This window comes from Streptomyces sp. NPDC087440 (assembly GCF_044744005.1).
Taxonomy (GTDB): domain Bacteria; phylum Actinomycetota; class Actinomycetes; order Streptomycetales; family Streptomycetaceae; genus Streptomyces.
On record NZ_JBIUXN010000025.1, the window covers coordinates 1 to 55,220 of the forward strand.

The window sequence follows — 55,220 nt, forward strand, 5'->3', positions numbered from 1 at the left end:
GAAGCCGACGCGACAAAGGAGCGCCCTTGACGGGCTCCCCGTAAGCGCCACACTCCGGTCCAGAGGACGGCCCCACCAACACCCGATCCGGGCCCGCTCCAACACCGCCCCCACCCCGGCCGCCACCACCACCCGACCCGGCCCCACCCCACACCGGGATCTCACCCGCACCCGCGATCCGGGCCCACCGGACACCGCCCCCACCACCACCCGACCCGCCCCCACCCCCACACCCCCCTCCCCCCGGCCAATTTGTTGCCCGCGCTGGCTTCCCACCCAGCGTGACGCGCGTAGATTTAGCCGTACAGCCGTACCAGCACAGCAGTACCAGCCGTACCACTGGAAGGAACCCCATGGACGTCATCTCCGTCATCCGCACCAAGCGTGACCGCGGCGAGCTGAGCCCCGAGCAGATCGACTGGGTCATCGACGCGTACACGCGCGGCGCGGTCGCGGACGAGCAGATGTCCGCACTGGCCATGGCGATCCTGTTGAACGGCATGAACCGCACGGAGATCGCCCGCTGGACCGCCGCCATGATCGCGTCCGGCGAGCGCATGAACTTCGACCAGCTCTCCCGCCCGACCGCCGACAAGCACTCCACCGGTGGCGTCGGTGACAAGATCACGCTGCCGCTGGCCCCGCTCGTGGCGGCCTGCGGCGCGGCGGTTCCGCAGCTCTCCGGCCGGGGTCTCGGCCACACGGGCGGCACGCTCGACAAGCTGGAGTCCATCCCCGGCTGGCGCGCGCTGCTCTCGAACGCCGAGATGCTCGACGTACTGGAGTCGACGGGCGCGGTGATCTGCGCAGCGGGCGACGGGCTGGCCCCGGCCGACAAGAAGCTGTACGCGCTGCGGGACGTGACCGGGACGGTCGAGGCGATTCCGCTGATCGCCTCCTCGATCATGTCGAAGAAGATCGCCGAGGGAACGGGCTCGCTCGTGCTCGACGTGAAGGTCGGCTCCGGGGCCTTCATGAAGAACATCGAGGACGCGCGCGAGCTGGCCTCCACGATGGTCGGCCTGGGCACGGACCACGGCGTGAAGACCGTCGCCCTCCTCACGGACATGGCGACCCCGCTCGGCCTCACGGCGGGCAACGCCCTGGAGGTGCGGGAGTCGGTCGAGGTCCTGGCGGGCGGCGGCCCGGCGGACGTCGTCGAGCTGACGATCGCGCTGGCCCGCGAGATGCTGACCGCCGCCGGGCTGCCGGACGCCGACCCGGAGAAGGCGCTGCGGGACGGTTCCGCGATGGACGTGTGGCGGCGCATGATCCAGGCGCAGGGCGGCGACCCGGACGCGGAGCTGCCGGTGGCCCGCGAGCAGCACGTCATCAACGCGTCCGCGAGCGGCGTGCTGACCAAGCTGGACGCGTACGCCGTGGGCGTCGCCGCCTGGCGTCTCGGCGCGGGCCGGGCCCGCAAGGAGGACCAGGTCCAGGCGGGCGCGGGCATCGAGCTGCACGCCAAGCCGGGCGACAAGGTCGTCGCGGGCCAGCCGCTGATGACGCTGCACACGGACACGCCGGAGAAGTTCGCGTACGCGATCGAGGCGCTCGACGGCGGCGTCCTGACCGCGCACGAGAGCACGGACTTCGTCCCGGCGCCGATCGTGCTGGACCGCATCGCCTGAGGCGGGGCCGCGCAGGCGGTGAGTGAGTGAAGGGCCGGGGGAGGAACGGACGGGCGGGGCCGGTGCCAGGGCGCACCGGCCCCGCCCCGCGTTCCGCGGCATTTCGGGCTGGCGCGAGTGGAACGCATACTCACACGTACACGTGTTCCTAGATGGAACGCCCCATCGATTCGCACGCCACCGTATGTCGCCGCAGGAGTACGCCCATGACCGTCGCGCCCCCGCCCCGGCGGACCGCGCAACAGCCCGCCGTACCGGTCCAGCGGAAGACCGCTGCACCGGGGACGGGTTCTGGTGCGGGCCCGCAGAAGCGGCTGCCGAGCAGGCTGCCGTCCCGGTTGCTGTCCCGGTTGCTGTCCCGGCTGGACGGGACGGACCGTGACGTCCTGTGGCTGTACCTGTTCACGCGGATCGGGCTGTGGATCACCTCGTACGCCGTGGCCTGGGTCTTCCCGGGCGACGGGGACGCGAAGAAGGCGACGTCGGCGCTGTCGCGGTGGGCCCAGTGGGACTGGACGCACTTCCTGCACATCGCGCAGGAGGGCTACTTCCCGGAGGGGACGGGGCCGGGGGCCGGTCCCGGTTCGGAGGGCTGGGACAACAGGGAGGCCTTCTTCCCCGGCTTCCCCCTGCTGCTGCGCGCGGTGCACGGGGTCGTCCCGAGCTGGACCCTCGCCGGGCTGCTGATCTCGTTCGTGGCGGGCGCGGTCGCGGTGCTGGCGCTCGTCCGCATAGCGCGGCTGGGGATGCCGGGGGAGAGCGCCGCTTCCGTGGCGGGCGAGAGCACTGCTTCCCTTTCGGGGCAGCGCTCCGTTCTGTTCCTGCTGCTCTCGCCCTGCGCGGTCTTCCTCGCCGCCGGATACACCGAGGCCCTGTTCCTGGCCTTCGCGCTGCCCGCCTGGCTGGCGGCGCAGAAACAGCGCTGGCTGCTGGCCGGCATCCTGACCGCCCTCGCCACCACCGTCCGGATATCCGGCCTCTTCGTCGCCGCGGCCATCGGCGTCCACTTCCTCGTCACCGCCTGGCGGGCCCGCTCCGCCCGGACCTGGCGCGCCCTGCCCTGGACCCTCCTGCCCGCCGTCCCGGCCCTGCTCTACAGCGGCTACCTCTTCAACCGGACCGGCGACTGGATGGCGTGGAAGCACGCCCAGGAGCGGGGCTGGTACCGGACCTTCCACCCGCCGTGGGAGGCGTGGAACACCACCTGGCACGCGGCCTTCGACGGGACGTACAGCACGGGCTACGCCTTCATGTGGCAGGCGGAGCTGGTCGCGCTGGTCGTCGGCGTCGCCCTGCTGGTTGCTCTGGTCGTCCTGCGCCGCTGGCCGGAGGCCGTGTACGTCGCCCTGAGCCTGTGGGCCCTCGCGACGTCCTACTGGCTGACGTCGGTGCCCCGGGCGACGCTTTTGTGGTGGCCTCTGTGGACACTGCTCGCGGCGTGGAGCGTGCGCAGGCCACGGGTGAAGGTGGCGTACGTGGCGGTGGTCGCCCCGCTCATGGTGGTGTTCGCGGTGTCGTACTTGTCGGGGCGCTGGACAGGGTGAGCGGCGGGGTCCGGTGCAGGTCAGGCACCGGACCCCCACGAGCGCGGTCGACGAGTTCAGATGGCCACCGCTCAGCAGTACACGTACACGGAGTCCATGCCGTCGTTGTCTTCAGGGGCGAGGTTGCCCTGCCACCCGCCCGGGATGACCCCCATCGACCCGGTCCAGTCGGGGTAGTAGAAGATCTCGGCCGCGGCGTTCCTCCTGTTCCACGCAGAGGTGGCCCTGTTGCGGAAGTCGTTGGGTGCCACGCTGTAGCCGCAGGGGGCCCTCCAGAAGGCCTTCGTGCCACTGCCGATCCCCCCGCCGTCTGCCTCCGAGAAGAAGCAGGTCTCCCCGTTCTGGCACCAGTCGTAGCGTTTGATCGCCGCATCGGGCCCGGTGACCGTGTAGACCCCCGGCTGCCCGGCGACGGGAGTGATCCGGGTCTCGGCACCGGCCGTCGGCGTGACCGCCAGCATCGCGGCCACCGCACCCACCACAGCAAACGTGGTCAGCTTTCCTCGCACTCGCATGTGTGCACCTTTTTCAGTCACGTGGGCCACTTCAGCCCCTCCGATGTACTTGCGTCGTGCCATGTGTCAGGCTCCGGCATCGGAGCGGCCTCTGTCGTTGGCCTGCCGCGCTGTGCTTCTTGTCAACGCGCGCACGGTCAACCCACTTACTCAGAACGGCGCCTGAGCTCCCCGGGAGTCACCCCGTACGCGGCCCGGAAGGCCCGGCTGAAGCCTGCGGCGTTCGTCAGCCCCCAGCGCGCGCCGATGGCGTACACGGGTACGGAGCGCAACTGCGGTGATGCGAGGTCCCGGTGACACCGCTCCAGCCGCCGACGTCTGATCCGGGCCGCGACGGTCTCCGGGCGGTCGCGGAAGAGCTGGTGCAGATGACGTACCGAGATGCTGTGGTGGGCCGCGACGGTCTCGGGGCTGAGGAGCGGATCGGCGAGGTTGTCCTCGATGAAGGTGTCGACGGAGGCCAGCAGGACCTCCTGCCGGGTCTTGGGCCGCAGCCTCTCCTGCGCCCCGATCTGCTCGGCGAGGAAACCGCAGGCGAGGTCCAGGCCCGTGGCGCCGAGCCGGACGCCCGCGCTGTTGCCCAGGGTGGCCGCCTCCTCCGTCACGCACTCCAGGTAGCGCGCCAGGACCCGGCCGGTACCGGAACAGGCCGGAAGGCGGCGGGCGAGCAGCAGGTAGAGCCGGTCCTTCGGCAGCGGAACCAGGGACAGCGGCAGGTGCAGGACCATCGCGCGGGCGTCACCGATGTCGGGGCCGCTGAGTGCCACGCCTTCGTAGGGGCGGGAGGAGATCCACAGGACGAAGTCGCCTCGGGCGAGCCGGGCGGTCCGCCCGCACTGGGTCACCGTCATGGCCCCGCCGAGCACCAGGGCCAGGGAGTAGGCCTCCGGCCCCGCGCTGCGTACGACCGTCGTGGGAGGTTCCGACAGCAACGCGGAGAAGGTGACGGTGTTCAAGTGCACCGGGCCCAGGGCCAGGACGCCCGCCCGCCCGGTGAAGTCGGCGGCCGGGTCGCCGGAGCACGGGGCGGGCCCCGCACCGGGCGGCACCACTCTGCACCACCACTCGAACCGGTGCTTCAGCGGCAGGACGGAGGTTCCGAATTCCCTGTGGCCCATGATCTCCCCGTGTGGTCAGTAGGTGACCAAGCGTGCGACACGGGAAGTCCAAGATCCTTAGCAATCGGGTGAGTTGGCCGAAACCCTGCTCCCGCCGGGGTGTGCGGGGGCAGCCGGAGCGGGGTGTTCCGATGAGTTTCGGCCGACCGGCCGGTCTACCCCTGCGTGGAAGACTCGACGCACGACCCCATGACGATCGTCGGCCCGGTGACCAAGGCCGACGTCTCGCCCCTCTGCGAGCGCCTGCACGCCCGCCTCCTGCGCACCGGCGAGACCGAGCTGACCTGCGACGTCGCCGCCCTCACCGAACCCGGGCTGGCCGCCGTCGAGGCGCTCACCCGGATGCGGGTGGCCGCTCGGAGGCTGGGGTGCCGCCTGGTGCTGCGGCACCCCGCCCCCGAGCTGCTCGGCCTACTCGACCTTGTCGGCCTCACCTTCGAGACCGCCGGGGGCGGCAGCGGGGGCGCCGCCGGGAGCAGCGCCGGGGGCGCCACCGGCAGCCGCAGCCGCCGCGGCGGCGAAGGCCGCTTCGAATCCGGAGATCCCCCCGGGGACGGCGACCGGCCCGGGAGTGCCGTCCGCCTCGATCCGCTGCGGGAGGTCGAAGAGCGGGAACCACCGCTTGGTGTCCAGGAACGTATTGATGTGGGAGATCCGGCCGTCTGAGATCTCCAGCACCTGGAGCGCCCACGGCGAGAAATGGCCCTCGGGCGTGGGGTGGTACTGGGCGAAGGCCGGGGAGCCGTTCGCCATGGTCGCCACCATGCGGGAGCCGTTGCAGGCCGCGCCGTGCGTGAGCATGAAGCCCGTGATGTCCGCGGCGCCGACCAGCCACAGGTCGAACGGGGGCATGGAGAGCACGGCGTCCTCGTGGAGGAGGGCGGTCAGCGTCTTCATGTCGTAGCCCTCGAAGGCCGCGACGTACCGTTCCAGGAGCTTCTGCTGCTCCTCGTCCATCGGCTTGAGGGTGTCCGACGCGGCGGTCTTTGACTCGGCCAGGGTCGCCCGCGCCCGCTGGAGCGCGGAGTTCACCGAGGCGACGCTCGTCTCCAGCAGCTCCGCGACCTCGCTCGCCTTCCAGGCCAGCACCTCGCGCAGGATCAGCACCGCCCGCTGCTTCGGCGGCAGGTGTTGCAGCGCCGCCACGAAGGCCAGTCGTACGGACTCGCGCGCGACGGCGGTCTCGGCCGGGTCGGCGACCGGGCTGAGCACCCGCCCGTCGGGCACCGGCTCCAGCCAGACGGCCTCCGGGTGCGGGTTCAACTGGGCCTGGGCGAGCGGCTTGGGGTCGGTGAAGTCCATCGGCCGGGCCCGCTTCTTGCTGCTGCCCAGCATGTCCAGGCACACGTTCGTCGCGATGCGGTACAGCCAGGAGCGCAACGAGGAGCGGCCCTCGAAGCGGTCCTGGCTGCGCCACGCGCGCACCATCGTGTCCTGCACGGCGTCCTCCGCCTCGAAGGCGGAGCCGAGCATCCGGTAGCAGAAACCGGTCAACTCGGTCCGGTAGTCCTCCAGTTGTGCGTCCACACCTGGCGTCGCGACATCACTCACAGGGTCCACCCCACCCGCTCATCCACCCGCTTTTCGAACTGTGCTGTGGACTTTACGGGAGGGGTCTGACAACGGGAGGGGCAAAGCCGCGAAATGCCCCCACCCGCCAACGGGTTGTGATCCCGCTCAGGTGCCCGCGGGGGTCTGCGTCCGGGTGCCCGCGGGGGTCTGTGCTCAGGTCCCCGGCTTGCGCCCGTACACGAAGACGTTGCTGCCCTTCTTCAGCAGCCCCCAGTACTTCTTCGCGTCGGCCGTCCGCATGTTCACGCAGCCGTGCGACCCGGGCGGGGCCGACATCGGCAGGCTCACCGCGTGGAAGGCGATGCCTCCGTCGAAGAACTGCGAGTACGGCATCCGCACGTGGTACAGCGTCGAGTAGTGGTTGATGCTGCGCAGGTAGACCTTCTTCAGGCCGGTCCGCGTCTCGAACCCGTTGCGCCCCGAACGGATCGGCACGGCCCCGTACACGACCTTCTTCCCGTCCTGGATCCAGCTCAGCTGGCGGGTCAGGTCGACACAGGCGATGCGCCCCTTGTTGGTGGGGCACTTGCCCGCCGCGTTCGGGTTCTTGGCGGCCTTCTGCTTGTTGATCGCGTCCATCGCGCGCCAGGTCACCGGGCCCGCGTAGCCGATGGTCGGGGTGATGCCGTTCTTCTGCTGGAAGCTGCGGATCGCCTTGCAGTCGGCCACCGACTGCTTGCCGTCCACCTTCAGCTTCAGGAATTGCTCAGCCTGCTTCTGGTACGGCCCGGTCTTGGCCGTACACGAGGCGGCGGCCTGGGCGGGAGCCGCGGCCCCCACCGTCAGCACCGCGGGAATCACCAGCGCGGTGATCCCGACGGCTATGCCCGTACGGGTGCGGAGCGCGGCGCGCACTCTCTTCGTGTCCCCCATGGACGTGTCCCTTTCCCCTGCGTGCAGCACGCGCGTGCGTGCCGTACTGCACGTTTCTTGCCCGGTAGACGACGGGAGAAGCCAATCCGTTGTACCGACACGGGGGTTGGAGTGTCACGACTTCGTGACAGGGGGCGGACGCGGCACGGGACGCGGAACGGGGGTGCCCGCGAAGGCACCCCCGTTCACCGGCTCCGTACGGGACTCAGGAGCGCGCCGCCACGAGCAGCGAGCGCCGCTCCACCCGTGCGCAGCGCGTTCCGTACAGCGTGATCGCGGCGACTCCGACGACGGCCAGCAGGCCGAGGGCGACGGTGCCCTCCCAGCCGCCCGCGTGGAACGCGGTCGCGCCGAGCGTGCCGCCGACGCTGGAGCCCAGGTAGTACGCCGACTGGTACAGCGCGGAGGCCTGCGCCCGCCCGGTCTTCGCGGTGTGGCTGACCGACGAGGAGGCGACGGCGTGCCCGGCGAAGAAGCCCGCGGTGATGAGGACCAGGCCGGACAGGACGCCGGTGAGCGAGTCCGAGAGGGAGAGCAGCAGGCCGAGGGTGGTCGTGGTGACCGCCAGGTACAGCGCCCCGCGCCGCCCGGTGCGGGCGACCAGCCTGCCCGCCGCCGCGGAGGAGACCGTACCCACCAGGTAGACCAGGAAGATCGAGCCGACCACGCCCTGCGGCAGGTTGAAGGGAGCCTCGACGAGGCGGTAGCCGATCACCGTGTAGACCGCGCCGAAGACGGTCATGAAGAGCGCCCCGATCGCGTACAGCCTGCGCAGCAGCGGGTCGGAGAGGTGCGTGCCGACCGTCCTGGCGAGGGCCTTCGGGTTCAGCGTGCCGGGCGTGAAGTTGCGGGCCCTCGGCAGCAGCAGCCGGAAGACGACCGCGCACACCAGCGCCATCAGCGCCACCGAGGCGAGCGCCGCCCGCCAGCCCCACAGCTGCGCGACCCAGCCGGTCACGATGCGTCCGCTCATGCCGCCGATGGAGTTGCCCGCCACGAACAGGCCGATCGCCGCCACCAGCGCCTTGGGCCGCACCTCTTCCGCGAGGTAGGCCATCGCGGACGCGGGCAGCCCGGCCAGCGCCGCACCCTGCACGGCACGCAGCGCGATCAGCCAGCCGACGTTCGGCGCCAGCGGGACGAGCAGGGCCACCGCGACGGCCACCACGAGGGAGTACGTCATGACCGTACGCCGCCCGAACCGCTCGGAGAGCGCGCTCAGGGGGAGGACGAACAGGGCGAGCGCGCCCGTCGCCGCCGAGACGGTCCAGCTCGCCTGCGCGGCGGTGACGTCGAGTCCGGCGGAGATCGCGGGCAGCAGTGCCTGCGTGGAGTACAGGAGGGCGAAGGCCGCCATGCCGGCCGCGAAGAGCGCGAAGCTCATCCGGCGGAAGCCGGGGGAGGAGGGGGCGAGCCGGGTGTCGACGGGCTCGCTCGCCACAGCGGTGGCCACAGGCGTAACTGAGGAATCAGAGGCAACGGGAGAATCGGCGCCCACAACTACAGGTATGGACGCCGTGGTACTGGCGGAAGGCATGCCAGAAACCTAGACCTGGCCTTCTCATGCGTCCAATGCACAGAACGGCGATAATCCATCCCATGCTGCATAAGCAAAGCTCACAGGGTCGGCTGTCACCGAGTAGTTACGAAGAAGACATTCAGCAGGTGCTCGCGCCGCGCCTGGCCCAGTTCGCGGCGGTCGCCCGCCACGAGCACGTGACCCGGGCCGCGCACGAACTCGGCGTGCCCCAGTCGACCCTGTCCCGGGCGATGGTCCGCCTCGAAGAGGACCTGGACGTCGCCCTGTTCGCCCGCAAGGGCCGCACGGTCTCCCTCACCCCGGCGGGCCGCACCTTCCTGACCGCCGTGGAACGCGCCCTGGCCGAGGTCGAGAAGGCTGCGGACGCGGTACGGGCCGACGCGGACGCGACCACCGGCAAGGTCGCCTTCGGCTTCCTGCACACCATGGGCTCGGAGACCGTCCCGGCGCTGATCCGGGCCTTCCGCGCCGACCACCCGCACATCCGCTTCCAGCTCGTCCAGAACTACGGGGAGGCGATGCTGGAGCGGCTGCGCGCGGGCGATCTCGACCTGTGCCTGACCTCGCCGGTCCCCGAGGCCCCCGACCTGGTGGCCCGCCGCCTCGACGAACAGCGCCTGCGCCTCGTCGTCCCCGACGACCACCGCCTCGCCTCCCGCAAGCGGGTCCGCCTGGCGGAGGCGGCCGACGAGACCTTCGTGACCCTCGAACCCGGTTACGGCCTGCGCCGCATCACCGACGACCTGTGCGCGCAGGCGGGCTTCCGCCCGAAGGTCGCCTTCGAGGGCGAGGAGGCGGAGACCCTGCGCGGCCTGGTGGCGGCGGGCCTGGGGGTGGCGCTGCTGCCGCCTCCCGCCGTGGCCCGCCCGGGGGTCGTGGAGCTGACGGTGACGGCTCCGCGCGCCGCCCGCGAGATCGGCGTGGCCTGGCTGGACGGCCACCCGGACACGCCCCCGGTGGCCGCCTTCAAACGCTTCCTGCTGTCCCGGCGCGGCCACATCCTGCCGCAGACGGCGCTCGTGGAGGTGCCCGGCGACCCCACGGACTGACCGGCCCTACGGGCTGACGGCCAGCACGAGGTACGCCGCGAACAGCGACAGGTGCACGCCACCCTGGAGGGGCGTCGCCCGTCCCGGCACGAACGTCAGCGTTCCCACCGCCACGGTCAACGCCAGCAGCACCATGTGCGTGGCGCCGAGCCCGAGCAGCAGCGGCCCGTCCATCCAGATCGACGCGAGCGCGACCGCCGGGATGGTGAGTCCGATGCTGGCCATCGCGGAGCCCAGTCCCAGGTTGAGGCTGGTCTGTACGCGGTCCCGCTTGGCGGCGCGTACGGCCGCGATGCTCTCCGGCAGCAGTACGAGCAGCGCGATCACCACACCCACCACGGACGCGGGCAGCCCGGCCGCGTCGACGCCCTTCTCGATGGTCGGCGAGACGCCCTTGGCGAGGCCGACCACCGCGACGAGCGAGACGGCGAGCAGCCCGAGGCTGATCAGCGCGACTTTCGCCGGGGGCGGGTCGGCGTGCTCGTCCTCGTCGATGACCTTGCCCTGCTGGGTGACGGGCAGGAAGTAGTCCCGGTGCCGGACGGTCTGCGTCACGACGAACAGCCCGTACAGGAAGACGGCCGCGACGGCGGCGAAGATCAGCTGGGTGGGGGTGAACTCGGCCTCGGGCGTGCTGGTGGTGAACGTCGGCAGGGCGAGGCTGAGCCCGGCGAGGGTGGCGATGGCGCCGAAGGCGGCGACGGACCCCTCGGGGTTGAAGACGGCCACGCGCTTCTTCAGGGCTCCCACCAGCAGGGAGATGCCGACGATGCCGTTCGTCGTGATCATCACGGCGGCGAAGACGGTGTCCCGGGCGAGGGAGGCGCTCTTCTCGCCGCCGTCGGCCATGAGGGTGACGATCAGCGCCACCTCGATGATGGTGACGGCCACGGCCAGCACGAGCGAGCCGAACGGTTCGCCGACCCGGTGCGCGACCACTTCGGCGTGGTGCACGGCGGCGAGGACGGCTCCGCCGAGGAACACCGCGAGGAGCCCGACGACGGGCCCCGGCATGTCGCGCCCCCAGGAGAAGGCGAGGAGGACGAGGGCGAGGACGGGCACGAAGGAGGCCCAGTGGGTCGGTTTGATGCGGTCGACGCTGGTGCTCATGGGTTCGAGGGTGTCAGAGGGACCAAAGTCCCGCGCGCGGTGCCCTCGGGCGGGCGGCGGTACGGGGACGCGGGTGCGGGGTGCGAGGGCCTTCGGGCGCGCCCGGCGGCGAGAGGGCGGGCACCGGGGTGGCCCGGTGTCGGGCGGGCCGCCCCCTTGCCCGCCCGTCCCGCCCCCGGGGGGCGGCCCCGCCGCCCAAGGGGGCTGGGGGAAGGGTGGGGGCCCGGGAGGGGGATGGTGCCCGGAGGGCATCCATCCAGGGGCGCGGGGAACTGCGCGACCAGCCACGACGCACCCGCACGGAACAGGGACCACGACGCACCCGCACGGACCCCCTCCCCCCCTACCCCCTCCCAAAGCCGGAGGCCAACGGCATGCGCAGCCCCAGCGGCGGCGGAGCCGCGAGCGCGTCCTCGACGGCCCGCGCGTACGGCCGCCCGAAAAGGGACCCGAGGACGAAGTCGGAAGTGAGGGCCCGCACCTCCGCCCGGTGCTGCCGCAGCCCGTGCCCGTCCGAGTGCACCTCGAACCTGCACGTGTCCCGGTTCGCCTTCTTCACCCGCTCCGCCAGCCGCAGCGACAGATCCGGCTCCGCCCACTCGTCCTGCGTGCCGTGCACGATGAGCACCCGCCGCCCCACCAGCTGCCGCACCGGCTCCTCCGCCACCGGCGACGGCAGCCACGGCGCCCACGCCACGACCGCCCCCACCGCCGGGTGCCCGGCCGCCCGCAGTGCCGCCCGGCCGCCCATGCCGACCCCGACCAGCCCCACCGGCACGTCGCCGTAACGCCGTACGACCTCCTCGACGGCCCACTCGGCGTCCGCCGCGAGCCGCGCGTCCGGCCCGTTCCAGCCGCGTCCCCGGTACCGGACGACATGTGCGCGCAGTCCCTGCGGCGCGCCCGCACCGGCCAGCTCCCGCGCGAGGCCGCGCCCGGCCGCGTACGACGCGACCGAGGGTCCCCGGGCCGACGTGACCTGGCCAGAGGGCAGCACCAGGAGGACCCCGCCGACCACGTCCGCCCCGACGGCCCGCCCCAGCCGGGCGTGCGGGCCCGGCTCGACTTGCTGTGTCATGACAGAACAGTCTCAGAACCCGAGATGGACTCCACCCGTCCGCACGGTCACTGTTACGTATCGAGTTGCCCGTCGATCTGGCGCGATCTACGCGCGTAGGGGCTAGAGTGCCCAGATGACGAGCCAGACCCCCGCCCAGACTCCCGTGCAGGGCCCCAACACGCCCTCCGCAGAACAGATTCGCCGCGCACCCAAGGTGCTGCTGCACGACCACCTCGACGGCGGACTGCGCCCCGGCACGATCGTCGAACTCGCCCGCGAGGTCGGCTACGACAACCTCCCCGAGACCGACGCCGACAAGCTGGGCATCTGGTTCCGCGAGGCCGCCGACTCCGGTTCGCTGGAGCGCTACCTGGAGACCTTCGCCCACACCTGCGCCGTCATGCAGACCCGCGAAGCCCTCTTCCGGGTCGCCGCCGAGTGCGCCGAGGACCTCGCCGAGGACGGCGTCGTGTACGCGGAGATCCGTTACGCGCCCGAGCAGCACCTGGAGTCCGGCCTCACCCTCGAAGAGGTCGTCGAGGCGGTCAACGACGGCTTCCGGGAAGGCGAGAAGCGGGCGAAGGAGAACGGCCACCGCATCCGCGTCGGCGCCCTCCTCACCGCGATGCGGCACGCCGCCCGCGCCCTGGAGATCGCCGAGCTCGCCAACCGCTACCGGGACCTCGGCGTCGTCGGCTTCGACATCGCGGGCGCCGAGGCGGGCTTCCCTCCCACCCGCCACCTCGACGCCTTCGAGTACCTCAAGCGCGAGAACAACCACTTCACCATCCACGCCGGCGAGGCCTTCGGGCTGCCGTCCATCTGGCAGGCCATCCAGTGGTGCGGCGCCGACCGCCTGGGCCACGGCGTCCGGATCATCGACGACATCACGGTCGACGGGGCCACCGGCGCGGTGAAGCTCGGACGTTTGGCCGCGTACGTACGGGACATGCGCATCCCCCTGGAGATGTGCCCCACCTCCAACCTCCAGACCGGAGCGGCCACCTCGTACGCCGAGCACCCCTTCGGCCTGCTGCGGAAGCTCCAGTTCAGGGTCACCGTGAACACCGACAACCGGCTGATGTCCGGCACCAGCATGAGCCGCGAGTTCGAGCACCTGATCGGCGCTTTCGGTTACACGCTCGACGACATGCAGTGGACGACGGTCAATGCGATGAAGAGCGCCTTCATTCCTTTCGATGAACGTCTCGCCATGATCAACGAGGTCATCAAGCCCGGCTACGCCGAGCTGAAGTCGGAGTGGCTCTTCCAGTAGGCCCCGTGACCAGCGGTTTCGCTGCCGGAGGCAACTGATCCCCTGTCCCACACAGTCCGCCGGGAATATCAACTCCCGGCGGATTGGTGGTGTTTGCGGGGCGTGGAAAGCTCTGACTAGCTTGCAGAGCCGCTCACTTCCCCCCATCTCTTGAGGACGTTGTTTTCATGAAGCAGTCTGCTGCCAAGACCCTCGGTACCGCCGCTCTCGGTGCCGCCTTCGTCGCCGCTGCCGCCGGTTCCGCCAGCGCCGCCGCCGCTCCCGCCGCCCCGGACGCGGCCGCCGCGCTGGGCGCCGTCTCCCAGGCCCTCCCGGTCGACCAGGTCGCGAGCAAGCTCCCGGCCGGTGGCCCGGAGGCCCTGAAGGCGGGCCAGGACGCGCTCGGCAAGAGCGCTCCACACGTCATGCCGGCCGGCGAGGGCCAGGACCCGGTCAACGGTCTCCTGGGCGGCCTGCCGACGAAGGGCCTGCCCACCGGCGGCCTGCCCACCGGTGCCGTCCCGGGCGTCGGCGCCTGATCCGCCGCCCCCGGGCACACGAGAAGGGGCGCACCTCCCGAGGGAGGTGCGCCCCTTCTTCGTACCAGCGGTACGCGTACCAGCGGTACGGGAAGGACGACTACCAGGCGGTCTTCGAGGTCTTCTCGGCCGGCAGGAAGATCCACAGGCCGAGGTAGATCAGGAACTGCGGTCCCGGCAGCAGGCACGAGGCCAGGAAGATCACGCGCATCGTGGTCGCGGAGGTGCCGAAGCGCCGGGCCAGCGCTGCGCACACTCCGCCGATCACACGGCCGTCGCGGGGGCGGACAAGTGCGGTCATGGCGGGCTCCTTCGCGAGCTTGAGAGGGCTCTTGTGGGGGAGCGTCCGATGCGCTCCCGGTGTAGTTCCATACTCCCGCCGCCGCCCGGACCGGGCATCGCCCTACGGGGCGACCCCGACCCTGGAAATCCTCGGGGTCGACCCCAAGACTGACTCCTCCTCCCTGGGGGACGCACCCCCTACCCGGGTACGAGCCCGCTCCCACCTGCGCCGCAGCCGCGCCCGGGTCAGCGGTACGACGAGCAGGTGGGCCAGCGCCACCCCCACGGTGTTCAGCAGGACGGCGTCCACGTCCACGACCTGACCGGGCACCCCGGTCTGCCACAACTCGATCCCCAGCGAGAGCAGTGCTCCGGCCGCCACGGTCCGCAGCAGCGAGACGAACGGGGACACCCGCAGCCGACCGCCCGCCATGGGCAGCAGCACCCCCAGCGGGGCGAGCAGCAGCAGCCCCGACCCGATCCGGCGGGCCGCCTCGACGGGCCCGAGCGCGAGATCGGCCCGCAGGCCCGCCAGCGGCCGGAGATTGGGGGCGGTCACCCACTGCACGTCGTCGAGTGGCCGCAGACAGACCCACGCCACGAACAGAAGATGCGCGAGGAGGAGAAGACTCCCCGCCACGCGGAAGCGGATGACGGCACTGCTGCCGCTCGGACCTGGACGCACGCCCCCCTAGACGCGCCCCCCGTCCGGATCGGTTCCGGAGTACGCCCAAGACTCCCCGGAAGGCGGCACCCGCCCCCTGCGGAACGCGGGCCTTTGTACGGTGCGGGACCGGCCGCCCGCTCAGCCCGTCGGGGGCGTCGGGGGCATCGGCGGCGTCCCGCGCACGTCGCCCAGCGTCGGCACCGTCTCCGGGCGGGCCTTCAGGGCGGCCGTGCACTGGTAGGCGCGCGGCGGGTCCTCGGAGGGGCCGCCCAGCTCCACCGCGCCGCCGCCGTCGTCGGCCGCGCTCCCGGAGTACGTGCAGACGATCTGGGCCAGCGCGTGCGTGGGCAGGTCGTCGGGCTGCCGGTTGAGCCGCAGCGCCCGCGGGGAGTCGGTGCCCCGGGGCGCCGACACCGTCAGCGAGTCCCGTACGTCCGTGGTGAACCCCGCCTGGTCCTCCGCCGCCGACGGCTCCTTCTGCAGCTCGTCCAGCAGCGTCTGCGCCGCCCGCAGCCGGTCCGACGCGAGCGCCTGCTCCGGTACGCCCACCACGCGCTGCACCGACACCAGCCCCGCCCCGCACACCAGGAACACCCGTACCGTGGCGCCCTGCTCGGGGACGTCGTTCTTCCGGGCGGGCACGTCGCAGGACACCCGGGAGGGCGCCGCCCCCGCGTCCACCGGCACCTGTGTGGTGCGGATGCCGCAGGCGGTGCCGGTCACCAGGACGCCGAGCGCGGCAGCCAGGAGCCCGACCCGACGACGTACACGGCGTACCCGACGCAGACGGACGAGACGTGCACGGTCCGCGTCACCCAGGGTCGTCATCAGCTCTGCTCCTCGCGCACCTGCGCGTCGTCGTTGCGGCCGCCCTCGGGTTCCACGTCCCTCGGCAGGCGCAGGGTGAACACCGCGCCGCCGTCGGGCGAGTTGGCGGCGGTGATGTCGCCGCCGTGGATGTGCGCGTTCTCCATGGCGATGGAGAGTCCGAGGCCGCTGCCCTCGGAGCGCGGGCGCGAGGCGCTCGCCTTGTAGAAGCGGTCGAAGACGTGCGGCAGGACGTCGGCGGGGATGCCGGGCCCGTTGTCCCGCACCTCGATGACCAGCTCGCCGTCGAGCGCCCGCACCGACACGTGGACGGGCGAGCCGCCGTGCTTGAGCGCGTTGCCGACCAGGTTCGCCAGGATCACGTCGAGCCGCCGGGGGTCGAGCCGGACCATCATGCCGCGCTCGCCGTCCAGCTCCACCGCGTCCAGCCACGCCCGCGCGTCCAGGCAGGCCGTCACCTGGTCCATGACGTCCACGTCGTCCAGCACCAGGCGGGCGGTGCCCGCGTCGAAGCGGGTGACCTCCATCAGGTTCTCGACCAGGTCGTTGAGCCGCCTGGTCTCGCTCACCACCAGGTGCACGGCGGGCGCGATCATCGGGTCGAGGCTGTCCGCCTCGTCCTCCAGCACCTCGGCGACGGCCGTGATCGCGGTCAGCGGGGTGCGCAGCTCGTGCGACATGTCGGCGACGAACCGCCGGCTCGCCTCCTCGCGGGCGCTCATGTCCGCGACCTTCTTCTCCAGTTGGGCCGCCGTCCGGTTGAAGGTCCGCGACAGATCGGCGAGTTCGTCCGTCCCCGACACCCGCAGCCGGGTGTCCAGCTTCCCCTCGCCCAGCCGCCGGGCCGCGTCCCCCAGCCGCTGCACGGGCTTCAGTACGGTCGTGGCCGCGGCCTGCGCCAGCAGCGCGGAGCCCAGCAGGGCCAGCCCGGTGGCGATCCCCAGCGACCAGGCCAGCGAGTTGAGGTCGTCCCGCTCCTGCTTGAGCGAGGTCAGCATGTACCCGGTGGGCCCGCCGCCGATCACCTTCGCGCCGCCCACCAGATACGGCAGGCCGTCGATGTTCGTCCGCACCCAGAACAGGTGGTACGGATACGCGTTGCCCGCGGTGATCGGCTGCTCGCGGTTGACCTGCTCCTGGAGCTTCGGCGGCACCTTCTTCAACGTGAACGCGTCGAGGTCGGAGTAGCCCACGACCGGCTGTCCGCCCTCCCGGGAGTCCACCAGCAGCACGCTGTAACCGGGCTTGGCGCTCATCGCCGCCATCTGCTGCGCGGCCCCCTGGAGTTCGGCCTGCGTCGGCCGCAGCGGCAGCTTGGCCACCCGGTCCTGCATGGCCTGCCGGAAGTCGTTGAGCGCGGTGTCCTGCGTGCGCGTGAGCACCGCTTCCCGGTTGAGCCAGTACGCGATCCCCGCCACCGACACCGCGGCCGTCAGCGCGACCAGCGCGAACACCACCACCAGCCGCAGGCGCAGGCTGGTCCAGCGCAGCCCGGCGATCAGGGCCCGCTTGGCGACCGTACTCACGAAGAGGTGTCCAAACTCACGAAGGGGTGTCCAGGCTCACGAAGGGGTGTCCAGCCGGTAGCCCACGCCACGGACCGTACGGATCAGCGTCGGCGAGGACGGCACGTCCTCGACCTTCGCCCGCAGCCGCTGCACACAGGCGTCGACCAGCCGCGAGTCGCCGAGGTAGTCGTGCTCCCACACCAGCCGCAGCAACTGCTGCCGCGACAGCGCCTGTCCGGGGCGACGGCTCAGCTCCAGCAGGAGACGCAGCTCGGTCGGCGTGAGTTGCAGGTCCTCGCCGTTCTTCGTCACGGTCATCGCGGACCGGTCGATGACGAGGGAGCCGAACGACGCCGCGTCGTTGGCCTCGCGCTCACCGCGCCGCAGCACGGCCCGGATGCGGGCGTCGAGCACCCGCCCCTGCACGGGCTTCACCACGTAGTCGTCCGCGCCGGACTCCAGACCCACCACGACGTCGATGTCGTCGCTGCGCGCGGTGAGCAGGATGATCGGCAGCTGGTCGGTGCGTCTGATCCTGCGGCACACCTCGAAACCGTCGATGCCGGGCAGCATCACGTCCAGAACGATGAGGTCAGGGCGCTGCTCACGCAGCAGCTTCAGACCGTCCTCGCCCGTGGCGGCCGTGGCAACACGGTGCCCTTGGCGCGTGAGCGACAGCTCAAGCGCCGTACGGATGGCGTCGTCGTCCTCGATCAGCAACAGGAAAGGCACCCGGCCATTCTGGCCCATGGGGGCGTACGAGTTCGACAGTTGGAGCGCTCCCATCCGCCGTGGCCTGCTTCGGGCCCTTCCTGGTACGGGTGTTCGGTGTGCCCTGTGACGCGCCTGTGACAGTCGCCGGACAACGCGATGAAACTGCGCGGGCAAGCTCTTCATCACACGAACTGCTACGGACTCCACCGACGGGGGGCGCGAGATGAACGCACTGCACAGCACCAACTCAAGCGCAGTTGTCACGCGTCTCCACGACGTCGTACGGAGCGAGATCGTCCGGGGCGGGGAGAAGTCCGGTGCTGTGACCGGGCGGGGGTGCGGTCGCGGCATCGGGCGTCAGCGGGCGTCGTCGTACAGCAACAACACGTACGGCTACATGACGGTCGTCGACGTACCGGGGGGAACCGGGGGGAACGGGGAAGCTGCCGGGGGGACGTTCGGGGGAGCGTCGGCAGCGACCGCCACGACGGAGACGTACGGGGAGGGCTCGGGGGAGCGGACGCCCGCGACTGCGGCGGAGGCGGAGTTCACCGCCTACGTCCAGGAGCGCCGCGCCTCCCTGTACGCGACCGCCTACCACCTGACCGGCGACCGCTTCGAGGCGGAGGACCTGCTGCAGAGCGCCCTCTTCTCGACGTACCGCGCCTGGGACAGGATCAGCGACAAGGCGGCGGTCGGGGGCTACCTCCGCCGCACCATGACCAACCTGCACATCAGCCAGTGGCGGCGCCGCAAGCTGAACGAGTACCCGACGGAGGAGCTGCCGGAGACGGTCGGCGACACGGACGCCATGCGCGGCACGGAACTGCGCGCGGTCCTGTGGCAGGCCCTGGCGCGCCTCCCCGAGCTCCAGCGCACGATGCTCGTCCTGCGCTACTACGAGGGCCGCACCGATCCCGAGATCGCGGACATCCTCGACATCAGTGTCGGCACGGTGAAGTCGAGCATCTGGCGGTCGCTCCGCCGGCTGCGTGAGGACGAGGTCCTCAGCTTCGGCCGTGACGAGGAGGAATCCTTCGGCGAGCTGGTCGCCTGAAGGATGCGGGGGCCGTCGCTTCGGGGGAGGCGGCGGAAGCAGGGGGGACACGGGGGAAGCGGGGGGAACCACGTGGGGTCCGGGGGGAGCCCACGGGGGATCACGGGGGGGGTACGGGGGAAGCGGAGCGGGACCACGTCGGCCGGGGGGTCTGACGGGGTCCCGTTTTCGTTTGCCCTGCGGCTGTGCGGCTGTGCGGCTGTGCGGCTGTGCGGCTGTGCGGCTGTGCGGCTGTGCGGCTGTGCGGCTGTGCGGCTATGCCGCTTCGGCCTCGGCGGTGCGGGGGCGGACCGGCCGGCCCGCGCCCGGGCAGCGGCCCGCCGCGGCGGCGGCCAGGCGGCCCAGGGCCTCGTCCTTGGCGCACGGGTGCGCGCCCAGCTCCGTGTGCCGGGCCACGATGCCGCGCTCGGCCCGCATCAGACGCAGGCCGCGCCGCAGCAGGAACGGCACCGACTTGCGGCCCTCGCGCAGGTCCCGCAGCAGGCGGCGGCGGAAGGTCGTGAAGGGGCGCCCGCGCAGGCACAGGGCGTCGGCCAGCACCCCCAGCTCGCGGCAGCGGGCCACGATGTCGGCGGCGAAGATGCCCTCCGCGACGAACAGGGGCGTGCGGTCGATGTCGAGCGCCTCCTCGCCCACCCGTGAGCTGGTGGCGATGTCGTACACGGGAACGGTCGTACGACCGGACCGGCACAGCTCCTCGATGGCGGCCATCGCGACGTCCGCGTCCCAGGACAGCGGGGAGTCCCAGTCGATGTCCGCACTGCCCTCGACCAGGGGCAACGTGGGGTCCGTGCACTCCTTGTAGAAGTCGTCGAGGCGCAGCACCGGCAGCTGGGCGCGGGCCGCGAGGGACGACTTTCCGGAACCGGAGGGACCCGTGAGGAGGACGACGCGGGCGGAGAGGGGTGTAGAGCTCACGGGAGACAAGTGTGCGGCATGGTCCCCCTCCAGGTCTCCCCGGGCGACGGCACACGGTGTCGGCGATCCGTTTCAACTACGCTGCGTGTGCTCGCGATTACGCATATGGGAACGTGTGTGCGGGCGGACCACCTTGCTCCCTAGGCAGACGGGTAACCCCATCCATGGCACGCCACGCAGCTTCCAAGTCCCCGCGCCGCAGCCTCCTGAAGGCCGGGCTCACCGTGACGGCGGTGGGCGCCGCGCTGGCGGCGGGATCGGGTGCGGCACAGGCCGCGCCCGCCGCGCCGCTGGCGGGGGTCGGCGATGCACTGGACGAGTTCGGCACGAGCCCGGGGCAGGCGCTCACCGGAGCGGTCACGCACTCGGCGACCGGAGGGCTCGCCCCGGCCAAGAACATGCGGCTGGACCCGCTCGCCGGGACGGAGGTCGACCCGCTGAGCAACACCGTCGGCACTCAGGTGGCGGACTTCAAGCCGGTCAGCACCGGGGCGGCCACGGACCCTCTCGCCAAGGGCGGCTCCCTGAAGGACCTGCCGGTCGCGGGCAAGGTCACCTCGGTCCTGCCGGGCTGAGCCGTCCCCTGCGGGCCGCCGCCCGATTCGTACGAGAGCCCCGTACGCGAGTGGCTCAGGCGGCGGCCAGCAGCACGATCAGTGCCACCAGGCCCACCGCGCACGGCGCGATGATCTCCAGCGCCCAGCGCACGGTCGGCTTGCCCTGGGCGGTGGGCTCGGAGGCCCGGGACTCGGCGAGTTCCTGGAGGTCGCGGACGGTCTGGTCGCTCATCGAGACCGTCGGCTTGCCCGAGCTCGCGGCGGAGCGGCCGAAGGAGGCCCGGGTGGAGGAGGGGTCGTTGGACGCGGCGGACCGGGCCTGGTTGCGGATGGCCTTCTTGCGCTGGCGGATCGAGACCGGGATCGCCCACATCTGGTACTTCGCCCCGTCGGCCAGCACCTCGCTGGAGTAGCCGGAGCGGACCGCGTCGACCGCCGCCCAGGGCAGCGTGATCGTACGGAACGGATTGCGGATGAGCAGCCGGTCGGCGCCCGCGTACACGGCGGGCCGGATCGTGAGGGCGACGATCAGCGGCACCGCGAACAGCAGTCCGGCCAGCACCTTCCAGATCGTCGCGGCGTCGCCCTTGACCATCGCGTCGATGGTCAGCCAGGCCACGACGGCGAGCATGGCGCAGCCCCAGAAGACGCCGGCGCCGGAGCGGAAGACGCGGTCGGCGTAGGCCGTCGGCTCGCCGGACGGGCCGGAGGAGCCGGGGGAGCCGGGCGAGGACGAGGGGCCGGTGCTAGTCATGGGCCCGATTCTGCCTGACGTGCGTTCGAGTCCGAAGCGTGTGGGGCGGTGCTCTCTTCCGGAGTGGTGCGGACGTGGTTCCTTCCGGGGCGGTGCGGCCGTTGTCCCCACGGTCTCCGGGTCCGGTTTCGCGCTCGGTCCGCCCTCGGGGTGTACAGGCCGCTACGCGCGTAGATATGCTCCAGTGGTGACCATGCCCACCTCTGCATCCGCTCCCGCATCCGCATTTGTCGACGCGACCGCGTCCGACAGCGCACTGCGCCGCTTCCTGCACGGGCTGCCCGGCGTCGACGCCGTCGGCCTGGAGGCCCGCGCCGCCGCGCTCGGCACGCGCTCGATCAAGACCACGGCCAAGGCGTACGCCATCGACCTGGCCATCTCGATGATCGACCTGACCACGCTCGAAGGCGCGGACACCCCGGGCAAGGTCCGGGCGCTGTGCGCCAAGGGCGCCCACCCGGACCCCACCGACCGCACGACCCCCACGGTCGCCGCGATCTGCGTGTATCCCGACATGGCGGCCACCGCCAAGGAGGCCCTGGCCGGTACGGGGATCAAGGTCGCGTCCGTCGCGACCGCGTTCCCGGCGGGCCGCGCCGCCCTCCCCGTCAAGCTGGCCGACGTGCGTGACGCCGTCGAGGCAGGCGCGGACGAGATCGACATGGTGATCGACCGGGGAGCCTTCCTCGCCGGGCACTACCTGAAGGTCTACGAGGAGATCGTCGCCGTGAAGGCGGAGTGCGGCGACAAGGCCCGCCTCAAGGTCATCTTCGAGACCGGCGAGCTGTCGACGTACGACAACATCCGCCGTGCCTCCTGGCTCGGCATGCTGGCCGGGGCCGACTTCATCAAGACCTCGACGGGCAAGGTGGCCGTCAACGCCACCCCGCCCAACACCCTCCTCATGCTGGAAGCCGTACGGGACTACCGCGCGCAGACCGGCATCCAGATCGGCGTGAAGCCGGCCGGCGGCATCCGCTCCACCAAGGACGCGATCAAGTTCCTGGTGCTGGTCAACGAGACCGTGGGCGCGGACTGGCTGGACAACCACTGGTTCCGCTTCGGCGCGTCCTCTCTCCTCAACGACCTGCTGATGCAGCGTCAGAAGCTCAGCACGGGCCGTTACTCCGGCCCCGACTACGTGACGGTGGACTGATCCGCATGACTTTTGAGTACGCACCCGCGCCGGAGTCGCGCGCAGTCGTCGACATCGCGCCGAGCTACGGCCTGTTCATCGACGGCGAGTTCACCGAGGCGGCCGACGGCAAGGTCTTCAAGACCGTGTCGCCCTCCACCGAGGAAGTCCTCTCCGAGGTCGCCCTCGCCGGTCAGGACGACGTGGACCGTGCCGTGAAGGCCGCCCGCAAGGCCTTCGAGAAGTGGTCCGCGCTGCCGGGCTCCGAGCGCGCGAAGTACCTCTTCCGCATCGCCCGCATCATCCAGGAGCGCTCGCGCGAGCTGGCCGTCCTGGAGACCCTGGACAACGGCAAGCCGATCAAGGAGACGCGGGACGCCGACCTCCCCCTGGTCGCCGCGCACTTCTTCTACTACGCGGGCTGGGCCGACAAGCTCTCGCACGCCGGGTACGGGGAGAACCCCCGCCCGCTGGGCGTCGCGGGCCAGGTCATCCCCTGGAACTTCCCGCTCCTGATGCTGGCCTGGAAGATCGCCCCGGCGCTCGCCACCGGCAACACGGTCGTCCTGAAGCCCGCCGAGACGACCCCGCTCTCCGCGCTGTTCTTCGCCGACATCTGCCGCCAGGCGGGCCTGCCGCGCGGCGTCGTCAACATCCTCCCCGGTTACGGGGACACGGGCGCGGCCCTGGTCAACCACACGGACGTCAACAAGGTCGCCTTCACCGGCTCCACGGCGGTCGGCAAGGCCATCGCGCGCTCGGTAGCGGGCACGTCGAAGAAGGTCACCCTCGAGCTGGGCGGCAAGGGCGCGAACATCGTCTTCGACGACGCGCCCATCGACCAGGCCGTCGAGGGCATCGTCACCGGCATCTTCTTCAACCAGGGCCAGGTCTGCTGCGCGGGCTCCCGCCTCCTCGTCCAGGAGTCCATCCAGGACGAGCTGCTGGACGCCCTGAAGCGCCGCCTGTCCACGCTCCGCCTGGGCGACCCGCTCGACAAGAACACCGACATCGGCGCGATCAACTCCGCCGAACAGCTGGCCCGTATCACCGCACTCGCGGAGACGGGCGAGGCCGAGGGCGCCGAGCGCTGGTCCGCTCCCTGCGAACTCCCCTCCTCCGGCTACTGGTTCGCCCCGACGCTCTTCACGAACGTCACCCAGGCGCACACGGTCGCCCGCGACGAGATCTTCGGCCCGGTGCTGTCGGTCCTCTCCTTCCGCACCCCGGACGAGGCCGTCGCCAAGACCAACAACACGCAGTACGGCCTCTCCGCCGGCATCTGGACGGAGAAGGGTTCGCGCATCCTCGCGGTCGCGAACAAGCTCCGGGCGGGCGTCGTCTGGGCCAACACATTCAACAAGTTCGACCCCACGTCGCCGTTCGGCGGCTACAAGGAGTCGGGTTACGGCCGCGAGGGCGGTCGCCACGGCCTGGAGGCGTACCTCGATGTCTGAGTCGACCGACGTGAAGCAGTCCGACGCGAAGCGGCTGAGCGTTTTCAAGACCTACAAGCTGTACGTCGGGGGCAAGTTCCCCCGTTCCGAGAGCGGCCGGGTGTACGAAGTGACCGACAGCAAGGGGGCCTGGCTCGCCAACGCCCCCCTCTCCTCCCGCAAGGACGCCCGTGACGCGGTCGTCGCGGCCCGCAAGGCGTTCGGCGGCTGGTCGGGCGCGACGGCGTACAACCGTGGCCAGATCCTCTACCGCATCGCCGAGATGCTGGAGGGCCGCCGCGACCAGTTCCTGCGCGAGGTCGCCGACGCCGAGGGCCTCTCCAAGTCCAAGGCGGGCGCGGTCGTCGACGCGGCGATCGACCGCTGGGTCTGGTACGCGGGCTGGACGGACAAGATCGCCCAGATCGCGGGCGGCGGGAACCCGGTGGCCGGTCCCTTCTTCAACCTCTCCACCCCGGAGCCGACGGGTGTCGTCGCGGTCGTCGCCCCGCAGGACTCCTCCTTCCTCGGCCTGATCTCGACGGTCGCCCCCGTCATCGCGACCGGCAACACGGTCGTCGTGATCGCCTCGGAAGCGGCCCCGCTCCCCGCCCTCTCCCTGGGCGAGGTGCTGGCCACCTCCGACCTCCCGGGCGGCGTGATCAACATCCTCACCGGCAAGGCCTCGGAGATCGCCCCCTCCCTCGCCGCCCACCAGGACGTCAACGCGCTGGACCTCACGGGCGCGGGCCACGGCTCCGACCTGGCCCGCGACCTGGAGATCGCCGCGGCCGACAACCTGAAGCGCGTCCTGCGCCCGTCCTCCGCCCCGGACTGGACGGCCCCGCAGGGCACGGAGCGCCTCACCGCCTTCCTGGAGACCAAGACGGTCTGGCACCCGACGGGCTCGCTGGGCGCGTCGGGCTCGGCCTACTGAGCCCTCCGGGCGACCGCCCTTGAGCCCCGCTTCCCCGCACAGGGGGAGCGGGGCTCTTGCGTGGGCGGGGCGGGGCCGCACCGGGGTGAGGCCGTTGAGGGGTGGGACACTTCCGCGCGAAGTGTCCCACTCCTCATGTGTGTTGCACCTGTGTGCGAAAGGTTCTCGGCGGCGCATCCCTCCCACGCGGGCGACGAACGAAACGCGCCATTCCTTGCCTTGCCTTTACCTGCACCGCTTCTCGGAACCTGCGCTTCCATCCCGGGATGTCATGACTTTCCCCTCGAAGGGGAGGGGCTAGTTCCTGCGCGCATGTGTTCGAAAGATGGGGGCACGGCCCACATATTCGTGTGGGACCTGTGTGACTGTGTGCGCCTCCGGTGGTCATGGGGGTCGCCGGTAACTGACTTTCCGTGGGGGGAAGTTGATGCAGAAGCACACCCATGCCCGTACGCAGGTACGGGCAAGACGCTCGCTGACGGTGGCCCTGGCGGTTCTCGCCCTGGGTGCGGGAGCGCTCCCAACGGCGATGGCCGACCCGGTGAAGCCGCCGCCCGTCCCGGCCTCCTCGGTGTGGGGCAAGACGGCGACGAAGCTGCCGATCCCGCCGGTGAAGGTGGGCACGAACAAGGCCCCGGCGCCGGTCGCGGAGGCGGTGCCGTCGAAGGACCGTGCCGCGTGGCGTGCGGCGCAGAAGCAGCGCGCCCGCTCCTCGCAGAAGGCCCGGCTCGCGGCTCCGGCCGCTCCGTTGCTGGCGGACGTTCCGAAGGGGCAGGGCGCGGTCCCGTGGCACCGGATCTCGGACTTCAGGATCACCGACTCCCTGGTGGCGCGGGTGAATTACTCGACCGGCAACCTGATGCTGGCGGGTACGGACTTCGACGTGGCGGGTGTGGGCCAGTCCCTCCAGCTGTCGCGGACGTACAACTCGATCGACGCGCCGTGGGGCAAGGTGTCCCAGCGGTGGTGGCAGGGCTGGGAGCGGTACGCGCAGGTCAGTGACACGGAGTTCGCCTGGTTCGATGCCACGGGTGCCTCGGTGCGCTTCGCGAAGAAGGCCGACGGGACGTACACCACCCCCGCCGGGTACTCCAAGGACCTGAAGGCGAACGCGGACGGCACCTTCACCCTGACCGACCGCAAGTCCGGCTCGAAGGACACGTACAACGCGGGCGGCACGCTGACGAAGGTCACCGACAGCAACAACGGGACCATCACGGTGACCCAGCACGACGAGGGTGCGGAGCACAAGGGTTTCAAGCTGACCGAGACCCGCTCGGGCCGGTTCGTGGACCTGGTGAAGACGGATGCCTCGCAGTGGCAGGCCAAGGACCACACCGGCCGCACCGCCGTGTTCGACCTCAACCCGGCCGGTGACCTCACGAAGACCACCGACACGGCGGGCAAGTCCACGTCCTTCGAGTACGACTCCTCGCGCCGCCTGACGAGGATCACGACCCCGGACGGCCGGGTCACCAACTTCGGCTACGACGCGAACAACCGCGTCACCTCGATGCAGCGGGCGACGGCCTTCAACGGCAACGCGCACACGGGCCCGACTTACTCGTACTCCTACGAGTCGGGGAAGACGAAGGTCACCGACCCCGAACAGCACACCACCACCTACGAGTTGAACAAGGACGGCGGCGTCACCAAGACCATCGACGCGCTGGGCCACAACCGTTCTTCGTCGTACGACGCGAACCACAACGTCAAGACGGCCACGGACGCGATGGGTGTGGGCACCACGCCGGGCAACGAGACCGCCTACGGGTGGGACGCCCGCAACAACCCCACCTCCGCGAAGCTCCCCACCGGGGCGACGTCGGCGGTCGGCGGGTACGCGACGAAGGCGGGCCGGGACGTGCCCGGCACGGTGGAGTCCGCCGACGGCGAGAAGACCTCCTTCACCTACGACGCGGCGGGCAACACCGAATCGGTGGCCGTCTCCGGCGCGGGCGGCGGCACCGAGAAGTACACCTACAACAAGGCCACCCCCACCTGTGGTGGTTTCGAGGGGCAGCGGTGCACGGTCACCGACGCCCGCGGCAAGGTGACGAAGTTCAAGTACGACGGTGAGGGCAACCTGATCGAGGTCACCCCGCCCGCCCCGCTCGGCAAGACCACCTACACCTACGACGCTCTCGGCCGCGTCGAGACGTCGGTGGACGGCCGCGGCGTGAACTCCGTGTTCACCTACGACACCCGCGACCGCATCACCGAGGTCTCCTCCTCCACGACCACCGTCCGCTACGTGTACGACGGTGACGGCAATCTCTCCCGGCGCACGGACGACGGCGGCCTGATCACGTACGCCTTCGACCCGCTGTCCCGCGAGACGATCCGCACTCTCCAGGACGGTTCGCAGACCGAACTCACCTACACGGCCGCCGGAAACGTCGACACCTACAAGGACCCGGCGGGCCTGACCGACTACACCTACGACGCCGCGAACCGCCTGACCTCCCTGAAGGACCCCTCGGGCAAGACCACGACGTACGCCTACAACGCCAACGACAGGCGCACCAAGACCACATACCCCGGCGGGACGGTCCAGGACGTCACCGTGGACAAGTCCGGCCGCCCGACCCTGATCAAGGCGACCTCCCCGAAGGGCACCCTCACCAACACCTCGTACACGTACTCCTACGTGGCCGGTACGGCGACGAAGGACGGGGCGAAGATCCGCACCTCCACGGACGGGGTGATGGGCCTGACGAAGACCTACACCTACGACAGCGCGGGCCGCTTCTCCTACTCCGAGGAGAAGAAGGGCGCCACCCTCGCCGCGTCCTACCAGTACTGCTACGACGCGGCCGGAAACCTCACCTCGCAGGGTTCGGCGAAGGGCTGCCCGTCCGGCATCGCGCTGACGTACAACGACGCCTCGCAGGTCATCTCCCGGGCCGGTTCCACCGCCGGGTGGGGCTACGACAAGGCGGGCAACGAGACCGACGGCGCCAGCGGCGTCGAGCGCGCCCGCACCGGGGGCATCTGGTCGGATCACTCGCAGCAGACCTCGGTGACGGTCGCGGGCAAGAAGTACACCGGCCTGTACGGTTCCACCGACCAGTCCGAGCGCCTCTTCTACGGCGACACCACCATGCACAACGGCCCGCTCGGCCTGTCCGCCAAGACGGACCCGACGGGGGACATGGGATTCAACCGGGAAGCCTCGGGCACCCTCAACTCCATGACGACCGGGGGCAAGTCGTACTACTACCTCACCGACGCACTCGGCTCCGTCCTCGCGCTCGCGGACGAGACCGGCGCGAAGGTGAACGAGTACCGCTACAGCCCGCGCGGCGTCGACGGCGTCTTCACGGAGAAGGTCTCCCAGCCCTACCGGTACGCCGGCGGCTACCAGGACCCCACCGGCCTGTACCACCTCAAGGCCCGCTACTACGACCCGCGCATCGGCCGCTTCACCAGCCCCGACCCGTCGGGCCAGGAGAAGAACCCCTACCTCTATGCCGAAGGCGACCCCGTCAACCGCATCGACCCGCAAGGGACCCTTTCTTTCGGAAAGGTGGCTGGCAACATCGTGGGCGGTGTATCCAAGGCTCTCGACATCAAGTCAGGTGCGGAATTTGCCGAGGCCGTCGAGCAGGGGAACTGGCGGGATGCTGCTGGCGTGGCAGCCGGATGGGCAGCAGGCAAGGCGAGTGAAGTAGCTTGCGGCGCCCTTGCTGTCGGGGTCGGGCTGCCGACCGCCGGGGTTGGTGGTGCACTCGTCGGTGCTGGCTGCATGGCCATTGGTGAAGGTGTCGGCCAACTGACGGAAAAGGCAGTGAGTTAGATGGAGGAGGTGACGAGTTGATGGTCCTGGCTGAGTCGGGGCGCTACAGCTACCTTCCAAGCATCGGATGGATTGTTGGTATAGCCCTGGTTTGCTTCCTGCTTGCCTTCCTGATCAAGGGAAGAAGGAAGTAGCCCCCACCTGAGCGCACAATGGTCGGGCACCGCAATGTCGTTCGTTGCGATGCCCGACCACAGTGCTGAAGCCTCGGGCACCCTGAACTCCATGACGACCGGGGGCAAGTCGTACTACTACCTCACCGACGCACTCGGCTCCGTCCTCGCGCTCGTGGACGAGACCGGCGCGAAGGTGAACGAGTACCGCTACAGCCCGCGCGGCGTCGACGGCGTCTTCACGGAGAAGGTCCCCCAGCCCTACCGGTACGCCGACGGCTACCAGGACCCGACCGGCCTGTACCACTACGGGGCCCGGTACTACGACCCCCGCATCGGCCGCTTCACCAGCCCTGACCCGTCGGGCCAGGAGAAGAACCCGTACCTGTACGCCGAAGGCGACCCCGTCAACCGCATCGACCCCAGCGGACTGTTCTCGCTGTCTGATGTGACGGAAACGGTAGGAGGTGCTTTGGGCACGGTTGTTGCGGGCGCTGCCACTGCTGCCGTTTGTGCAGCCGCAACAATCGGATGCATCGCGGTAGGCATTGGAATGGGTGCCCTCGGCGGCGGGTCCGGGGCCGCGATCGGCGCTGCTCTCGGGGGTGCCGACAATGAGGACACGACCGACGCTTTCTACAACGGCGCCTTGGGCGGAGCTTTGGGCGCATCTCCGCTCAGTAAGGCTCCGTTCATCCGGAACCTCTTCTAGCATCGGAAATAGGGGTGGCCTTGTTTGCCAGGGCAAGGCCACCCTGTGGTGGACCCCAGCAGCACGGAGGAAGCATGCGAGATTCACAGAGCGTAGGTGCCCCAAAGCGTGGTCGCGCAGCGGTTCAAGGCGCGTTGATGGGTGCGATCGCCACTTTCGTTCCGCGTTTGATTAGCGGGGGGTTTGATTGGGGTTTGCTTGTCCTCACGGCAATTGGAGCATCAGTCGGAGCTGCTGCTGGCTTTGCACTCGCACGGTACTTCTCCGCGGAGCGAAGCTGAAATAGATTCCTGGCGGCCTCCGTGCGCGGTCCGGACCCTTTGGTTCGGACCGCGCGCCTTCATGGGCCAGCAACACGCCACCGGCGACCAGGGCACCCTGAATTCCATGACGACCGGGGGCAAGTCGTACTACTACCTCACCGACGCACTGGGCTCTGTCCTGGCCCTGGCCGACGAGACCGGCGCGAAGGTGAATGAGTACCGCTACAGCCCCCGCGGCGTTGACGGTGTCTTCACGGAGAAGGTCTCCCAGCCCTACCGGTACGCCGGCGGCTACCAGGACCCCACCGGCCTGTACCACCTCAAGGCCCGCTACTACGACCCCCGCATCGGCCGCTTCACCAGCCCCGACCCCTCCGGCCAGGAAAAGAACCCCTACCTGTACGCCGAAGGCGACCCCGTCAACCGCATCGACCCCAACGGCACGTTCAGCCTCTTCGGAATTTCGGGAGGCACCCTGTTGGGGAGGGCAGGGCCGGGCAGGCTGTCGGTCTTGTGGGAGCCCTCGTGCCCATGGCCATGTCTCTGTCCATAGGGCTCGCTGTCGCTGGGGCTGGAATGGAAGCAGCCGGTGGAGCCATGGACGGGAAGAGCGGATCCGAAATCGCGGGCGGTGCGATGGTGAATCTCATCGGCGGAAAGGTGGGACTGGCCGCTGACCTTCTGAAGGTCGGCAAGAACACTGCAAGGGGCGTGAACTCTGCCTTCTGGGCAATGGAAGTCGGTGCGGGAGAAGTGATGTGAGGAGAGCAGATGGTTTCCCTGTCCGCCTACTTGAGTGACAACCCTCCGGTGACGATCGGAATCATCGTCGTGGGACTTGTCATCGCGGTGATTGTGATCATGCGAAGCCGAAAGAAGAACTAGCTGACTGTGCGCAGGGTTGTCCCGGTCGCTCGACCGGGACAACCCTGCGCTTGCTCAGTGGCACCGAAGGGATTCACCGAAGAGGCCCCTGGGTCTCTCTGCGGGCGCCGGCACCCCGGGCGTGAGCGGCGGGTATGAGGCGAGCGCCAGTGACGCCTCGTCGGGAGCTACCGGCGAATTGGAATGCGCTGCTGGCTATTACCGTGCCTCCCCCCAGAGGAACCCCCGAGGATGCCGTTCCCCGGCGGTCATAAGGTGATGGGGCCAGGTGCAGCCCGTACGGGCTGCACCTGGCCCCATCACTCCCAGCAGACCCAACGGCCCGCTCGGCCTGTCCGCGAAGACGGCCCGTCCAGGGACATGGGATTCAACCGGGAGGCTTGGAGAAGCCTGAATTCCATGACGACCGGGGGCAAGTCGTACTACTACCTCTCCGACGCACTGGGCTCTGTCCTGGCCCTGGCCGACGAGACCGGCGCGAAGGTGAACGAGTACCGCTACAGCCCGCGCGGCGTCGACGGTGTCTTCACGGAGATGGTCTCCCAGCCCTACCGGTACGCCGACGGGCTTTCGCCACGTCTCAGGCTGGGCGGGCCTGCTCGGGGTCTCGTTCCAGTACGCCCGGTGCCGGGGCATCTGCTGGGGGAGTGGCCTTGCGGGGGCCGGGTGATGTGCGGGGCGAAGTCCGAGGGGATTTCCGGCAGGTCCTGAATCACATCGGGGGGTCGGGGAAGTCGGAGGGTATGGGTGACGTCAAGTGGTGTTGGGGTGAGCGGAGTTGGTGAGTCTCGGGGGTGTCGAGGTGGTGATCGTCCTGGGGCTGGTCTGCCTCTTTGTGGTGTTGCCGCTGGTGTTGGTGGTCCTGCTGCGGCGCGGCAGGGGGAGATGAGGAGGCGGGTGTGGGAGAGCGGTTGCTGGTAGGGGGCGGCTCGCTTGTTCTGGGGGTGGTGCTGGTGTTGACGCGGGGAGCCTTCGCGCGGCGGGCCACCGGGCAGCGGAATGTCTTCGGGCGGGCCAACGCACGGCATCCGGGTGCGGCGCGGACCATGCCGGTGGTGGTGGGCGGGCTGATGGCCCTGATGGGGGTGCTCGTGCTGGTGGGGGTGATCGGGGTCGCGTAGGCGGCGTTTCGCTCGGGCCGTTCACCTCACGCGGTCAGCGTGGGGGGTGGGGTGAGGGCGAGTTCGAACCAGAGGGTCTTGCCGTTCGTGCCGTACGGGCCGTCGTCCGTCGCGCAGCCGCCCCACCGGTCGGCGACCAGGTCCAGGATCGCGAGGCCGCGGCCGTTCTCCGCGTAGACGGAGGGGGCCTTGCGGAAGGGGTGCGGGAGTTCCGGGCTCAGGTCCCAGACGCTGACGCGGAGTACGGGGTGCAGCCAGTGCAGGCGGACCGATGCCGGGCCCTTCGTGTGCCGTACGGAGTTGGTGGCCAGCTCGCAGGCCAACAGCTCGGCGTGGTCGGTGAGTTCGGAGAGGCCATGGGCTTCGAGTGCGGCGCGCAGGGTCAGGCGGGCGATGCGGGGGCCTCGCGGGTCGCACGGGATGCGCAGCTCGTACTGCCAGGGCTCGTGGAAGGGAATGGGGGCCGGGTGCGGCGGTTCGGCTGCGCTGCTGGGTTCGTGGTGTCGGGGTTCTTTCCTCACGGGGCACCTCCTGCGGTGCGGTTGTGGCTGCGCCGGTGGTGGCAATGCCGGGCCCGCCTGCCGTCCCGGGCGGGCAGGGGTCTCCGGTGCGCTTCCGCTGGGCGCGGTGGGGAGTGGTGCGGGTCACACCGTAGCGGGCTGAGTACGACGCGTGCTACCCGCTTCATCACAACGTGTCGTATCTCCGATGCGGGTGGACATTCCGTCCCGTGGTGGTCAAACTGTGCGCGCGAGCAAGGAGTTGACCCATGGCACCGCGTCAGGCACCCACCATCCGGCAGCGTCGATTCGGCGCCGAACTGCGTCGGATGCGCGAGGCCATAGGGATGTCCGCGCCCGTGGCGGGCGAGCGGCTCGGGGCGGACCGCACGATGATCTCCAACATCGAGTCCGGTCGGTTCGGCATCAGCGAGGAGCGGCTGCGTCGCCTGGCGAGCATCTACGAGTGCGACGACCCGGAACTCATCGATGCGCTCACCGCCATGACGGGAGGCCGCTCCAAGGGGTGGTGGGACGAGTACCGCGGCAAGATTCCGCCGGACTTTCTGGACGTGGCGGAACTGGAGCATCACGCGACGGCGCTGCGCACCCTCCAGACCGCCCATATTCCCGGGCTGTTCCAGACGGAGGAGCATGCGCGGGCACTGTTCGACCTGTACGTCCCCGCTCTTCCCCGCCTGGAAGTGGAACTGCGCATCGCGCACCGGTTGAGTCGCCACGCGGTGGTGTGCGGAGAGCCCGGCGTCCCGTACGTCGGCATGATCCACGAAGCTGCCCTGCGCATGCGGTTCGGCGGGCGGCAGGTGGCTGCTGCCCAGCTGAGCAGGCTGCTGGAGGAGAGCGAGCGCTCCAACGTGCACCTGCTGGTGATCCCCTTCGCGGCCGAAGGGTTTCCCATGGCGGGGGACACGCTGATGTACGCCTCCGCGCCCAACCCGCACCTGGACACGGTGGAAGTGGACTCCCCGGTCGGGGCGGTGTTCCTCGACTCGCCCACGCAACTGGCCAACTTTCGGCGGCGTCTGGACGCTTGCGAGGCGCTGGCGTTGAATCGGAAGGAGTCGAGGGACCTCATCCTCGGCATCGTCAAGCACGTGTGAAAGGTCGCACCCCTTGCCCGAGTTGAAGTGGCTCAAGTCCTCGTTCTCCGAAGCCTCGGGCAACGCCTGCGTCGAGGTGGCGGCCACGGGCACCTCGGGGATGGCCCTGCGCGAGAGCGAGGACCCCGACCGTGTCCTCCCGCTGAGCCGGTCCGCGCTCGGCGCGCTCGTACGGGGCGTGAAGGCCGGGGAGTTCGAGGGCCCGCGCTCCTCCTAGGCGTGTACGGGAAAGTCCCGCCTCCCCCGGGACGGGCCGGGAGGGGCGGGACTTCGCGGAGGGGCTAGATGCCCGCCGCTGCCGCCAGGTCGCGCTTGATGGCGGCCAGGGTCTCGGCGGCGGTGGCGTGGGCCGCCGGGAGGGCGGTGGCGTCCGCGACCGGGACCACGACCTCCAGGTAGCACTTGAGCTTGGGCTCCGTGCCGGACGGGCGGACGATCACACGCGCACCGGTGAGGTGGTAGCGGAGGCCGTCGGTGGGGGGCAGGGTCGCCGTGCCCTGGGTGAGGTCTTCCGCGGAGGTCACCGGGAGGCCCGCCAGCTGGGTGGGGGGAGCGGTGCGCAGGCGGGCCATCGCGTTGGCGATGATGCTCAAGTCCTCGACGCGGACCGAGAGTTGGTCGGTGGCGTGCAGGCCGTGGGTGAGGGCCAGCTCGTCGAGGAGGTCCAGGAGGGTGCGGTTCTCGGCCTTCAGCTCGGAGGCCAGTTCCGTGATGGCGAGGGCGGCGGTGATGCCGTCCTTGTCGCGGACGCCCTCCGGGTCGACGCAGTAGCCGAGGGCTTCCTCGTACCCGTAACGGATGTTCTCGACGCGGGCGATCCACTTGAAGCCGGTCAGGGTCTCCTCGTACGCGATGCCCGCCTTCTCGGCGATACGGCCGAGGAGGGAGGAGGAGACGATCGACTCGGCGAAGACGGCGTCGGGGCCCGCCGTGCCCTTGCGGACGATGTGGGCGGCGAGCAGGGCGCCGACCTCGTCGCCGCGGAGCATGCGCCAGTCGCCGTCCGGCGTGGGGACGGCCACGGCGCAGCGGTCCGCGTCGGGGTCGTTGGCGATGACCAGGTCGGGGTGGGTGCGGCGGGCCGTCGCGAAGGCGAGGTCCATCGCGCCGGGCTCTTCCGGGTTGGGGAAGGCGACGGTCGGGAAGTCGGGGTCCGGCTCGGCCTGCTCGGCGACCAGGACCGGCTCGGGGAAGCCCGCGCGGGCGAAGGCGGCCAGCAGGACGTCCTTGCCGACGCCGTGCATGGCCGTGTAGACGGTGCGCGCGGTGCGGGGGCTGTCGGGGGTCAGGACCGCGTCCGTACGCGCCAGGTAGGCCTCCAGGACCTCCTCGTCCAGGACCGTCCAGCCGTCCTCCGGGCGGGGTACGTCGGCGAGGGCCGCGACGGCGGCGATCTCGGCGGCGATCTCGGCGTCCGCCGGGGGGACGATCTGGGAGCCGTCGCCGAGGTAGACCTTGTAGCCGTTGTCGCGGGGCGGGTTGTGGCTGGCGGTGACCTCGACGCCCGCGACCGCGCCCAGGTGCCTTATGGCGAAGGCCAGCACGGGGGTGGGGAGGGGGCGGGGGAGCAGCACGGCGCGCAGGCCCATGCCCGTCATCACGGCGGCCGTGTCGCGGGCGAAGTCGGCGGACTTGTGGCGGGCGTCGTAGCCGATGACGACCAGGTCGTCGGTGGAGCGGGGGTGGCCGGGCTGCTTGGCGAGGTACGCGGCGAGGCCGGCGGCGGCGCGGATCACGACGGAGCGGTTCATGCGCATCGGGCCCGCGCCCAGCTCGCCGCGGAGGCCGGCGGTGCCGAACTGGAGGGTGCCGGAGAACCTTTCCGCCAGGGCGGGGAGGTCCTGGGCCTCGATGAGCTTGGCGAGCTCGTCGCGGGTGTCGGGGTCGGGGTCCTCGGCGAGCCAGGCGCTGGCGCGGGCGAGGAGGTCCGGGGTGGTGTCCTGGGGCACTGGGTCGCCTTTCGGGGAGGTGTACGGGGTGGGGGCTCGGGGTGCTGGGTGCACCCGTACCCGGGCGGGGCGGGGCCCATCCGGGCGGGCCGGGGCCCGGGGGCCATCCGGGTGGGCGGGACCCGTCCGGGTGGGGCGCGGTGTGGGGTGGGCCGGTGCGCGGGGTGCGGGCCGGGGCGGCACCGGGGCGGCCCGGCGGCGAGAGGGCCGGTACCGGGGCGGGCCCGTATCGGGCGGGCCGCCCCCTTGCCCGCCCGTCCCGCCCCCGGGGGGCGGCCCCGCCGCCCAAGGGGGCGGGGGAAGGGGAGGGGCGGCCCCGCCGCCCAACGGGACGGGGGGCGGGGGGAAGGCGGCTGCGAAGCAGCCCCTTCAGGGGCGCGGGGAACTGCGCGACCAGCCGAGACGCACCCGCACGGAGCGGACCCCAGCCACCACGGACCCGCACGGAGCGGACCCCGGCCGAGCCGCACCCCCCACCCCGTACAGGGACTAGATCCGGTCCAGGACGCGGGCCAGCAGGCTGCCCATCCGGGCAGCCGAGTCGCGGCCGGCCTGGAGGACTTCCTCGTGGTTGAGGGGCTCGCCCGAGAGGCCCGCCGCCAGGTTGGTGACCAGGGAGATGCCGAGCACCTCCGCACCCGCCTCGCGCGCGGCGATGGCTTCGAGGACCGTGGACATGCCGACCAGGTCGCCGCCCATCACACGGACCATGTTGATCTCGGCCGGGGTCTCGTAGTGCGGGCCGGGGAACTGGACGTAGACACCCTCCTCCAGCGTCTCGTCCACCTCCTTGCAGAGCGCGCGCAGCCGCGGCGAGTACAGGTCGGTGAGGTCGACGAAGTTCGCGCCGATGATCGGCGAGGTGGCCGTCAGGTTCAGGTGGTCGCTGATCAGGACCGGCTGGCCGGGGCGCATGCCCTCGCGCAGACCGCCGCAGCCGTTGGTCAGGATGATCGTCTTGCAGCCCGCGGCGACGGCCGTACGGACGCCGTGCGCGACCGCGGCGACGCCCCGGCCCTCGTAGAAGTGGGTGCGGCCGAGGAAGACCAGCGCGCGCTTGTCGCCGATCTTGTACGAGCGGATCTTGCCGCCGTGTCCCACGACGGCCGCCGGCGGGAAGCCGGGCAGCTCGGTGACGAGGAACTCGCTCTCGGGCTCACCGAGGGCGTCGACGGCCGGGGCCCAGCCGGAGCCCATCACGAGGGCGACGTCGTGGGTCTCGGCGCCGGTGAGCTCGCGCAGGCGCGCGGCCGCGGCGTCGGCGGCGGCGTGGGGGTCCGAAATAACAGATGCGTTCACGCGGAAGAGGGTAGCCGCTCCAGCCCTACGCGCGTAGATGTCATGGCGGACGGCAACCCGATTGTTGCGTTGGACTTTCCGACGAACGACCCGAATGACCCGTGAAGGCGTCAGCAGGGGCGCTTGCGGAGTTCCATCACGTAGTCGTGCGGCGCCCCCGCCGACTCCGCCGCGTCCGCGATCTCGCCCAGGTAGCGGGCGGACGGCAGGCCGCCCTCGTACCCGTTCAGGACGTACATCCAGGTGGCTTCCTCGCCGTCCAGGGTGTGTACCCGCACCCGCATCCGGCGGTAGATGTCCAGGCCGACGCCCTCCCACCGGTCCATGGAGTCCTCGTCCATCGGCGCGATGTCGTAGAGGGCCACGAAGACCTGGGAGCGCGGGGCCTCGACGACCGTGGCGAGCGAGCCCTCCCAGCCCATCTGCTCGCCGCCGAACGTCAGCCGCCAGCCGTTGAGCCAGCCCGTGCCACGGAGCGGCGAGTGCGGGGCGCGGCGGGACATCAGCCGCGCGTCGAGGTTGCCGGCGTACGCGGCGTAGAGCGACATGGCTCCGAGGGTACGGGAGGCCCGCCGATCGCGTACGGGCACAAGCGATCTCGTACCGGAAGAGGTGAGGGCGTGCGCGAACGGGGAAGAGGAACGACTGCCGACGGCGGCGAGTTCCCGAATGCGGGCCCCGGGGCGAAGCCCGCGCCCGGGTGCGGGACAATGAAGTACGTACTGCACTCCTCCGGGGCGATCCCCCGGGACCCCGGCCGGGGCAGGCAGGACGGGCCGGGCGGAGTCGCGGCGCACCCAAGCGAGACCAGCGAGACACACCAAGACTCCAGACTCAGGCTCAGGCCCGAGCTCAAGCGAACGCGAGGCGGACTTTTCGTGACCCGGATCGTGATCATCGGCGGCGGACCCGGCGGGTACGAGGCGGCCCTGGTGGGCACCCAGCTCGGCGCCGAGGTGACCGTCGTCGACTGCGACGGACTCGGCGGGGCGTCGGTACTGACCGACTGCGTACCGTCCAAGACCCTGATCGCCACGGCCGAGGTGATGACGACCTTCGACTCCTCGTACGAGGAGCTGGGCATCCTCGTGGCCGACGACACCCCGCCGGAGGAACAGGCCGCGCGGGTGGTCGGAGTGGACCTCGGCAAGGTCAACCGCCGGGTGAAGCGGCTCGCGCTCGCGCAGTCGCACGACATCGCCGCCTCCGTGACGCGTGCGGGCGCGCGCGTCGTGCGGGGGCGCGGCCGGCTGGAGGGCCAGCAGGCCATGGACGGTTCGCGGACCGTCGTCGTCACCGCGGCCGACGGCACGGAGGAGCGGCTGACGGCCGACGCCGTGCTGATCGCGACCGGCGGCCACCCCCGTGAGATCCCGGACGCGCAGCCCGACGGCGAGCGCATCCTCAACTGGACGCAGGTGTACGACCTCGACGAGCTCCCGGAGGAGCTGATCGTGGTCGGTTCCGGTGTGACCGGTGCCGAGTTCGCGGGTGCGTACCAGGCGCTCGGCTCGCGGGTCACCCTCGTGTCGTCCCGCGACCGCGTGCTGCCGGGCGAGGACCCGGACGCCGCCGCCGTGCTGGAGGACGTCTTCCGGCGGCGCGGCATGAACGTCATGGCGCGCTCGCGGGCCGCCTCCGCCAAGCGGGTCGGCGACCGGGTCGAGGTGACGCTGGCGGACGGCCGGGTCATCACCGGCTCGCACTGCCTGATGGCCGTCGGCGCCATCCCCAACTCCGCGGGCATGGGCCTGGAGGAGGCCGGGGTCAAGGTCAAGGACAGCGGCCACATCTGGACCGACCGGGTGTCGCGCACGTCCGCCCCGGGTGTGTACGCGGCCGGAGATGTCACCGGCGTCTTCGCGCTGGCGTCGGTGGCGGCGATGCAGGGACGTATCGCCATGTACCACTTCCTGGGCGACGCGGTCGCGCCGCTGGACCTCAAGACGGTGTCGTCGAACGTCTTCACCGACCCCGAGATCGCGACCGTCGGCTACACGCAGGCCGACGTGGACGCGGGCCGCATCGACGCGCGCGGCGTCAAGCTGCCGCTGCTGCGCAACCCCCGCGCCAAGATGCAGGGCATCCGGGACGGCTTCGTGAAGCTGTTCTGCCGTCCGGGCACGGGGATCGTGGTGGGCGGCGTGGTCGTCGCGCCGCGGGCGAGCGAGCTGATTCACCCGATCTCGATCGCCGTGGACAACAGTCTGACGGTGGAGCAGATCGCGAAGGCGTTCACCGTGTACCCGTCGCTGTCGGGGTCCCTCGCGGAGGTCGCGCGGCAGCTGCACACGCGCAAGACGGGCGACAACTGATCGGTTCGTGGGGGTAGTTGGGCACCGATCTTCCGGGTGCCTTCGGGGTTCCTTCCGGGTGTCGTCCCGGGTGCGGGGTGCGGCGGGACGGGTTCCGGCCGCACCCCGCGACCGTACCGAAACGCCTATACCACCTTCGGTCACTGTTTGCGACCAACTTCTGTTATTCGGCGCAAACTGCTGAAAACTATCGGCCGGTCAGGTTACTGTCAGTTTCGTGTTCGCTGCAGAACGTCGTCAATTGATCCTCGAAATGGTGCGGGCCAACGGGGCGGTATCGCTCCGGGAGCTCGCCCGCGTCGTCCAGACCTCCGAAGTGACCGTACGGCGGGACGTGCGGGCGCTGGAGGCAGAAGGACTCCTCGACCGCCGGCACGGCGGTGCGGTACTGCCGGGCGGGTTCACCCGCGAATCCGGCTTTCCGCAGAAATCCCACCTCGCGACCGCGGAGAAGACGGCCATCGCCGACCTCGCCGCGGGACTCGTGGAGGAGGGGGAGGCCATCGTCGTCGGCGCCGGTACGACCACGCAGGAGCTGGCGAGACGTCTCGCCCGGGTGCCCGGGCTGACCGTCGTCACCAACTCCCTGCTGGTCGCCCAGGCGTTGGCGCACGCCAACCGCGTCGAAGTCGTCATGACCGGTGGAACGCTCAGGGGTTCCAACTACGCGCTGGTCGGGAGCGGTGCCGAGCAGTCCCTCCAGGGGCTGCGGGTGTCCCGTGCCTTCCTGTCCGGCAGTGGCCTGACCGCCGAACGCGGCCTGTCCACCTCCAACATGCTCTCGGCGAGCGTCGACCGGGCGCTGGTGCAGGCCGCGGCGGAGGTGGTGGTCCTCGCCGACCACACCAAGCTGGGCACCGACACCATGTTCCAGACGGTGCCGACGGACGTCATCACACGGCTCGTGACCGATGAGCCGCCGTCCCACGACGAGCGTGCGGGAACGGAGTTGCAGGCGCTCGCCGACCAGGGAGTGCAGATCGCCGTCGCCGGTACGGGTGGTGCGGGAGCGTCCGGGCCGGGGGGTGACGGCGTCCCGACGGGGCGTCAGCAGCCCCGTCGGGACATGCCGTTGCCGGGTCAGCGCAGGGCACACCCGGGTGCGCCCGGTTCGCAGTTGCGCAGTGCGGGAGCGCTCGCGGAGCAGCAGGCGCAGGGGGCTGGGGAGCGGGCGCGGGTGGCCGATATGCGTCGGCGCTAGGGCATTGCGTCGGCTCCGGCTCCGTGGTGGAGGCTCCGTGGTGGAGCTAGGGCTGTGCGTCGGTGCGGGGTTGTAGGCCCCGTACGGCCAGGGACAGGAGCCGGTCGGCCAACTCCGGGTCGTCCGGCGACTGTTCGGCCGCCAGCGCGATCGCGTTGGTGAGCTGCATCAGGTCCCGGATGGGGATGTCCGGGCGTACGGTGCCTGCGCTCTGGGCGCGGGCCAGGAGTGTGGTGCCTGCTTCGCGCATGGGGTTCGAGCAGGAGCTCAGGGGTGTGGAGTCGGTGGTGCCCGAGGCCGACATCAGGGCGCGGGCCAGGCCCCGGTACTCACCCGCATGAGTGATGATGGCGCGCAGCCAGGTGACCAGGGCCTCGCAGGGGTTCGCCGAGTCCGCCAACTCGCGGGCGTGGGTGAGGAGTTCGTCCACCGCGCCCTGGAAGACCTCGCTCAGCAGGGCGTGCCGGGTCGGGAAGTGGCGGTACAGGGTGCCGATGCCCACGCCTGCGCGGCGGGCGACCTCCTCCAGCGAAGCGTCGGTGCCGTGTTCGGCGAATGCGGCGCGGGCTTCGGTGAGGAGTTTTTCGTAGTTGCGGCGGGCGTCGGCGCGCATGGGGCGGGGTGGGGTGGGGTGGGGCGGCATGCTGCCCAGCATGCCATTGGGGTGGGTGGGGGCGCCGGTCGGTGGGGGGTTGCGGGTGCGCTGCGCGGTGCGGGTGGGTGGGGGGTTGGGGTTCGTGGGGGGGGGGGGGGGGCCCGGCCGCCCCCCCGGGGGCCCCCCCCGCCCCCCCCCCCCCCAACCCCCCCCCCCCCCGCGCGGGGGGGGGGGGGTGGGGGGGGCGGGGCCCGCGCCAGCGCGAGGGGCGGGGGGGGGGGGGGGTTCGGGCCGGGGGCGCGGCCCCCGGACCCCCGGGTTTCGCCCCGGTCCCGCCCCTTCACCTAAAGCGCTCGCCGCGCGGCTTGTTGTTTGGTTGCTCGCGCAGTTCCCCGCGCCCCTGAGGGGGGAGACGGGCTGCTTCGCAGCGCCGTCTCCCCCCTCAGGGGGCTTGCGTGGGTCAGTCCTTGATTTCGCAGATCTGGGCGCCGGAGGTGACCGACGCGCCGACCTCTGCGGAGAGGCCCTTGACCGTGCCCGAGCGGTGGGCGTTCAGGGGCTGTTCCATCTTCATGGCTTCCAGGACGACGATCAGGTCGCCCTCGTTGACCTGCTGGCCCTCCTCGACCGCGACCTTGACGATCGTGCCCTGCATGGGGGAGGCCAGGGTGTCGCCCGAGGCCGCCGAGCCCGCCTTCTTCGCGGCGCGGCGCTTCGGCTTCGCGCCGGCGGCGAGGCCGGTGCGGGCGAGCGTCATGCCGAGGGAGGAGGGGAGGGAGACTTCGAGGCGCTTGCCGCCGACCTCGACCACGATCGTCTCGCGGCCCGCCTCGTCGTCGTCGGCCTCGGTGCCGGGGACGGTGAAGGGGGGGATCTCGTTGACGAACTCGGTCTCGATCCAGCGGGTGTGGACCGTGAAGGGGGAGGAAGTGAAGGCCGGGTCGACCACGACCGCGCGGTGGAACGGGATGGCGGTGGCCATGCCCTCCACGTTGAACTCGGCCAGGGCGCGGGCGGCGCGCTGGAGGGCCTGCTCGCGGGTCGCGCCCGTCACGATCAGCTTGGCCAGGAGGGAGTCCCAGGCCGGGCCGATGACGGAGCCCGACTCGACGCCCGCGTCCAGGCGGACGCCGGGGCCCGACGGCGGGGCGAAGGTGGTGACCGTACCGGGAGCGGGGAGGAAGCCCCGGCCCGGGTCCTCGCCGTTGATGCGGAACTCGAAGGAGTGGCCGCGCACCGGCGGGTCGTCGTAGCCCAGTTCCTCGCCGTCGGCGATGCGGAACATCTCGCGGACCAGGTCGATGCCGGAGACCTCTTCGGTGACCGGGTGCTCCACCTGGAGGCGGGTGTTGACCTCCAGGAAGGAGATGGTGCCGTCGGCGCCGACCAGGAACTCGACGGTGCCCGCGCCGACGTAGCCCGCCTCGCGCAGGATCGCCTTGGAGGACGCGTAGAGCTCGGCGTTCTGCTCGTCGGAGAGGAAGGGGGCCGGGGCCTCCTCCACCAGCTTCTGGTGGCGGCGCTGGAGGGAGCAGTCGCGGGTGGAGACGACGACCACGTTGCCGTGGGTGTCGGCCAGGCACTGGGTCTCGACGTGGCGCGGCTTGTCGAGGTAGCGCTCGACGAAGCACTCGCCGCGGCCGAAGGCCGCGACGGCCTCGCGGACAGCCGAGTCGTAGAGCTCCGGGACCTCTTCGAGCGTGCGGGCGACCTTCAGGCCGCGACCGCCGCCGCCGAAGGCGGCCTTGATGGCGATGGGGAGGCCGTGCTCCTCGGCGAACGCGACGACCTCGTCGGAGCCGGAGACCGGGTCCGGGGTGCCCGCGACCAGCGGGGCGCCCGCGCGCTGCGCGATGTGCCGGGCGGCGACCTTGTCGCCCAGGTCGCGGATGGCCTGCGGCGGCGGGCCGATCCAGGTCAGGCCCGCATCCAGGACCGCCTGCGCGAACTCGGCGTTCTCGGACAGGAATCCGTAACCCGGGTGGATGGCGTCCGCACCCGAGTCCTTCGCGGCCTGGAGCACCTTGGCGATGTCCAGGTACGACGCGGCCGGGGTGTCACCGCCCAGGGCGAATGCCTCGTCGGCCGCGCGGACGTGCAGGGCGTCCCGGTCCGGATCGGCGTAGACGGCTACGCTCCCGATTCCGGCGTCCCGACAGGCTCGGGCAACGCGGACAGCGATTTCGCCTCGGTTGGCGATGAGCACCTTGCGCACGATGGCTCCCTCCTTGTGAAACAAGCTGAGTTTAGGGACTGCCCACACGGCCCTACGACCCGTCCCCAATGGTGAGCTTGCCCACACGGAGTGTGATTCGAGGCGCGCTGGAGTCGCGAAATCCCTTGTCGTACCACGGTACGACGGGTTACCTCATCGCACAGTAGCCCTCTGGTGTGGTCAAGGTCTCTGTTCGGGCGGCCAGTGGGGCGAGGGGATTCTTTGTGGGGTCCCTACGAAGGTGCGGGGCGTTCTTTGCACTACGCGAATCCGTCGCCGCTCCGCCCGCCCAACCCCTTGTCGTGGGCATTACCGGTTAGTAGCCTGCGCGGCAGTCCTATGACCGGAGTCAGTACGCAGTTCGGAAGAGGGTGGGCGCCGTGGCGCGCAGGCCGATAGCCGCCGTGACGGGGCTCGTGCTGATCCTGGAGGCGTTCGGCTTCGTCTTCGTCAACTACGTGCTGGGGCGGGTGGTCGAGGGGCAGTCGATGTCGCTCGCCGGTCTCGACCCGGACGCGATGGCCGCGGGCGCGTGGATCATGGGCGGCATCGCGGGGCTCTTCCTCGCCGTGTGCGGGCTGTTCCTGGTGCTGGCGGCCGTCAAGGACCGGCCCGCGCTGGGCCGCTGGGTGCGGATCGCGCTGATCGTGTGCGCCGTGGTGCACGGGGTGCTCGGGGCGGCGGCCGTCGGCCTGGTGAGCTGGTGGGCCTTCGTCTGGATGATGCTGGTGGTGGGGTTGTTGGTGCTGAGTCTGTTGTTGTACGGGCGTCGGAGTGATGCCCTGCACGACCCCGAGGTCGACGCGCCGCCCGGGGGGCCGGCCGAGCCGCCCGTCAAGCCGTCCGTGCCGCCCGGTGGGAACGGGTCCGCCGCGACGGCGTGAGCCGCCCTGCGGGTGGGGCGGTGGGGGCATCGCGGGGCGGGTGAGTCGATTCCGTGGCGGGTGTGCGTCGACATCGGCGTATGCCCGTCGTCGGGCGGTACGAGGACGGTGCGTCGGCCGCCGGGCACGCGCGGTGGGGGTGGGGCGAGGGGTGAGGGCTAGGCGTGCGGCTGTGACCAGAGGTCGGTGATGGAGATGTCCAGGTCGGCGAGGAGGGTGCGCAGGAGGGGGAGGGAGAGGCCGATGACGTTGCCGGGGTCACCCTCGATGCCGCGGATGAACGGGGCGGAGTGGCCGTCCAGGGTGAACGCGCCTGCCACGTACAGGGGTTCGCCGGTGGCGACGTAGGCGGCGATCTCGGCGTCGGAGGGGTCGGCGAAGTGGACGGTCGTCGACGCGGTGGCGGCGGCGCGGCGGCCGTTCGCGGTGTCGATCAGGCAGTGGCCGGTCTGGAGGACGCCCGAGCGGCCGCGCATGGCCTTCCAACGGGCGGTGGCGTCCTCGGCGTCGGCGGGCTTGCCGAGGGCCTGGCCGTCGAGCTCCAGGACGGAGTCGCAGCCGATGACGAGGGAGCCTTGGGCCTCGGGGAGGGCGGCGACGGTGTCGGCCTTGGCGGTGGCCAGGACGAGGGCGAGTTCGGCGGGGGTGGGGGCGGTGAGGGCGTCCTCGTCGACGCCGCTGACGATGACGTCGGGGGTCAGGCCGGCCTGGCGGAGGAGGGTGAGGCGGGCGGGGGAGGCGGAGCCGAGGACTAGGCGTCGGCGGGCGGGGGTGGTCATGCGGGCCAGGGTAGCCACCCTCGGGTGGGGGCGGTGGTGGGTGCGGGGCCTGCGGGGCCGGGGGCGGTGGTGGGTGGTTAGTCCGGCGGGGCCCGGGCCGGTGGTGGGGTGCGTGGACCGGCGGGCTGCCTGGGCAGGGGGTCCCCAGCCCCGCCCCTTCACCTAAACCCGCGGGGCTGATGAACGGTTCCGTGCGGGAGCGTCGTGGCTGGTCGCGCAGTTCCCCGCGCCCCTGAAGGGGCGCTCCCTGGCGGTGGTCAGCCTGCTGGTCGCGCCTGCGCGGCGGAGCCGCAGATCGGAACAGCCCCGCGCCCCTGAAGGGGCGCTTCTTGGCGGTGGTGAGCCTGCTGGTCGCGCCCGCGCGGCGGAGCCGCAGATCGGGACAGCCCCGCGCCCCTGAAGGGGTGCTTCTTGGCGGTGGTGGGCCTGCTGGTCGCGCCTGCGCGGCGGAGCCGCAGATCGGGACAGCCCCGCGCCCCTGAAGGGGCGCGTCAGCGCACGCCGGCCACGAACATCGCCAGGACCATGGCCAGGGCCAGGAGGATGCCTGCTCTGCGCAGCATGACCTGCATGTCGCGCATTTCCTTGGGGGGTTCGTTCTTCGGGTCGGACCAGAGCATGTAGTCGATAGTGTGCCCGGGACGCGCGTGGCGCCTGAGTACGTGTACTCAGGCGCCACGGTGCGGAATGACTAATTCGGCCAGTAGGTACGGGCCCAGGCGGTCCCGCTCGGGCGGGGCAGGCGGTGGCTCGCCACCCGGGCCGGGTCGGACCACGCGGGGTGCGGTGCGGAGGGGCCCGGCGCCGCGGTGGACGCGGCCGCGGCGCGGGCCTGGACCACCGCCAGTGCGGCGGCCAGCTCCTCCGGGGTCGGGTTGCCCCGTACGACCTTGATCATGTCGGACATCGGGCCGGACTCCCTTTCTAGAGGGGGATGTTGCCGTGCTTCTTCGGGGGCAGGGACTCCCGCTTCGTGCGCAGCTGGCGCAGGCCGCGGACGATGTGGCGGCGGGTGTCGGACGGCATGATCACCGCGTCGACGTAGCCGCGCTCGGCCGCGACGTACGGGTTGAGGAGGGTGTCCTCGTAGTCGGCGATCAGCTCGGCGCGGGTGGCTTCCTGGTCCTCGGCGGCCGCGATCGTACGGCGGTGCAGGATGTTGACCGCGCCCTGCGCGCCCATGACGGCGATCTGGGCGGTCGGCCAGGCCAGGTTCAGGTCGGCGCCCAGGTGCTTGGAGCCCATGACGTCGTACGCGCCGCCGAAGGCCTTGCGGGTGATGACCGTGATGAGGGGGACGGTGGCTTCCGCGTACGCGTAGATGAGCTTGGCGCCGCGGCGGATGATGCCGCCGTACTCCTGGTCGACGCCGGGGAGGAAGCCCGGGACGTCGACGAAGGTCAGGACGGGGACGTTGAAGGCGTCGCAGGTGCGGACGAAGCGGGCCGCCTTCTCGGAGGCGTTGATGTCCAGGCAGCCCGCGAACTGCATCGGCTGGTTGGCGACGATGCCCACCGGGTGGCCCTCGACCCGGCCGAAGCCCGTGATGATGTTCGGCGCGAAGAGGGACTGGGTTTCGAGGAACTCGCCCTCGTCCAGGACGTGTTCGATCGCCGTGTGCATGTCGTACGGCTGGTTGGCGCTGTCCGGGATGAGCGTGTCGAGCGCGCGGTCCTCGTCCGAGGTCTCCAGGTCGGCCTCCTCGGGGAAGGCCGGGGGCTCGGAGAGGTTGTTGGAGGGGAGGTAGGAGAGGAGGGACTTGACGTACTCGATCGCGTCCTTCTCGTCGCCCGCCAGGTGGTGCGCCACGCCCGAGGTCGTGTTGTGGGTGCGCGCGCCGCCCAGCTCCTCGAAGCCGACGTCCTCACCCGTGACGGTTTTGATGACGTCGGGGCCCGTGATGAACATGTGCGAGGTCTGGTCGACCATGACCGTGAAGTCGGTGATGGCGGGGGAGTAGACGGCCCCGCCCGCGCACGGGCCGACGATGAGGGAGATCTGCGGGACGACGCCCGACGCGTGGACGTTGCGGCGGAAGATCTCGGCGAACAGGCCGAGCGCGACCACGCCCTCCTGGATGCGGGCGCCGCCGCCGTCGTTGATGCCGATGACCGGACAGCCGGTCTTCAGCGCGAAGTCCATGACCTTGACGATCTTCTCGCCGTACACCTCGCCGAGCGAGCCGCCGAAGATGGTGAAGTCCTGGGAGTACACGCAGACCGGGCGGCCGTCGACCGTTCCGTAACCGGTCACGACTCCGTCGCCGTACGGGCGGTTCTTGTCGATGCCGAAGTTGGTCGAGCGGTGCCGGGCGAACTCGTCCAGTTCTACGAAGGAGCCCTCGTCCATGAGGAGTTCGATCCGCTCACGCGCCGTCAGCTTCCCCTTGGCGTGCTGCTTCTCGACGGCGCGCTCGGAACCCGCGTGTGTCGCTTCTTCGATGCGGCGGCCGAGATCCGCGATCTTTCCGGCGGTGGTGTGGAGGTCGATCCCTGCGGAATCGGTGGAATCTGCGGAGTTCTCGGCGGGTTCTGCGGTGGAGGACACGGGGCTGCGGCTCCCTGCTTCGACTGCGTCAACGGCACGCACGGTGTCAACGGCGACGGTACGGACGGCTACTGGTCCGTAGCGTAACTGCGGGACTGCCGCTCGGCAGTGCGTCGTTTGCCACACCTACGCTGGCTTGCATGACGCCTCCCGATGCTTCAGGCAGCTCCCCGGAATCCGCCGGTGAAAACCCCGGAAACCCTGGTAACTCCGGCAGCCCCGGTCACTCCGGCAGCCCCGGCAACCGCTGGAGCGACCTCGACCGTCCGCCGCTGAACGCGGCCGCCCTGCGCAGGGCGCTCGTCCGTGAGGGCGGGCTGTGGACCTCCCTGGACGTCGTCGCGTCCACCGGCTCCACCAACACCGACCTCGCCGCCGCCCCCGCCCTGACCGAGGGCACGGTCCTGGTCGCCGAGGCGCAGACGCAGGCGCGCGGGCGGCTCGACCGGCGCTGGTCGGCCCCGGCCCGCTCGGGGCTCTTCTTCTCCCTGTACGTCGAACCGGGCGCGGGAGTCCCCGTCGAGCGCTGGGGCTGGCTCCCCCTCCTCACCGGCGTCGCCGTCGCCACCGGCCTGTCCCGCGCGGCGGGCGTCGACACCGCCCTGAAGTGGCCCAACGACCTCCTGGTCACCGTCGAGGGCGAGGAGCGCAAGGCGGGCGGCATCCTCGCCGAGCGCGTCGGCGACGGCGTCGTCATCGGCGTCGGCCTCAATGTCACCCTGCGCGCCGACGAGCTCCCGGTCCCCACCGCGGGCTCCCTCGCCCTCGCGGGCGCCGCCACCCTGGACCGGGACCCCCTGCTGCGGGCCGTGCTCCGTTCCTTCGAGCAGTGGTACGGATACTGGCGCACCTCCGGCGGCGACCCGGCCGCCAGCCGCCTCCAGGAGGCCTACGCGGCGGGCTGCTCCACCCTCGGCCGCCCGGTACGGGCCGAACTCCCCGGCGGTCACGTCCTCACCGGCGAGGCGGTCGCCGTCGACGGGGACGGCCGTCTGGTCCTGGCCACGGCGGAGGGCGTCCAGCAGCCGGTCGGCGCGGGTGACGTGGTGCATCTGCGGCCGCAGGGGTAGGAGGGGTGCGTGGGCCGGGGGTGCAGGCACCGCCGATGCCCCCGGCGACGTACGGCAGAACCAGCGCGGTCACTGTTCCTCCAGGGACGGGGAGTGAGCCAGCGCACATCTGCCGTATCGTTGAGGCGACCCGCGACACCCACACCTGTCGCGCGAAGGAACGACGAGGCGGCAGCAGAGCAGTGCGCAGGGAACGGGCAGGAGGCGGCAGGTGACCGTCGACGACACCACGTCCGACGGGGACACGGACCCCCACCCCTCTACTCCGGCGACCCCGGACCCCCACTCCAGGACCACCCCGGACGCCCCCGCCAAGACCCCCGTCTTCCACGAGGTCGACCACACGGCCGAACCCTCGGACGACCCGCTCGCCATCCGCCTGGAACAGCTGATCCTGGGCGCCGAGCGCCGCTACACCGCCTTCCAGGCCGCCCGTACGGCGGGTGTCTCCATGGACCTCGCCTCCCGGTTCTGGCGGGCCATGGGCTTCCCCGACATCGGCCAGGCCAAGGCCCTCACCGAGGCCGACGTGCTGGCGCTGCGCCGCCTGGCCGGTCTGGTCGAGGCGGGGCTGCTCAGCGAGCCGATGGCGGTGCAGGTGGCCCGGTCCACCGGGCAGACCACCGCCCGGCTGGCCGAATGGCAGATCGACAGTTTCCTGGAGGGGCTGACCGAGCCGCCGGAGCCGGGCATGACCCGCACCGAGGTGACGTATCCGCTGGTCGAGCTGCTGCTGCCGGAGCTGGAGGAGTTCCTCGTCTACGTCTGGCGGCGGCAGCTCGCCGCCGCCACCGGCCGGGTCGTGCAGGCCGCCGACGACGACGAGATGGTCGACCGGCGGCTCGCAGTCGGCTTCGCGGACCTGGTGGGCTTCACCCGCCTCACCCGCCGTCTGGAGGAGGAGGAACTCGGCGAGCTGGTCGAGGCCTTCGAGACGACGTGTGCGGACCTGGTCGCCGCGCACGGCGGACGGCTGATCAAGACCCTCGGCGACGAGGTCCTGTACTGCGCCGACGACGCGGGCACGGCGGCCGAGATCGCCCTGCGCCTCATCGAGACGCTCTCCCACGACCAGACCATGCCCGCCCTGCGCGTCGGCATCGCCTTCGGCACGGTCACCACACGCATGGGCGACGTCTTCGGCACGACGGTGAACCTGGCCAGCAGGCTCACCTCGATAGCGCCCAAGGACACGGTCCTGGTCGACGGCGCGCTCGCCGAGGAGCTCTCCCGCACCGGCGACGCCCCGGTCTCCGAGGCGGAGGCGGCTGCGGAGGCCGAGCAGGCGGCGAAGGAGGGCCGGGAGTCCCCGACGTACCGCTTCGGGCTCCAGCCGATGTGGCAGCGGCCGGTGCGCGGGCTGGGGATAGTCGAACCCTGGATGCTGTCGCGGCGCGCGAAGCCGGACGCGGACTGACCCCGGTCCCCGCTGACGGGTCTTCCCCGGTACGGGGGCGCGCCCTAAGATCGCCCCCGTAAACGAGCGTTCACATTCAGCGGGAGGGCGGCCGGCATGGGCGAGCAGCGGTACGGGGAATTCGTGGTCGTCCGGCGGCACGGCGACGGCGGGCACGTCGCCGAGCTGGTCCTCGACCGCCCCAAGGCCATGAACGCCGTGTCCAGCGCGATGGCCGCCTCCATCGGCGAGGCCTGCGCGGCGCTCGCCGCCGACCCCGGCGTCCGTACGACCGTCCTCACCTCGTCCCACGACCGGGCCTTCTGCGTCGGCGCCGACCTCAAGGAGCGCAACTCCTTCAGCGACGCGGAGCTGGTGCGGCAGCGGCCCACCGCGCGGGCCGCCTACACGGGCGTGCTCGACCTCCCGATGCCGACGGTCGCCGCCGTGCACGGCTTCGCCCTCGGCGGCGGGTACGAGCTGGCGCTGGCCTGCGACGTGATCGTGGCCGACGGGAGTGCCGTGGTCGGACTGCCCGAGGTGTCCGTCGGCGTGATCCCGGGCGGCGGCGGTACGCAGCTGCTGCCGCGCCGGGTGGGGGCGGCGCGGGCGGCGGAGCTGGTGTTCACGGCGCGGCGGGTGGAGGCCGGGGAGGCCAGGGAGCTGGGCCTGATCGACGTACTCGCGGAGTCGGACGCCCGCGAGGAGGCCCTCGCGCTGGCCGCTCGTATCGCGGCGAACTCGCCGGTCGGCCTGCGGGCGGCCAAGAAGGCCCTGCGGCTGGGGCAGGGGCTGGACCTGCGGGCGGGCCTGGAGGTCGAGGACGCGGCGTGGCGGTCGGTGGCCTTCTCGGGCGACCGGGCGGAGGGGGTGGCCGCGTTCAACGAGAAGCGGAAGCCGGAGTGGCCGGGGGAGTAGGCCGCGCCCTCCGGGAGAGGTCGGGGGCAAAACGGGCCTAACCTGTACGAATGGGTGAGGACGTTCGAGTGCGGGCCGTGGTCGCGCTGGCGCAGGCGATGGCGGCGGCGCACACGCCCCGGGAGACGTGGCGGGCGGCGGCCCTGGGCGCGCGGGACGCGCTCAGCGGCAGCTTCGCCGCGCTCTCGGTGTGGGAGCGGGAGGCGGGCCGGCTGCGGGTCCTGGTCAACGAGGGGGAGCGGGCGCCGGGCGAGGACGAATTCCCCGAGGACGAGACGTACCCCGTGCACGAATTCCCGGAGATCACCGAGTTCCTGCACGAGCGGTGGGCGGGGGGCGGGGAGCCGGATGCGTGGGTCGAGGTGGCCGGGGGTGGTCCGGTGGGTCCGTGTTCCGGGGGCGAGGTGGCCGGGGGCGGCTCGGTGAGGCCGAGCTTCGGGAGCGAGAGGGCCGGGCACGGTCCGGCCGGCCCCTGTTCCGGGGGCGAGGTGGCCGGGCGCGGTCCGGCGAGTCCGCGTTCCGGTTACTGCCACCAGCGGGTGGCGGCGCTGCGCCGCCGGGGCCGGGGCTGCTGCGTGGTCGCGCCGATCGTGCTGCACGGGCGGGCGTGGGGCGAGCTGTACGTGGCCCGGCCGCCCGGCGCACCGGTCTTCGACCGGGCCGACGCGGACTTCGCGACGGTCCTGGCCTCGGTCATCGCCGCCGGAATCGTCCAGACCGAACGCCTCGAAGAGGTCCGCACGCTGGCCTTCACCGACCCCCTCACGGGCCTGGCGAACCGCCGCGCAGTCGACATACGCCTCGACGAGGCGCTGGAGGAGCACCGGTTGACCGGGGCGGTGGTCAGCCTGGTGGTCTGCGACGTGAACGGCCTCAAGCAGGTCAACGACACCTACGGCCACGAGGTCGGCGACCGCCTCCTGGAACGCTTCGGGGGTGTCCTCTCCCGCTGCGGGGCGATGCTCCCGGGCGCCCTGGCCGCCCGCCTCGGCGGCGACGAGTTCTGCCTGCTCTCGGTGGGCCCGAGCGCCGACTCCGTCATCGAGGCCGCATCCGAACTCTGCCTCCTCGCCACTGAGTTGGAGTACGGGGACGGGGTCGCCTGCGGTGTCGCCTCCACCGGCGACCCGATCGGCCCGATCCCCTCCGCCCGTCGCCTCTTCCGCCTGGCCGACGCGGCCCAGTACCGCGCCAAGGCGGCCCGCTCGCGCACGCCGGTGGTGGCGGGCCGCGACGACGAGATCCTGGCCCTGGCGGAGTCGGTACGGTCCACGAACCCCGCACCCCACGGTGATCGCCGCCGCTTCCGGGGGGCGTCGGGCCGGGCATAGGCCGCGTCCGGGGCGCGGGGCTGTGTTGCACGTGCGGCTCCGCCGCGCTGGGCGCCCCGTCAGGGGCGCGGGGAACTGCGCGACCAGCCACGACGCACCCGCACGGGAACCGTGCATGCCCCCGCGGGTTTAGGTGAAGGGGCGGGGCTGGGGACCCTTTGCCCCGGCGGGGCAGAGCTGCGCGCTACGGCACCGGGAGGCGGGCCCGGGGCCCCTTTGGACGCGCTTCCGGCGCAGGTGCTGGGCCAGGGGCGGCACCCGGGTGGGCCGGGAGCGGGAGGGGCCGCCCCCTTGCCCGCCCGTTCCGCCCCCGGGGGGCGGCCCCGCCGCCCAAGGGGGCTGGGAGGAAGGGGGGGAGGGCGGTCCCGGCGCCCAAGGGGGATTTGATCGCTTCGGGGAGCCGTTCCTGGGGACGGCTTTGTTCCGGCGGGAGGCGCGAGGGAAGATCACCGCATGAGCCTCAACCTCCCCGACCTGCCCGACGGGCTGCTGGACGACGCCCGTTCGATCGCGGGCTTCGTGGAGAAGAAGAACGCGCAGATCCGCATGGACCGGATGGCGGTCGGCAAACCCGTGCGGATTCCGTCCGCCTTCCGGGCCCGGGCGGGAGGGGCGGCCCGGCTGGCCCCCGGCGTGCTCGTCGTGGCGGGCGGCGACATCCGCTGGGAGCCGCACCGGCGGGGCGGGCAGCCGCACGCCTTCCGCTGGGGGGAGAACACCCTGACCGACGTGCGCCGCCTCTCCCGGCGCCGGGACCTCCGCACCTGGCGGCTCCTGCGCGTCATCGAACTCACCACCCCGGAAGGGGACGTCGACCTCGCCGTCCACCCGGTGCTGGTCCGGTCCGTGCTCCGGAAGCTGGGGCTGCGCAGGTGAAGCCGTACACGTACGCGGAGGTGGGCGCGACCCGGGACGGCGACGCGGCATGCCCCGACGGATTCCGGGCGCTGAAGGTGAGGACCAGGGTCGGGTACGGGGAGGAGGCGCACCGTATCGCGGGCGAGGCGGTGCTGCGGTGGGCCATGCACCGGGGCGTCGGCCTGACGGTGGACGGCGAAACGCAGCGGGCCGCGCCCGGGGTCGAGGTCGTCGTCGGCATCGGCGTCGGGCGGTGGCGGGTGCAGGCGCCGTGCCGGGTGGTGTGGGCGGTGGACGAGCCGGGGCGGACCGGGTTCGCGTACGGGACGCTGCTTGGACATCCCGAGTGCGGGGAGGAGGCGTTCGTGGTGGAGACGGACGCCGAGGGCCAGGTGTGGATGGAGGTACGAGCGTTCAGCCGGCCGGCGGCCTGGTACGCGCGGGCGGCCGGGCCCGTGACCCGGCTGGTCCAGAACGCGTGCGCGAAGGGGTACGGGCTGGCGGTGCGGCGGGTCGTGGCGGGTCAGGTGCGGCGCAGCACGACGTAGCCCTGGGACGCGTACACCTGGTGGAAGCCCGGCCGGGTGGGGCTCGGGGGGTCGGCCGAGAAGGTGGTGTCGGTCGTGTCCAGCACCATCCAGTCGACCTTCGCGTCGGGGCTCCCCGGGCTGTGCAGGTAGACCGTCGCGCGGTCGGTGAGGTGCGGGGCGAGACGGTTGGTGGCCGCGACCTTCGCACCGTCGGGGACGCGTGCGAGGGCCTGGCGGGCGGCCGACGCGCGCGGCGGGTCCTGCCAGAAGGCCGGGCGCAGGGCTTCGGCCAGGGGGAGCGCGGTGGCCAGGAGGACCGCCACGGTCAGCACCGCCGTGCGGAGGTGCGGGACCGGCCGGGGCCTGCGGTCCAGGGCGTCGATCAGCGCGAAGAAGACGATCGGCATCAGGACCGTCGAGTAGTGGTAGTCGGTGCCCCAGTAGGAGGGGTTGGAGGACATGAACCGCCAGGCCAGGGTGGGCAGTACGAGCAGGATCATCGGGCTGCGCAGGGCCAGGAAGAGGGTGGGCAGCAGCAGGACGAGGAGGGTGGTCGCCTTGGTGTCCAGGCCGGTCGGGGCGCCGAGGTCCGCGTCGCCGGGGGCGGTGCCCCCGCCCATGCTGCTCAGATACGTGTAGTCGCCGACCGGGTTGAAGTGCGGCAGCACCAGAAGGACCGCGAACGCTGCCGCCGCCGGGCCCAGCACGCACAGGGCGGTGCCCGCCCGCCGGTCGTGGCGCAGCAGGAGCAGGCCGAGGACCAGGACCGTCGCCCCCAGGTCCTCCTTGACCAGGACCAGCCCCGCACCCCACGCGGCGCACGCCCGCCACCGGCCCGCGCGGTACGCGGCGAGGGAGAGCGCGAGGAGGGGCAGGGCGAGGGCCACCTCGTGGAAGTCGAACCCGATGAGCTTCTGGACGCCCCAGGCCAGTGCGTACGCGACCCCGATCCGCCGTCCGCCGGCCCGCGTGACGACGTACACCGACCAGGCGACGAGGGCCGCCTGCGCGACGAGCAGGGTCTCGACGTGCGGGAGGAGCCGGTAGAGGGGTGCGAGGACGGCCAGGAGCGGGTGGAAGTGGTCGCCGAGGAGGGGGAAGGGGGCGTCGGGGTCGGGGCCGGTGGTCGCCCTGATCTCCGAGACGGGGAGGGCGAGTTGGGCGTACGAGCGGATCGCCTGGCCGAAGATGCCGAGGTCGTAGCCGGTCGTACGGAAGCTGGCGTGCATGCGCAGGGCGTACGCGGCGTAGACGGCGAAGGCGAGGAGCGCGAGGGCGGCGGCGTACGGGCGGGGGGTGCGGGGGAGCCGGGTGGGGGGTGCGGGGCGGGCGCTGGTGGGGGCAGCGCCGGGGGCGGGGGCGGTGCCGGACGGGGTGTGCCCGGGGGTGCGAGGGGTGGGGGCGGTCAGGGCCGCCGCTCCGGACCTGGCTGCCGCGCGGAGTGCGTGCAGGGCGCGCGTGGGGGCGGAGGGCCGGTCCGGGGGTGCGGCGAGGGTGGCTCCCCAGGAGGGGGCGGGACGGGAGGTGGTGGGGTGGGGTGCGGCGGGGGCGGTCTCCCGCGTCGGGGCGGGGCGCGGAGAGGGGGTGGGCATGCGCCGAAGCATCGCCAGCGCCCGCTGAGACGACGCTGAAGCTCCCTGAAGATCGCTTCAGGCACGGGGCCGGGGCCTGTGAATACTGGGAGGTATGAGACTGCTGGTGGTGGAGGACGAGGAGCGCCTCGCCGCGTCCCTGAAGCGCGGGCTGAGCGCCGCCGGGTACGCGGTCGACGTCGCGCACGACGGCCTCGACGGGCTGTGGCGGGCCACCGAGTTCCCGTACAGCGCGATCGTCCTCGACATCATGCTGCCCGGCCTCAACGGTTACCGGGTCTGCGAGCGGCTGCGCAGGATCGGCAACGACACCCCGATCCTGATGCTCACCGCCAAGAACGGCGAGTACGACGAGGCCGAGGCCCTCGACACCGGCGCGGACGACTACCTGGCCAAGCCCTTCTCGTACGTCGTCCTGGAGGCCCGTCTGCGCGCCCTGCTGCGGCGCGGCGGCGCGAAACGGGGCAGCGTGCTGCACCTCGGTGACCTGTGGCTGGACCCGGCGGGGCGGGAGTGCGGACGCGGCGAGACCCGCATCCCCCTGACCGGCAAGGAGTTTGCGGTGCTGGAGTGCCTGGCGCGGCGGGCGGGGGAGGTGGTGCCGAAGGCGGACGTGGTGGACGAGGTG

The 55,220-nt window shown here is 71.6% G+C and carries 52 protein-coding genes and 2 pseudogenes (1 of these 54 running past the window's edge); 29 read left to right on the forward strand and 25 right to left on the reverse strand.

The features are described from left to right. Positions 1 to 353 precede the first annotated feature (353 nt). On the forward strand, positions 354 to 1,631 hold the full coding sequence (locus ACIO3O_RS35510) for a thymidine phosphorylase (protein ID WP_401753026.1): 1,278 nt from the start codon (positions 354 to 356) through the stop codon (positions 1,629 to 1,631). 206 nt (positions 1,632 to 1,837) lie between these two features. Beyond that, a complete protein-coding gene (locus ACIO3O_RS35515) occupies positions 1,838 to 3,175 on the forward strand; it encodes a mannosyltransferase family protein (protein ID WP_401753027.1) in 1,338 nt (445 codons plus the stop codon). A gap of 71 nt (positions 3,176 to 3,246) precedes the next feature. On the opposite strand, the gene ACIO3O_RS35520 is transcribed toward ACIO3O_RS35515, so the two are convergent. Together ACIO3O_RS35520 and ACIO3O_RS35525 are read right to left on the reverse strand one after the other, a co-directional pair. Next, positions 3,247 to 3,690 carry a peptidase inhibitor family I36 protein gene (locus tag ACIO3O_RS35520; RefSeq protein WP_401753028.1) on the reverse strand — a complete coding sequence of 148 codons (444 nt, stop codon included), beginning with the start codon at positions 3,688 to 3,690 and terminating at the stop codon, positions 3,247 to 3,249. A gap of 146 nt (positions 3,691 to 3,836) precedes the next feature. Beyond that, the gene (locus tag ACIO3O_RS35525; protein WP_401753029.1) at positions 3,837 to 4,808 is read right to left on the reverse strand and encodes a helix-turn-helix domain-containing protein; all 972 of its coding nucleotides are present in this window, start codon (positions 4,806 to 4,808) and stop codon (positions 3,837 to 3,839) included. Between the two features lie 189 nt (positions 4,809 to 4,997). Here ACIO3O_RS35525 and ACIO3O_RS35530 point away from each other — a divergent pair. Beyond that, a pseudogene (locus ACIO3O_RS35530) lies at positions 4,998 to 5,180 on the forward strand (hypothetical protein); the annotation flags it as partial. A 39-nt stretch (positions 5,181 to 5,219) separates the two neighbouring features. Here ACIO3O_RS35530 and ACIO3O_RS35535 read toward each other — a convergent pair. From ACIO3O_RS35535 to ACIO3O_RS35545, 3 genes are all read right to left on the reverse strand, one after another. After that, entirely contained in the window at positions 5,220 to 6,359 is a 1,140-nt protein-coding gene (locus ACIO3O_RS35535; protein WP_401753030.1) for a sigma-70 family RNA polymerase sigma factor, read from the reverse strand. 174 nt (positions 6,360 to 6,533) lie between these two features. Then, the gene (locus ACIO3O_RS35540; protein ID WP_401753031.1) at positions 6,534 to 7,253 is read right to left on the reverse strand and encodes a L,D-transpeptidase family protein; all 720 of its coding nucleotides are present in this window, start codon (positions 7,251 to 7,253) and stop codon (positions 6,534 to 6,536) included. 205 nt (positions 7,254 to 7,458) lie between these two features. Further along, positions 7,459 to 8,790: an MFS transporter gene (locus ACIO3O_RS35545; protein ID WP_401753032.1), complete on the reverse strand. Its 1,332-nt coding sequence runs from the start codon at positions 8,788 to 8,790 to the stop codon at positions 7,459 to 7,461. Between the two features lie 62 nt (positions 8,791 to 8,852). On the opposite strand from ACIO3O_RS35545, the gene ACIO3O_RS35550 reads away from it, so the two are divergent. Then, positions 8,853 to 9,842, forward strand: coding sequence for a LysR family transcriptional regulator (locus tag ACIO3O_RS35550; RefSeq protein ID WP_401753033.1), 990 nt, complete (start codon positions 8,853 to 8,855; stop codon positions 9,840 to 9,842). Between the two features lie 6 nt (positions 9,843 to 9,848). On the opposite strand, the gene ACIO3O_RS35555 is transcribed toward ACIO3O_RS35550, so the two are convergent. After that, a complete protein-coding gene (locus tag ACIO3O_RS35555; protein WP_401753034.1) occupies positions 9,849 to 10,952 on the reverse strand; it encodes a calcium:proton antiporter in 1,104 nt (367 codons plus the stop codon). Between the two features lie 343 nt (positions 10,953 to 11,295). Then, the gene (locus tag ACIO3O_RS35560; protein ID WP_401753035.1) at positions 11,296 to 12,030 is read right to left on the reverse strand and encodes a dienelactone hydrolase family protein; all 735 of its coding nucleotides are present in this window, start codon (positions 12,028 to 12,030) and stop codon (positions 11,296 to 11,298) included. 115 nt (positions 12,031 to 12,145) lie between these two features. On the opposite strand from ACIO3O_RS35560, the gene ACIO3O_RS35565 reads away from it, so the two are divergent. Continuing rightward, positions 12,146 to 13,288, forward strand: coding sequence for an adenosine deaminase (locus tag ACIO3O_RS35565; RefSeq protein WP_401753036.1), 1,143 nt, complete (start codon positions 12,146 to 12,148; stop codon positions 13,286 to 13,288). Between the two features lie 167 nt (positions 13,289 to 13,455). After that, complete coding sequence (locus ACIO3O_RS35570; RefSeq protein ID WP_401753037.1) at positions 13,456 to 13,806, forward strand: ATP-binding protein; 351 nt, start codon at positions 13,456 to 13,458, stop codon at positions 13,804 to 13,806. Positions 13,807 to 13,906: 100 nt separating this feature from the next. Here the strand turns inward: ACIO3O_RS35570 and ACIO3O_RS35575 are convergent, their stop codons facing one another. The 5 genes from ACIO3O_RS35575 to afsQ1 form a co-directional block, all read right to left on the reverse strand. After that, the gene (locus ACIO3O_RS35575; RefSeq protein WP_401753038.1) at positions 13,907 to 14,107 is read right to left on the reverse strand and encodes a PspC domain-containing protein; all 201 of its coding nucleotides are present in this window, start codon (positions 14,105 to 14,107) and stop codon (positions 13,907 to 13,909) included. 102 nt (positions 14,108 to 14,209) lie between these two features. Next, positions 14,210 to 14,773 (reverse strand): VanZ family protein, encoded by a 564-nt coding sequence (locus ACIO3O_RS35580; protein ID WP_401753039.1) that lies wholly within the window; start codon positions 14,771 to 14,773, stop codon positions 14,210 to 14,212. A 120-nt stretch (positions 14,774 to 14,893) separates the two neighbouring features. After that, positions 14,894 to 15,583 (reverse strand): hypothetical protein, encoded by a 690-nt coding sequence (locus ACIO3O_RS35585; RefSeq protein WP_401753040.1) that lies wholly within the window; start codon positions 15,581 to 15,583, stop codon positions 14,894 to 14,896. After that, positions 15,583 to 17,109 (reverse strand): sensor histidine kinase, encoded by a 1,527-nt coding sequence (locus ACIO3O_RS35590; RefSeq protein ID WP_401753041.1) that lies wholly within the window; start codon positions 17,107 to 17,109, stop codon positions 15,583 to 15,585. Before ACIO3O_RS35590 ends, ACIO3O_RS35585 begins: the two co-directional genes overlap by 1 nt. Before the next feature lie 36 nt (positions 17,110 to 17,145). Continuing rightward, complete coding sequence (afsQ1, locus tag ACIO3O_RS35595) at positions 17,146 to 17,823, reverse strand: two-component system response regulator AfsQ1 (RefSeq protein WP_189820919.1); 678 nt, start codon at positions 17,821 to 17,823, stop codon at positions 17,146 to 17,148. 205 nt (positions 17,824 to 18,028) lie between these two features. Here afsQ1 and ACIO3O_RS35600 point away from each other — a divergent pair, with 205 nt between their 5' ends. Beyond that, the gene (locus tag ACIO3O_RS35600; protein ID WP_401753042.1) at positions 18,029 to 18,862 is read left to right on the forward strand and encodes a SigE family RNA polymerase sigma factor; all 834 of its coding nucleotides are present in this window, start codon (positions 18,029 to 18,031) and stop codon (positions 18,860 to 18,862) included. 255 nt (positions 18,863 to 19,117) lie between these two features. Here the strand turns inward: ACIO3O_RS35600 and ACIO3O_RS35605 are convergent, their stop codons facing one another. Beyond that, positions 19,118 to 19,780: a uridine kinase gene (locus ACIO3O_RS35605; RefSeq protein ID WP_401753043.1), complete on the reverse strand. Its 663-nt coding sequence runs from the start codon at positions 19,778 to 19,780 to the stop codon at positions 19,118 to 19,120. 164 nt (positions 19,781 to 19,944) lie between these two features. On the opposite strand from ACIO3O_RS35605, the gene ACIO3O_RS35610 reads away from it, so the two are divergent. Beyond that, a complete protein-coding gene (locus tag ACIO3O_RS35610) occupies positions 19,945 to 20,355 on the forward strand; it encodes a hypothetical protein (protein WP_401753044.1) in 411 nt (136 codons plus the stop codon). Between the two features lie 55 nt (positions 20,356 to 20,410). Here the strand turns inward: ACIO3O_RS35610 and ACIO3O_RS35615 are convergent, their stop codons facing one another. Then, positions 20,411 to 21,091, reverse strand: coding sequence for a PH domain-containing protein (locus ACIO3O_RS35615; protein ID WP_401753045.1), 681 nt, complete (start codon positions 21,089 to 21,091; stop codon positions 20,411 to 20,413). A 193-nt stretch (positions 21,092 to 21,284) separates the two neighbouring features. Here ACIO3O_RS35615 and deoC point away from each other — a divergent pair, with 193 nt between their 5' ends. The 9 genes and pseudogenes from deoC to ACIO3O_RS35660 all read left to right on the forward strand — a co-directional run bounded on the left by deoC (position 21,285) and on the right by ACIO3O_RS35660 (position 31,492). After that, on the forward strand, positions 21,285 to 22,247 hold the full coding sequence (gene deoC / locus ACIO3O_RS35620) for a deoxyribose-phosphate aldolase (protein WP_401753046.1): 963 nt from the start codon (positions 21,285 to 21,287) through the stop codon (positions 22,245 to 22,247). Further along, positions 22,247 to 23,683 carry an aldehyde dehydrogenase family protein gene (locus tag ACIO3O_RS35625; protein ID WP_401753210.1) on the forward strand — a complete coding sequence of 479 codons (1,437 nt, stop codon included), beginning with the start codon at positions 22,247 to 22,249 and terminating at the stop codon, positions 23,681 to 23,683. Before deoC ends, ACIO3O_RS35625 begins: the two co-directional genes overlap by 1 nt. Further along, on the forward strand, positions 23,676 to 24,599 hold the full coding sequence (locus tag ACIO3O_RS35630; protein WP_401753047.1) for an aldehyde dehydrogenase family protein: 924 nt from the start codon (positions 23,676 to 23,678) through the stop codon (positions 24,597 to 24,599). The genes ACIO3O_RS35625 and ACIO3O_RS35630 overlap by 8 nt, the downstream gene beginning before the upstream one ends. Before the next feature lie 427 nt (positions 24,600 to 25,026). Further along, a complete protein-coding gene (locus ACIO3O_RS35635) occupies positions 25,027 to 28,398 on the forward strand; it encodes an RHS repeat-associated core domain-containing protein (RefSeq protein WP_401753048.1) in 3,372 nt (1,123 codons plus the stop codon). 225 nt (positions 28,399 to 28,623) lie between these two features. Then, the gene (locus tag ACIO3O_RS35640) at positions 28,624 to 29,223 is read left to right on the forward strand and encodes an RHS repeat-associated core domain-containing protein (RefSeq protein WP_401753049.1); all 600 of its coding nucleotides are present in this window, start codon (positions 28,624 to 28,626) and stop codon (positions 29,221 to 29,223) included. 372 nt (positions 29,224 to 29,595) lie between these two features. Continuing rightward, a pseudogene (locus ACIO3O_RS35645) lies at positions 29,596 to 29,955 on the forward strand (RHS repeat-associated core domain-containing protein); the annotation flags it as partial. A gap of 128 nt (positions 29,956 to 30,083) precedes the next feature. Next, positions 30,084 to 30,248, forward strand: a complete 165-nt coding sequence (locus ACIO3O_RS35650; protein WP_401753050.1) for a hypothetical protein — start codon at positions 30,084 to 30,086, stop codon at positions 30,246 to 30,248. 522 nt (positions 30,249 to 30,770) lie between these two features. Further along, the gene (locus ACIO3O_RS35655; protein ID WP_401753051.1) at positions 30,771 to 31,082 is read left to right on the forward strand and encodes a hypothetical protein; all 312 of its coding nucleotides are present in this window, start codon (positions 30,771 to 30,773) and stop codon (positions 31,080 to 31,082) included. A gap of 188 nt (positions 31,083 to 31,270) precedes the next feature. After that, the gene (locus tag ACIO3O_RS35660) at positions 31,271 to 31,492 is read left to right on the forward strand and encodes a hypothetical protein (protein ID WP_401753052.1); all 222 of its coding nucleotides are present in this window, start codon (positions 31,271 to 31,273) and stop codon (positions 31,490 to 31,492) included. A gap of 26 nt (positions 31,493 to 31,518) precedes the next feature. On the opposite strand, the gene ACIO3O_RS35665 is transcribed toward ACIO3O_RS35660, so the two are convergent. Continuing rightward, a complete protein-coding gene (locus tag ACIO3O_RS35665) occupies positions 31,519 to 32,013 on the reverse strand; it encodes an ATP-binding protein (RefSeq protein ID WP_401753053.1) in 495 nt (164 codons plus the stop codon). Between the two features lie 248 nt (positions 32,014 to 32,261). Here ACIO3O_RS35665 and ACIO3O_RS35670 point away from each other — a divergent pair, with 248 nt between their 5' ends. Further along, complete coding sequence (locus tag ACIO3O_RS35670; RefSeq protein ID WP_401753054.1) at positions 32,262 to 33,113, forward strand: helix-turn-helix domain-containing protein; 852 nt, start codon at positions 32,262 to 32,264, stop codon at positions 33,111 to 33,113. Between the two features lie 13 nt (positions 33,114 to 33,126). Beyond that, complete coding sequence (locus tag ACIO3O_RS35675; protein WP_401753055.1) at positions 33,127 to 33,330, forward strand: DUF397 domain-containing protein; 204 nt, start codon at positions 33,127 to 33,129, stop codon at positions 33,328 to 33,330. A 64-nt stretch (positions 33,331 to 33,394) separates the two neighbouring features. Here the strand turns inward: ACIO3O_RS35675 and ACIO3O_RS35680 are convergent, their stop codons facing one another. From ACIO3O_RS35680 to ACIO3O_RS35690, 3 genes are all read right to left on the reverse strand, one after another. Then, complete coding sequence (locus tag ACIO3O_RS35680) at positions 33,395 to 35,062, reverse strand: phospho-sugar mutase (RefSeq protein WP_401753056.1); 1,668 nt, start codon at positions 35,060 to 35,062, stop codon at positions 33,395 to 33,397. Between the two features lie 489 nt (positions 35,063 to 35,551). Next, the gene (locus ACIO3O_RS35685; RefSeq protein ID WP_401753057.1) at positions 35,552 to 36,361 is read right to left on the reverse strand and encodes a purine-nucleoside phosphorylase; all 810 of its coding nucleotides are present in this window, start codon (positions 36,359 to 36,361) and stop codon (positions 35,552 to 35,554) included. A 110-nt stretch (positions 36,362 to 36,471) separates the two neighbouring features. Continuing rightward, complete coding sequence (locus ACIO3O_RS35690) at positions 36,472 to 36,909, reverse strand: gamma-glutamylcyclotransferase (RefSeq protein ID WP_189820906.1); 438 nt, start codon at positions 36,907 to 36,909, stop codon at positions 36,472 to 36,474. A gap of 330 nt (positions 36,910 to 37,239) precedes the next feature. Here ACIO3O_RS35690 and ACIO3O_RS35695 point away from each other — a divergent pair, with 330 nt between their 5' ends. Then, positions 37,240 to 38,676 (forward strand): NAD(P)H-quinone dehydrogenase, encoded by a 1,437-nt coding sequence (locus tag ACIO3O_RS35695; protein WP_401753058.1) that lies wholly within the window; start codon positions 37,240 to 37,242, stop codon positions 38,674 to 38,676. A gap of 217 nt (positions 38,677 to 38,893) precedes the next feature. Continuing rightward, the gene (locus ACIO3O_RS35700; protein WP_401753059.1) at positions 38,894 to 39,877 is read left to right on the forward strand and encodes a DeoR/GlpR family DNA-binding transcription regulator; all 984 of its coding nucleotides are present in this window, start codon (positions 38,894 to 38,896) and stop codon (positions 39,875 to 39,877) included. Between the two features lie 46 nt (positions 39,878 to 39,923). Here ACIO3O_RS35700 and ACIO3O_RS35705 read toward each other — a convergent pair whose 3' ends face one another. Next, entirely contained in the window at positions 39,924 to 40,490 is a 567-nt protein-coding gene (locus ACIO3O_RS35705) for a TetR/AcrR family transcriptional regulator (RefSeq protein ID WP_401753212.1), read from the reverse strand. Positions 40,491 to 40,932: 442 nt separating this feature from the next. Continuing rightward, on the reverse strand, positions 40,933 to 42,687 hold the full coding sequence (locus ACIO3O_RS35710; RefSeq protein WP_401753060.1) for an acetyl/propionyl/methylcrotonyl-CoA carboxylase subunit alpha: 1,755 nt from the start codon (positions 42,685 to 42,687) through the stop codon (positions 40,933 to 40,935). 380 nt (positions 42,688 to 43,067) lie between these two features. On the opposite strand from ACIO3O_RS35710, the gene ACIO3O_RS35715 reads away from it, so the two are divergent. Further along, positions 43,068 to 43,571 carry a hypothetical protein gene (locus ACIO3O_RS35715; RefSeq protein ID WP_401753061.1) on the forward strand — a complete coding sequence of 168 codons (504 nt, stop codon included), beginning with the start codon at positions 43,068 to 43,070 and terminating at the stop codon, positions 43,569 to 43,571. 158 nt (positions 43,572 to 43,729) lie between these two features. Here the strand turns inward: ACIO3O_RS35715 and ACIO3O_RS35720 are convergent, their stop codons facing one another. The 4 genes from ACIO3O_RS35720 to ACIO3O_RS35735 all read right to left on the reverse strand — a co-directional run bounded on the left by ACIO3O_RS35720 (position 43,730) and on the right by ACIO3O_RS35735 (position 46,840). After that, positions 43,730 to 44,350, reverse strand: a complete 621-nt coding sequence (locus ACIO3O_RS35720) for a Maf family protein (protein WP_401753062.1) — start codon at positions 44,348 to 44,350, stop codon at positions 43,730 to 43,732. Positions 44,351 to 44,841: 491 nt separating this feature from the next. After that, positions 44,842 to 44,970 (reverse strand): morphogenic membrane protein MmpB, encoded by a 129-nt coding sequence (gene mmpB, locus ACIO3O_RS35725; protein WP_401753063.1) that lies wholly within the window; start codon positions 44,968 to 44,970, stop codon positions 44,842 to 44,844. A 71-nt stretch (positions 44,971 to 45,041) separates the two neighbouring features. Next, on the reverse strand, positions 45,042 to 45,248 hold the full coding sequence (locus tag ACIO3O_RS35730) for an acyl-CoA carboxylase epsilon subunit (RefSeq protein WP_401753214.1): 207 nt from the start codon (positions 45,246 to 45,248) through the stop codon (positions 45,042 to 45,044). Between the two features lie 26 nt (positions 45,249 to 45,274). After that, positions 45,275 to 46,840 (reverse strand): acyl-CoA carboxylase subunit beta, encoded by a 1,566-nt coding sequence (locus tag ACIO3O_RS35735; RefSeq protein WP_401753216.1) that lies wholly within the window; start codon positions 46,838 to 46,840, stop codon positions 45,275 to 45,277. Positions 46,841 to 47,037: 197 nt separating this feature from the next. On the opposite strand from ACIO3O_RS35735, the gene ACIO3O_RS35740 reads away from it, so the two are divergent. From ACIO3O_RS35740 to ACIO3O_RS35765, 6 genes are all read left to right on the forward strand, one after another. Further along, positions 47,038 to 47,967, forward strand: a complete 930-nt coding sequence (locus tag ACIO3O_RS35740) for a biotin--[acetyl-CoA-carboxylase] ligase (protein ID WP_401753064.1) — start codon at positions 47,038 to 47,040, stop codon at positions 47,965 to 47,967. Positions 47,968 to 48,178: 211 nt separating this feature from the next. After that, positions 48,179 to 49,384 (forward strand): adenylate/guanylate cyclase domain-containing protein, encoded by a 1,206-nt coding sequence (locus ACIO3O_RS35745; RefSeq protein ID WP_401753065.1) that lies wholly within the window; start codon positions 48,179 to 48,181, stop codon positions 49,382 to 49,384. 96 nt (positions 49,385 to 49,480) lie between these two features. Then, positions 49,481 to 50,281, forward strand: coding sequence for an enoyl-CoA hydratase/isomerase family protein (locus ACIO3O_RS35750; RefSeq protein WP_401753066.1), 801 nt, complete (start codon positions 49,481 to 49,483; stop codon positions 50,279 to 50,281). A 50-nt stretch (positions 50,282 to 50,331) separates the two neighbouring features. Next, a complete protein-coding gene (locus tag ACIO3O_RS35755) occupies positions 50,332 to 51,612 on the forward strand; it encodes a diguanylate cyclase domain-containing protein (RefSeq protein WP_401753068.1) in 1,281 nt (426 codons plus the stop codon). Between the two features lie 453 nt (positions 51,613 to 52,065). Further along, positions 52,066 to 52,488 (forward strand): hypothetical protein, encoded by a 423-nt coding sequence (locus ACIO3O_RS35760; protein WP_401753070.1) that lies wholly within the window; start codon positions 52,066 to 52,068, stop codon positions 52,486 to 52,488. Then, positions 52,485 to 53,018: a DUF1990 family protein gene (locus ACIO3O_RS35765; RefSeq protein WP_401753072.1), complete on the forward strand. Its 534-nt coding sequence runs from the start codon at positions 52,485 to 52,487 to the stop codon at positions 53,016 to 53,018. The genes ACIO3O_RS35760 and ACIO3O_RS35765 overlap by 4 nt, the downstream gene beginning before the upstream one ends. Here the strand turns inward: ACIO3O_RS35765 and ACIO3O_RS35770 are convergent. Further along, positions 52,994 to 54,592 carry a DUF2079 domain-containing protein gene (locus ACIO3O_RS35770; RefSeq protein ID WP_401753073.1) on the reverse strand — a complete coding sequence of 533 codons (1,599 nt, stop codon included), beginning with the start codon at positions 54,590 to 54,592 and terminating at the stop codon, positions 52,994 to 52,996. The two genes, ACIO3O_RS35765 and ACIO3O_RS35770, sit on opposite strands and share 25 nt — an antisense overlap. A 94-nt stretch (positions 54,593 to 54,686) precedes the next feature. Here ACIO3O_RS35770 and ACIO3O_RS35775 point away from each other — a divergent pair, with 94 nt between their 5' ends. Further along, positions 54,687 to 55,220, forward strand: partial view of a response regulator transcription factor gene (locus tag ACIO3O_RS35775; RefSeq protein WP_401753075.1) — the 5' portion only. The gene runs 144 nt beyond the window's last position; 534 of the gene's 678 nt are visible here — the first part of the coding sequence; it begins with the start codon at positions 54,687 to 54,689; its stop codon lies off the right edge, out of view.

What these genes read in the sequence shown, in the direction of transcription:
- ACIO3O_RS35510 (WP_401753026.1), top strand. Translation starts at nt 354, where the DNA reads ATGGACGTCATCTCCGTCATCCGCACCAAGCGTGACCGCGGCGAGCTG.
- ACIO3O_RS35515 (WP_401753027.1), top strand. Translation starts at nt 1,838, where the DNA reads ATGACCGTCGCGCCCCCGCCCCGGCGGACCGCGCAACAGCCCGCCGTA.
- ACIO3O_RS35520 (WP_401753028.1), bottom strand. Translation starts at nt 3,690, where the DNA reads ATGCGAGTGCGAGGAAAGCTGACCACGTTTGCTGTGGTGGGTGCGGTG.
- ACIO3O_RS35525 (WP_401753029.1), bottom strand. Translation starts at nt 4,808, where the DNA reads ATGGGCCACAGGGAATTCGGAACCTCCGTCCTGCCGCTGAAGCACCGG.
- ACIO3O_RS35540 (WP_401753031.1), bottom strand. Translation starts at nt 7,253, where the DNA reads ATGGGGGACACGAAGAGAGTGCGCGCCGCGCTCCGCACCCGTACGGGC.
- ACIO3O_RS35545 (WP_401753032.1), bottom strand. Translation starts at nt 8,790, where the DNA reads ATGCCTTCCGCCAGTACCACGGCGTCCATACCTGTAGTTGTGGGCGCC.
- ACIO3O_RS35550 (WP_401753033.1), top strand. Translation starts at nt 8,853, where the DNA reads ATGCTGCATAAGCAAAGCTCACAGGGTCGGCTGTCACCGAGTAGTTAC.
- ACIO3O_RS35555 (WP_401753034.1), bottom strand. Translation starts at nt 10,952, where the DNA reads ATGAGCACCAGCGTCGACCGCATCAAACCGACCCACTGGGCCTCCTTC.
- ACIO3O_RS35560 (WP_401753035.1), bottom strand. Translation starts at nt 12,030, where the DNA reads ATGACACAGCAAGTCGAGCCGGGCCCGCACGCCCGGCTGGGGCGGGCC.
- ACIO3O_RS35565 (WP_401753036.1), top strand. Translation starts at nt 12,146, where the DNA reads ATGACGAGCCAGACCCCCGCCCAGACTCCCGTGCAGGGCCCCAACACG.
- ACIO3O_RS35570 (WP_401753037.1), top strand. Translation starts at nt 13,456, where the DNA reads ATGAAGCAGTCTGCTGCCAAGACCCTCGGTACCGCCGCTCTCGGTGCC.
- ACIO3O_RS35575 (WP_401753038.1), bottom strand. Translation starts at nt 14,107, where the DNA reads ATGACCGCACTTGTCCGCCCCCGCGACGGCCGTGTGATCGGCGGAGTG.
- ACIO3O_RS35585 (WP_401753040.1), bottom strand. Translation starts at nt 15,583, where the DNA reads ATGACGACCCTGGGTGACGCGGACCGTGCACGTCTCGTCCGTCTGCGT.
- ACIO3O_RS35600 (WP_401753042.1), top strand. Translation starts at nt 18,029, where the DNA reads ATGAACGCACTGCACAGCACCAACTCAAGCGCAGTTGTCACGCGTCTC.
- ACIO3O_RS35610 (WP_401753044.1), top strand. Translation starts at nt 19,945, where the DNA reads ATGGCACGCCACGCAGCTTCCAAGTCCCCGCGCCGCAGCCTCCTGAAG.
- ACIO3O_RS35615 (WP_401753045.1), bottom strand. Translation starts at nt 21,091, where the DNA reads ATGACTAGCACCGGCCCCTCGTCCTCGCCCGGCTCCCCCGGCTCCTCC.
- deoC (WP_401753046.1), top strand. Translation starts at nt 21,285, where the DNA reads ATGCCCACCTCTGCATCCGCTCCCGCATCCGCATTTGTCGACGCGACC.
- ACIO3O_RS35630 (WP_401753047.1), top strand. Translation starts at nt 23,676, where the DNA reads ATGTCTGAGTCGACCGACGTGAAGCAGTCCGACGCGAAGCGGCTGAGC.
- ACIO3O_RS35635 (WP_401753048.1), top strand. Translation starts at nt 25,027, where the DNA reads ATGCAGAAGCACACCCATGCCCGTACGCAGGTACGGGCAAGACGCTCG.
- ACIO3O_RS35640 (WP_401753049.1), top strand. Translation starts at nt 28,624, where the DNA reads ATGACGACCGGGGGCAAGTCGTACTACTACCTCACCGACGCACTCGGC.
- ACIO3O_RS35650 (WP_401753050.1), top strand. Translation starts at nt 30,084, where the DNA reads ATGGACGGGAAGAGCGGATCCGAAATCGCGGGCGGTGCGATGGTGAAT.
- ACIO3O_RS35655 (WP_401753051.1), top strand. Translation starts at nt 30,771, where the DNA reads ATGACGACCGGGGGCAAGTCGTACTACTACCTCTCCGACGCACTGGGC.
- ACIO3O_RS35670 (WP_401753054.1), top strand. Translation starts at nt 32,262, where the DNA reads ATGGCACCGCGTCAGGCACCCACCATCCGGCAGCGTCGATTCGGCGCC.
- ACIO3O_RS35690 (WP_189820906.1), bottom strand. Translation starts at nt 36,909, where the DNA reads ATGTCGCTCTACGCCGCGTACGCCGGCAACCTCGACGCGCGGCTGATG.
- ACIO3O_RS35705 (WP_401753212.1), bottom strand. Translation starts at nt 40,490, where the DNA reads ATGCGCGCCGACGCCCGCCGCAACTACGAAAAACTCCTCACCGAAGCC.
- ACIO3O_RS35720 (WP_401753062.1), bottom strand. Translation starts at nt 44,350, where the DNA reads ATGACCACCCCCGCCCGCCGACGCCTAGTCCTCGGCTCCGCCTCCCCC.
- mmpB (WP_401753063.1), bottom strand. Translation starts at nt 44,970, where the DNA reads ATGCTCTGGTCCGACCCGAAGAACGAACCCCCCAAGGAAATGCGCGAC.
- ACIO3O_RS35730 (WP_401753214.1), bottom strand. Translation starts at nt 45,248, where the DNA reads ATGATCAAGGTCGTACGGGGCAACCCGACCCCGGAGGAGCTGGCCGCC.
- ACIO3O_RS35740 (WP_401753064.1), top strand. Translation starts at nt 47,038, where the DNA reads ATGACGCCTCCCGATGCTTCAGGCAGCTCCCCGGAATCCGCCGGTGAA.
- ACIO3O_RS35750 (WP_401753066.1), top strand. Translation starts at nt 49,481, where the DNA reads ATGGGCGAGCAGCGGTACGGGGAATTCGTGGTCGTCCGGCGGCACGGC.
- ACIO3O_RS35755 (WP_401753068.1), top strand. Translation starts at nt 50,332, where the DNA reads ATGGGTGAGGACGTTCGAGTGCGGGCCGTGGTCGCGCTGGCGCAGGCG.
- ACIO3O_RS35760 (WP_401753070.1), top strand. Translation starts at nt 52,066, where the DNA reads ATGAGCCTCAACCTCCCCGACCTGCCCGACGGGCTGCTGGACGACGCC.
- ACIO3O_RS35770 (WP_401753073.1), bottom strand. Translation starts at nt 54,592, where the DNA reads ATGCCCACCCCCTCTCCGCGCCCCGCCCCGACGCGGGAGACCGCCCCC.